This is a genomic window from Nocardia sp. NBC_01730 (assembly GCF_035920445.1).
Lineage (GTDB): Bacteria > Actinomycetota > Actinomycetes > Mycobacteriales > Mycobacteriaceae > Nocardia.
Genome location: NZ_CP109162.1, coordinates 3680820 through 3737005, shown reverse-complemented (window position 1 = coordinate 3737005; position 56186 = coordinate 3680820). Strand labels below are relative to the sequence as shown.

General features: G+C 67.1%; 60 protein-coding genes and 1 pseudogene (2 of these 61 cut by a window edge). 44 read left to right on the top strand and 17 right to left on the bottom strand.

The genetic code is table 11. The features are described from left to right. The 5 genes from OHB12_RS14940 to trmD form a co-directional block, all read left to right on the top strand. Positions 1–827 carry the 3' portion of an amidohydrolase family protein gene (locus OHB12_RS14940; RefSeq protein ID WP_327119952.1) on the top strand. 313 nt of this gene lie to the left of the window's left edge, so the window shows 827 of its 1140 coding nt (coding positions 314–1140); its start codon lies beyond the left edge, outside the window; its stop codon occupies positions 825–827. Between the two features lie 411 nt (positions 828–1238). Continuing rightward, positions 1239–1664 carry a 30S ribosomal protein S16 gene (gene rpsP / locus OHB12_RS14935; protein ID WP_327119950.1) on the top strand — a complete coding sequence of 142 codons (426 nt, stop codon included), beginning with the start codon at positions 1239–1241 and terminating at the stop codon, positions 1662–1664. A gap of 189 nt (positions 1665–1853) precedes the next feature. Beyond that, entirely contained in the window at positions 1854–2096 is a 243-nt protein-coding gene (locus tag OHB12_RS14930; RefSeq protein ID WP_067782143.1) for an RNA-binding protein, read from the top strand. Continuing rightward, positions 2096–2620 (top strand): ribosome maturation factor RimM, encoded by a 525-nt coding sequence (gene rimM, locus OHB12_RS14925; protein ID WP_327119947.1) that lies wholly within the window; start codon positions 2096–2098, stop codon positions 2618–2620. The genes OHB12_RS14930 and rimM overlap by 1 nt, the downstream gene beginning before the upstream one ends. Before the next feature lie 71 nt (positions 2621–2691). Then, positions 2692–3393, top strand: a complete 702-nt coding sequence (trmD, locus tag OHB12_RS14920; protein WP_327119945.1) for a tRNA (guanosine(37)-N1)-methyltransferase TrmD — start codon at positions 2692–2694, stop codon at positions 3391–3393. A gap of 132 nt (positions 3394–3525) precedes the next feature. On the opposite strand, the gene OHB12_RS14915 is transcribed toward trmD, so the two are convergent. After that, entirely contained in the window at positions 3526–4377 is an 852-nt protein-coding gene (locus OHB12_RS14915; protein ID WP_327119944.1) for a helix-turn-helix transcriptional regulator, read from the bottom strand. A 99-nt stretch (positions 4378–4476) separates the two neighbouring features. On the opposite strand from OHB12_RS14915, the gene OHB12_RS14910 reads away from it, so the two are divergent. The 12 genes from OHB12_RS14910 (at position 4477) to OHB12_RS14855 (ending at position 18108) form a co-directional block, all read left to right on the top strand. Beyond that, complete coding sequence (locus OHB12_RS14910; RefSeq protein WP_327119943.1) at positions 4477–6111, top strand: AMP-binding protein; 1635 nt, start codon at positions 4477–4479, stop codon at positions 6109–6111. Beyond that, positions 6111–7760: an AMP-binding protein gene (locus tag OHB12_RS14905; protein ID WP_327119942.1), complete on the top strand. Its 1650-nt coding sequence runs from the start codon at positions 6111–6113 to the stop codon at positions 7758–7760. Before OHB12_RS14910 ends, OHB12_RS14905 begins: the two co-directional genes overlap by 1 nt. A 259-nt stretch (positions 7761–8019) precedes the next feature. Then, positions 8020–10356, top strand: coding sequence for a Tex family protein (locus tag OHB12_RS14900; protein ID WP_327119940.1), 2337 nt, complete (start codon positions 8020–8022; stop codon positions 10354–10356). Positions 10357–10383: 27 nt separating this feature from the next. Beyond that, positions 10384–11301, top strand: a complete 918-nt coding sequence (locus OHB12_RS14895; protein WP_327119938.1) for a hypothetical protein — start codon at positions 10384–10386, stop codon at positions 11299–11301. A 243-nt stretch (positions 11302–11544) separates the two neighbouring features. Then, positions 11545–11886 carry a 50S ribosomal protein L19 gene (gene rplS, locus OHB12_RS14890; RefSeq protein WP_019048201.1) on the top strand — a complete coding sequence of 114 codons (342 nt, stop codon included), beginning with the start codon at positions 11545–11547 and terminating at the stop codon, positions 11884–11886. A 77-nt stretch (positions 11887–11963) separates the two neighbouring features. Continuing rightward, positions 11964–12746 carry a signal peptidase I gene (gene lepB / locus OHB12_RS14885; RefSeq protein ID WP_442800043.1) on the top strand — a complete coding sequence of 261 codons (783 nt, stop codon included), beginning with the start codon at positions 11964–11966 and terminating at the stop codon, positions 12744–12746. 50 nt (positions 12747–12796) lie between these two features. Next, positions 12797–13582, top strand: a complete 786-nt coding sequence (locus tag OHB12_RS14880; protein WP_327121129.1) for a ribonuclease HII — start codon at positions 12797–12799, stop codon at positions 13580–13582. 46 nt (positions 13583–13628) lie between these two features. Further along, the gene (locus OHB12_RS14875; protein ID WP_011210678.1) at positions 13629–13934 is read left to right on the top strand and encodes a DUF2469 domain-containing protein; all 306 of its coding nucleotides are present in this window, start codon (positions 13629–13631) and stop codon (positions 13932–13934) included. Between the two features lie 99 nt (positions 13935–14033). Further along, positions 14034–14390, top strand: coding sequence for a YraN family protein (locus OHB12_RS14870; RefSeq protein WP_327119934.1), 357 nt, complete (start codon positions 14034–14036; stop codon positions 14388–14390). Continuing rightward, a complete protein-coding gene (locus OHB12_RS14865; protein WP_327119932.1) occupies positions 14391–15899 on the top strand; it encodes a YifB family Mg chelatase-like AAA ATPase in 1509 nt (502 codons plus the stop codon). 41 nt (positions 15900–15940) lie between these two features. Further along, positions 15941–17128 carry a DNA-processing protein DprA gene (dprA, locus tag OHB12_RS14860; protein ID WP_327121127.1) on the top strand — a complete coding sequence of 396 codons (1188 nt, stop codon included), beginning with the start codon at positions 15941–15943 and terminating at the stop codon, positions 17126–17128. 56 nt (positions 17129–17184) lie between these two features. Then, positions 17185–18108 (top strand): tyrosine recombinase XerC, encoded by a 924-nt coding sequence (locus OHB12_RS14855; RefSeq protein ID WP_327119930.1) that lies wholly within the window; start codon positions 17185–17187, stop codon positions 18106–18108. 81 nt (positions 18109–18189) lie between these two features. Here OHB12_RS14855 and OHB12_RS14850 read toward each other — a convergent pair whose 3' ends face one another. Continuing rightward, positions 18190–18687 carry a GNAT family N-acetyltransferase gene (locus OHB12_RS14850; RefSeq protein ID WP_327119928.1) on the bottom strand — a complete coding sequence of 166 codons (498 nt, stop codon included), beginning with the start codon at positions 18685–18687 and terminating at the stop codon, positions 18190–18192. Positions 18688–19066: 379 nt separating this feature from the next. Here OHB12_RS14850 and OHB12_RS14845 point away from each other — a divergent pair, with 379 nt between their 5' ends. Next, complete coding sequence (locus OHB12_RS14845) at positions 19067–19609, top strand: FHA domain-containing protein (RefSeq protein WP_327119926.1); 543 nt, start codon at positions 19067–19069, stop codon at positions 19607–19609. Between the two features lie 47 nt (positions 19610–19656). On the opposite strand, the gene OHB12_RS14840 is transcribed toward OHB12_RS14845, so the two are convergent. Continuing rightward, positions 19657–21120 (bottom strand): MFS transporter, encoded by a 1464-nt coding sequence (locus OHB12_RS14840; protein WP_327119924.1) that lies wholly within the window; start codon positions 21118–21120, stop codon positions 19657–19659. Positions 21121–21174: 54 nt separating this feature from the next. Between OHB12_RS14840 and OHB12_RS14835 the strand changes: the two genes are divergently transcribed. The 5 genes from OHB12_RS14835 to OHB12_RS14815 all read left to right on the top strand — a co-directional run bounded on the left by OHB12_RS14835 (position 21175) and on the right by OHB12_RS14815 (position 25754). Continuing rightward, positions 21175–21888, top strand: coding sequence for a TetR/AcrR family transcriptional regulator (locus OHB12_RS14835; RefSeq protein ID WP_327119922.1), 714 nt, complete (start codon positions 21175–21177; stop codon positions 21886–21888). Between the two features lie 226 nt (positions 21889–22114). Then, positions 22115–22846 carry an acetoacetate decarboxylase family protein gene (locus OHB12_RS14830; RefSeq protein ID WP_327119920.1) on the top strand — a complete coding sequence of 244 codons (732 nt, stop codon included), beginning with the start codon at positions 22115–22117 and terminating at the stop codon, positions 22844–22846. Positions 22847–23144: 298 nt separating this feature from the next. After that, positions 23145–23510, top strand: coding sequence for a YidH family protein (locus OHB12_RS14825; protein ID WP_327119918.1), 366 nt, complete (start codon positions 23145–23147; stop codon positions 23508–23510). Continuing rightward, positions 23507–23815, top strand: a complete 309-nt coding sequence (locus tag OHB12_RS14820; protein ID WP_327119916.1) for a DUF202 domain-containing protein — start codon at positions 23507–23509, stop codon at positions 23813–23815. The genes OHB12_RS14825 and OHB12_RS14820 overlap by 4 nt, the downstream gene beginning before the upstream one ends. 40 nt (positions 23816–23855) lie before the next feature. Further along, positions 23856–25754 (top strand): alkyl/aryl-sulfatase, encoded by a 1899-nt coding sequence (locus tag OHB12_RS14815; RefSeq protein WP_327119914.1) that lies wholly within the window; start codon positions 23856–23858, stop codon positions 25752–25754. Positions 25755–26111: 357 nt separating this feature from the next. Here OHB12_RS14815 and OHB12_RS14810 read toward each other — a convergent pair whose 3' ends face one another. Both OHB12_RS14810 and OHB12_RS14805 read right to left on the bottom strand, forming a co-directional pair. Continuing rightward, on the bottom strand, positions 26112–26630 hold the full coding sequence (locus tag OHB12_RS14810; RefSeq protein WP_327119912.1) for a DUF1990 family protein: 519 nt from the start codon (positions 26628–26630) through the stop codon (positions 26112–26114). 119 nt (positions 26631–26749) lie between these two features. Then, positions 26750–27232 (bottom strand): annotated as a pseudogene (locus OHB12_RS14805) (M23 family metallopeptidase); the annotation flags it as partial. A gap of 500 nt (positions 27233–27732) precedes the next feature. On the opposite strand from OHB12_RS14805, the gene rpsB reads away from it, so the two are divergent. The 5 genes from rpsB to OHB12_RS14780 all read left to right on the top strand — a co-directional run bounded on the left by rpsB (position 27733) and on the right by OHB12_RS14780 (position 32468). After that, complete coding sequence (rpsB, locus tag OHB12_RS14800; protein WP_327119910.1) at positions 27733–28575, top strand: 30S ribosomal protein S2; 843 nt, start codon at positions 27733–27735, stop codon at positions 28573–28575. Positions 28576–28748: 173 nt separating this feature from the next. After that, entirely contained in the window at positions 28749–29573 is an 825-nt protein-coding gene (tsf, locus tag OHB12_RS14795) for a translation elongation factor Ts (RefSeq protein ID WP_327119908.1), read from the top strand. Positions 29574–29764: 191 nt separating this feature from the next. Further along, the gene (gene pyrH / locus OHB12_RS14790; RefSeq protein ID WP_327119906.1) at positions 29765–30493 is read left to right on the top strand and encodes a UMP kinase; all 729 of its coding nucleotides are present in this window, start codon (positions 29765–29767) and stop codon (positions 30491–30493) included. A gap of 41 nt (positions 30494–30534) precedes the next feature. Beyond that, entirely contained in the window at positions 30535–31092 is a 558-nt protein-coding gene (frr, locus tag OHB12_RS14785; protein ID WP_327119905.1) for a ribosome recycling factor, read from the top strand. Between the two features lie 548 nt (positions 31093–31640). Continuing rightward, positions 31641–32468 (top strand): phosphatidate cytidylyltransferase, encoded by an 828-nt coding sequence (locus OHB12_RS14780; protein WP_442800098.1) that lies wholly within the window; start codon positions 31641–31643, stop codon positions 32466–32468. A 6-nt stretch (positions 32469–32474) separates the two neighbouring features. On the opposite strand, the gene OHB12_RS14775 is transcribed toward OHB12_RS14780, so the two are convergent. Continuing rightward, the gene (locus OHB12_RS14775; RefSeq protein WP_327119904.1) at positions 32475–32819 is read right to left on the bottom strand and encodes a LapA family protein; all 345 of its coding nucleotides are present in this window, start codon (positions 32817–32819) and stop codon (positions 32475–32477) included. A 120-nt stretch (positions 32820–32939) separates the two neighbouring features. Here OHB12_RS14775 and rlmN point away from each other — a divergent pair, with 120 nt between their 5' ends. After that, the gene (rlmN, locus tag OHB12_RS14770; protein WP_327119903.1) at positions 32940–34049 is read left to right on the top strand and encodes a 23S rRNA (adenine(2503)-C(2))-methyltransferase RlmN; all 1110 of its coding nucleotides are present in this window, start codon (positions 32940–32942) and stop codon (positions 34047–34049) included. A gap of 142 nt (positions 34050–34191) precedes the next feature. Here rlmN and OHB12_RS14765 read toward each other — a convergent pair whose 3' ends face one another. Beyond that, positions 34192–34605, bottom strand: a complete 414-nt coding sequence (locus tag OHB12_RS14765; RefSeq protein WP_327119901.1) for a DUF5997 family protein — start codon at positions 34603–34605, stop codon at positions 34192–34194. Positions 34606–34770: 165 nt separating this feature from the next. Here OHB12_RS14765 and OHB12_RS14760 point away from each other — a divergent pair, with 165 nt between their 5' ends. Next, on the top strand, positions 34771–35691 hold the full coding sequence (locus OHB12_RS14760; RefSeq protein ID WP_327119899.1) for a LysR family transcriptional regulator: 921 nt from the start codon (positions 34771–34773) through the stop codon (positions 35689–35691). Between the two features lie 349 nt (positions 35692–36040). Here the strand turns inward: OHB12_RS14760 and OHB12_RS14755 are convergent, their stop codons facing one another. Beyond that, on the bottom strand, positions 36041–36355 hold the full coding sequence (locus tag OHB12_RS14755; protein WP_327119897.1) for a hypothetical protein: 315 nt from the start codon (positions 36353–36355) through the stop codon (positions 36041–36043). Between the two features lie 138 nt (positions 36356–36493). Beyond that, positions 36494–36763 (bottom strand): DUF2631 domain-containing protein, encoded by a 270-nt coding sequence (locus tag OHB12_RS14750; protein WP_327119895.1) that lies wholly within the window; start codon positions 36761–36763, stop codon positions 36494–36496. Positions 36764–36908: 145 nt separating this feature from the next. Between OHB12_RS14750 and dxr the strand changes: the two genes are divergently transcribed. The 5 genes from dxr (at position 36909) to OHB12_RS14725 (ending at position 43538) form a co-directional block, all read left to right on the top strand. Beyond that, entirely contained in the window at positions 36909–38048 is a 1140-nt protein-coding gene (gene dxr / locus OHB12_RS14745; protein WP_327119893.1) for a 1-deoxy-D-xylulose-5-phosphate reductoisomerase, read from the top strand. A gap of 187 nt (positions 38049–38235) precedes the next feature. Further along, a complete protein-coding gene (locus OHB12_RS14740) occupies positions 38236–39438 on the top strand; it encodes a M50 family metallopeptidase (RefSeq protein ID WP_327119891.1) in 1203 nt (400 codons plus the stop codon). 140 nt (positions 39439–39578) lie between these two features. Then, entirely contained in the window at positions 39579–40736 is a 1158-nt protein-coding gene (gene ispG / locus OHB12_RS14735) for a flavodoxin-dependent (E)-4-hydroxy-3-methylbut-2-enyl-diphosphate synthase (protein WP_327119889.1), read from the top strand. 67 nt (positions 40737–40803) lie between these two features. Continuing rightward, positions 40804–41667, top strand: coding sequence for a GNAT family N-acetyltransferase (locus OHB12_RS14730; protein WP_327119887.1), 864 nt, complete (start codon positions 40804–40806; stop codon positions 41665–41667). An 83-nt stretch (positions 41668–41750) separates the two neighbouring features. Next, positions 41751–43538, top strand: a complete 1788-nt coding sequence (locus tag OHB12_RS14725) for a penicillin-binding transpeptidase domain-containing protein (protein ID WP_327119885.1) — start codon at positions 41751–41753, stop codon at positions 43536–43538. 127 nt (positions 43539–43665) lie between these two features. On the opposite strand, the gene OHB12_RS14720 is transcribed toward OHB12_RS14725, so the two are convergent. Further along, the gene (locus OHB12_RS14720) at positions 43666–44457 is read right to left on the bottom strand and encodes an alpha/beta fold hydrolase (RefSeq protein WP_327119883.1); all 792 of its coding nucleotides are present in this window, start codon (positions 44455–44457) and stop codon (positions 43666–43668) included. A gap of 130 nt (positions 44458–44587) precedes the next feature. Next, on the bottom strand, positions 44588–44926 hold the full coding sequence (locus OHB12_RS14715) for an MmcQ/YjbR family DNA-binding protein (protein WP_327119881.1): 339 nt from the start codon (positions 44924–44926) through the stop codon (positions 44588–44590). Positions 44927–45097: 171 nt separating this feature from the next. On the opposite strand from OHB12_RS14715, the gene OHB12_RS14710 reads away from it, so the two are divergent. The 3 genes from OHB12_RS14710 to OHB12_RS14700 all read left to right on the top strand — a co-directional run bounded on the left by OHB12_RS14710 (position 45098) and on the right by OHB12_RS14700 (position 47129). Next, complete coding sequence (locus OHB12_RS14710; RefSeq protein WP_327119879.1) at positions 45098–45778, top strand: hypothetical protein; 681 nt, start codon at positions 45098–45100, stop codon at positions 45776–45778. 155 nt (positions 45779–45933) lie between these two features. Then, entirely contained in the window at positions 45934–46362 is a 429-nt protein-coding gene (locus OHB12_RS14705; protein ID WP_327119877.1) for a hypothetical protein, read from the top strand. 110 nt (positions 46363–46472) lie between these two features. Next, complete coding sequence (locus OHB12_RS14700) at positions 46473–47129, top strand: hypothetical protein (protein WP_327119875.1); 657 nt, start codon at positions 46473–46475, stop codon at positions 47127–47129. Here the strand turns inward: OHB12_RS14700 and OHB12_RS14695 are convergent. After that, the gene (locus OHB12_RS14695; RefSeq protein ID WP_327119873.1) at positions 47066–48478 is read right to left on the bottom strand and encodes a glycosyltransferase 87 family protein; all 1413 of its coding nucleotides are present in this window, start codon (positions 48476–48478) and stop codon (positions 47066–47068) included. The two genes, OHB12_RS14700 and OHB12_RS14695, sit on opposite strands and share 64 nt — an antisense overlap. Positions 48479–48736: 258 nt before the next feature. Here OHB12_RS14695 and msrA point away from each other — a divergent pair, with 258 nt between their 5' ends. Then, complete coding sequence (gene msrA / locus OHB12_RS14690) at positions 48737–49252, top strand: peptide-methionine (S)-S-oxide reductase MsrA (protein WP_327119871.1); 516 nt, start codon at positions 48737–48739, stop codon at positions 49250–49252. Between the two features lie 244 nt (positions 49253–49496). Beyond that, the gene (locus OHB12_RS14685; RefSeq protein WP_327119869.1) at positions 49497–49772 is read left to right on the top strand and encodes a YggT family protein; all 276 of its coding nucleotides are present in this window, start codon (positions 49497–49499) and stop codon (positions 49770–49772) included. A 116-nt stretch (positions 49773–49888) separates the two neighbouring features. On the opposite strand, the gene OHB12_RS14680 is transcribed toward OHB12_RS14685, so the two are convergent. The 5 genes from OHB12_RS14680 to OHB12_RS14660 all read right to left on the bottom strand — a co-directional run bounded on the left by OHB12_RS14680 (position 49889) and on the right by OHB12_RS14660 (position 53867). Next, positions 49889–50329 carry a hypothetical protein gene (locus OHB12_RS14680; RefSeq protein ID WP_327119867.1) on the bottom strand — a complete coding sequence of 147 codons (441 nt, stop codon included), beginning with the start codon at positions 50327–50329 and terminating at the stop codon, positions 49889–49891. A 164-nt stretch (positions 50330–50493) separates the two neighbouring features. Beyond that, the gene (locus OHB12_RS14675) at positions 50494–50850 is read right to left on the bottom strand and encodes a hypothetical protein (protein WP_327119865.1); all 357 of its coding nucleotides are present in this window, start codon (positions 50848–50850) and stop codon (positions 50494–50496) included. 145 nt (positions 50851–50995) lie between these two features. Then, entirely contained in the window at positions 50996–51205 is a 210-nt protein-coding gene (locus tag OHB12_RS14670) for a TOBE domain-containing protein (protein WP_327119863.1), read from the bottom strand. 354 nt (positions 51206–51559) lie between these two features. After that, positions 51560–53089, bottom strand: a complete 1530-nt coding sequence (locus OHB12_RS14665) for an amino acid permease (RefSeq protein ID WP_327119861.1) — start codon at positions 53087–53089, stop codon at positions 51560–51562. A 181-nt stretch (positions 53090–53270) separates the two neighbouring features. Next, positions 53271–53867 carry a TetR/AcrR family transcriptional regulator gene (locus tag OHB12_RS14660; RefSeq protein WP_327119859.1) on the bottom strand — a complete coding sequence of 199 codons (597 nt, stop codon included), beginning with the start codon at positions 53865–53867 and terminating at the stop codon, positions 53271–53273. A gap of 86 nt (positions 53868–53953) precedes the next feature. On the opposite strand from OHB12_RS14660, the gene OHB12_RS14655 reads away from it, so the two are divergent. From OHB12_RS14655 to OHB12_RS14640, 4 genes are all read left to right on the top strand, one after another. After that, positions 53954–54346, top strand: coding sequence for a nitroreductase family deazaflavin-dependent oxidoreductase (locus tag OHB12_RS14655; protein ID WP_327119857.1), 393 nt, complete (start codon positions 53954–53956; stop codon positions 54344–54346). 93 nt (positions 54347–54439) lie between these two features. Beyond that, on the top strand, positions 54440–55060 hold the full coding sequence (locus OHB12_RS14650; RefSeq protein WP_327119855.1) for a LysE family translocator: 621 nt from the start codon (positions 54440–54442) through the stop codon (positions 55058–55060). Positions 55061–55179: 119 nt separating this feature from the next. Next, positions 55180–55542 carry a TetR-like C-terminal domain-containing protein gene (locus OHB12_RS14645; protein ID WP_327121122.1) on the top strand — a complete coding sequence of 121 codons (363 nt, stop codon included), beginning with the start codon at positions 55180–55182 and terminating at the stop codon, positions 55540–55542. Positions 55543–55568: 26 nt separating this feature from the next. Then, a protein-coding gene (locus OHB12_RS14640) for an alpha/beta hydrolase (RefSeq protein WP_327119853.1) crosses the window boundary here: on the top strand, positions 55569–56186 show its 5' portion. 51 nt of this gene lie beyond the right edge of the window; 618 of the gene's 669 nt are visible here — the first part of the coding sequence; it begins with the start codon at positions 55569–55571; its stop codon lies off the right edge, out of view.

Sequence of the window (56186 nt, the reverse complement as noted above, 5' to 3'; positions counted from 1 at the left end):
GATTCATCGACGACCACGACGAGCTGCCGCGGATCATCCGATCGGGCCGCCACATCTCCCGTCCCAAACGCTACATCCGCGAGCTGGGCATCGAACTCGACGACGAGCGCGATCTGCCTGAGATCGTCGCCGAGCAGGCCCGCTTCGGCGACGGCTGGGTGAAGATCGTCGGCGACTGGATCGACCGATCCGTCGGCGACCTGCGTCCGCTGTGGAGCGACGCGATCCTGAAGGAGGCGATCGCCGCCGCGCACGCCAACGGTGCCCGCGTCACCGCGCATGTCTTCGGAGAGGACGCGCTGCCCGGTTTGATCGACGCAGGTATCGACTGTCTGGAACACGGCACCGGCCTCGCCGACGAGACCATCGAGATGATGGTCGAACACGGCACCGCCTTGGTGCCCACGCTGGTCAACATCGATACCTTTCCCGAAATCGCCGACAGTGCGGGCAAATTCCCCGTCTACGCCGCCCATATGCGCGACCTGCATCGCAGGGTGCGCGGCACTGTCGCCGCCGCGCACGACGCGGGCGTGCCGATCTTCGCGGGCACCGACGCGGGCGGCTCCATCCGCCACGGGCGCATCGCCGACGAGATCGCCGCGCTCGGCGCCGCGGGTCTGTCCCGGCGCGATGCGCTCGGCGCGGCCTCCTGGAATGCCCGCGCCTGGCTCGGCAGGCCGAGCATCGAGCACGGCGCGCCCGCTGATTTCGTCGTTTATCGGGAGGACCCGTGCGCTCACCCGGAGGCGCTCACCGCCCCGTACGCCGTCGTTCTGCGCGGGCGGGTGTTCGGCAAGCGCGGTCCCGTCACCGGCCACCGCTGAAACCTCGGTCAGCGCAGCTCACTGTCATGTTTTCGAACGGCGCCTATGGCCGGTTGTCGTGACCATTCGCCTCGGTTATCAGATGCCCAATGGACACGAGCCTGACGCGGTCGAACTCGCCGGGCGAACCCCCGCGCCGCTGGTGAGCTGACCATCGGGGCAGTCCGCGCGCGTCGGCGCCGCTTGCTGTCGCTGCGTGGGCCGGTGCGCCGCCCTTCGGGGCGGTGGGGCGCGATTTCTGGTGGGACCGGCACGTCTGGCACAATGGACCACCGTCCTTCCGGACAAGTGTCAGCCCGTCTCCGGTTACGTACCGCGCGGCGGTCACACACTCCAAGCGCAAAACCGGGCTCGCAGACCGTGCGGGTCGCTGAATCGCGCCGTGACCAACCAACGAAAGGCAGATCAGCAGTGGCTGTTCGCATCAAACTCACCCGCATGGGCAAGATCCGCAACCCGCAGTACCGTGTCGTCGTCGCGGACGCCCGCACCCGCCGGGACGGCCGGGCCATCGAGTCCATCGGCATGTACCACCCGAAGGAAGAGCCGTCGCTCATCGAGATCAATTCCGAGCGCGCTCAGTACTGGCTGGGTGTCGGCGCGCAGCCGACCGAGCCGGTCCTCCAGCTGCTGAAGATCACCGGTGACTGGCAGAAGTTCAAGGGCATCGACGGCGCCGAGGGCACCCTGAAGGTCAAGCCGGCCAAGCCGTCCAAGCTGGACCTGTTCAACGCCGCGCTGGCCGCTGCCGATAGCGAGCCGGTCGCCGAGGCCGTCACCCCGAAGAAGAAGGCCGCCAAGAAGGACGAGGCCGCCGAGACCGAGGCCTCGGAGTAATGAGTGCGCCTTACCCGTCGACACGGTACCCGTCTCGAGCCGTCGGTAGATCGGCCCCGACGATGGGGGAGTTGCGTCTCGAGGTGATGGAGCAGTGAGTGCGCCTTACCCGTCGACACGGTACCCGTCTCGAGCCGTCGGTAGATCGGCCCCGACGATGGGGGAGTTGCGTCTCGAGGTGATGGAGCAGTGAGTGCCGTCGTCGCCGATGCCGTCGAACACCTGGTTCGCGGGATCGTCGCCAATCCCGATGACGTCCGTGTCGAGCTGATCACCGGTCGCCGAGGGCGCACCGTCGAGGTGCATGTGCACCCCGAAGACCTGGGTAAGGTGATCGGCCGCGGTGGACGCACCGCGACCGCGCTGCGCACCCTCGTCGCAGGTATCGGCGGCCGGGGCATCCGGGTCGACGTGGTCGACACCGACCAGTAGTGGAACTCGTCGTAGGGCGGGTCGCCAAGTCGCACGGCGTGCGCGGCGAACTTGTCGTCGAGGTACGGACCGACGAGCCCGAGGCGCGTTTCGCGCCCGGTTCCACGCTGCGTGGTCGGCTGGCCCGATCCGGGGAGGTCCGTGATTTCACCGTGGAGTCGGCCCGAGAGCACTCGGGCCGACTTCTCGTATTCCTCACCGGCGTGGCCGACCGCACTGCGGCCGACGCGCTGCGCGGCATGCTGTTCCTGGTCGACAGCGCGGATCTTCCGCCGTCCGGCGATCCGGACGAGTTCTACGATTACGAGCTGGAAGGGCTGGAAGTTCAGCTCACCGACGGCACCGTGGTCGGCTCGGTGCGCGAGGTGCTGCACTCCGCGGCGGGTGAACTGCTGTCGGTGCGCGCCGCCGACGACGGCCGGGAGATCCTGATCCCGTTCGTCACGGCCATCGTGCCTGCGGTGTCGCTCGCGGACCGCCTCGTCGTCATCGATCCGCCCGAGGGTCTGCTCGACCCGGAATGAGGCGGTGTGCGACCCGATCGCCCAGCGCTCAACGGGCCAACGGTCGACTCCCGCGGTGACAGGAGGCAGGCATGAAACTCGATGTCGTCACGATCTTCCCGGAGTACCTGGACCCTTTGCGCACGGCGCTGCTGGGTAAGGCCATCGACAAGGGGCTGATCTCCCTCGCGGTGCACGACCTGCGCCGCTGGACCCATGACGTGCACAAATCGGTCGACGACTCCCCGTACGGCGGCGGGCCCGGCATGGTCATGAAGCCGACCGTGTGGGGCGCGGCTCTCGACGAGGTCTGCCCGGACGACGCGCTGCTGGTTGTCCCTACGCCCGCGGGCGTGCCGTTCACCCAGGACACGGCGCGGCGCTGGTCCGCTGAATCACACCTGGTCTTCGCTTGCGGCCGCTACGAAGGGATCGACCAGCGCGTCTTCGACGACGCGGCCCGCCGGGTCCGGGTGGAAGAGGTCAGCATCGGCGACTACGTGCTGATCGGCGGCGAGGCGGCGGTGCTCGTGATGACCGAGGCCGTGGTCCGGCTGTTGCCCGGCGTGCTCGGTAATCAGCAGTCCCACCAAGAGGATTCGTTCTCCGACGGCCTGCTCGAAGGCCCGAGCTACACCCGTCCGGTCTCGTGGCGCGGCCTGGAGGTTCCGCCGGTCCTGCTCTCCGGCGACCACGCGAAGGTGGCCGCATGGCGTCGTGAGCAATCCCTCGCCCGTACCCACGAACGCCGCCCCGACCTGCTCCCGGACCAGGACGCGACGTCCGAGCGGTAGACCGTCGGCGCGACCGCTTCACACCGGTCTTCGGCGGCTGAACCACCGACTCGCCCGACCTGCCGCGCGCCGCTCGCATGCGCGACATCCGCCACGAGCGCGGCTCTGTCCACCCCGCTGACTATCCGTCGGTCAAGGCAGGAGTCCGTGGCGACGGGCCGCCACGACCGCTTCATGGCGGGAGTGCGCCTCCAGCTTGACCATCGCGTTGCGCAAGTAGCTCTTGACAGTCTCCGGCCCGAGCGAGAGACGTTGTGCCGCTTCCTGGTTCGTGCAGCCGAGCGCGACCTGGGACAGCACGTCGAGTTCGCGGCGGCACAGTTTCGGGCTGTCCGGGGTCGGTTCGCCGACCAGGACGCGGGTGAGTCGTTCGCAGACCGCGTGCAGGCGCCCGCGCAATCGGTCGTCCTCGGCGGAGCGCGCCATGCCACGGAGTTCGGCGTGGATGTCGCGGAGTTCCTCGGTGACCGCGGGTGCCGTCCCGGCCGACGGGGTGGTCAGCTCCAGCAGCCGCAAGCGTCGATCGACCTCGTCGCGCAGGGCGATCTCGGTGGCCAGGCGCCGACCGGCCCGGACGACGAGGTCCGCGGTGCGGTCGCCCAACGGACTGCCACCCCTGGTCGCGGCGTAGAGCACCACACGGGATCGACTGTCCACGACCACCGGGACGGCGAGTACGGAGCGGATGCCCTCGCCGGCGACCGGGCCGTCGTAGTGGTGGGTGATCGAGGAGGCGTTGCGGTAATCCGCGACTGAGGCGGGACGCCCCGAATCCATCACGCGCCCGCCCAGTCCCGACGTGCGCAACACGGACAATCCGCGCAGCCCGTTGGTCATCGTGCCGACGAATTCCGACAGCAGCAGCGTGTCGCCGTCCACTTCGCCGCCGAACACCACCGGCACTTCGGCCTGGCTCGCCACCCAGCGGATCTCGGCGCGCAGGGCGTCGCCGTCGCGGGGACGCAGCAGTGCGGTGTGGGTCATGGGACTCCACCCCTTTTCGGGGGTAGTGGCGAACTCGATGTGACCCACATCCTATTGCACACCCGGGTTGTGCTGGATCACGGAAAGAGGAGAAGCGAGATGGGCACCGATCTGAATCCGCGGGTGCGCGAGCTGCTGGATTGTTACGACCGGAGCGACGCGGCGGCGGCGGATCTGCTGTGCGATCGGCACCCGGCGAACCGGGTCGCCTTCACTGTCATCGAGGCCGACCTGTCCTCGACCGACCTCACCTACGGCGAGCTGCGCGAACGCTCGGCCCGGTTCGCCGCCGCACTCGGCGAGCTCGGCGTGCGGCAGGGCGACCGGGTCGCCACGCTGATGGCGAAGTCGGCGGACCTGGTGGTCGCGCTGCTCGGCATCTGGCGCCGCGGCGCGGTGCACGTTCCGCTGTTCACCGCGTTCGCGCCCCCCGCCATCGCCTTGCGGCTTTCAGCTGCCGGCGCCTCGATCGTCATCGCCGACGCCGACCAGGCGCCGAAGCTGGCCCCCGGCCCGGATCTGCCCGCCGACCCGCCGTGGCGGCTGATCGTGACCGGTGCGGACGCCCCTGCGGGCGCACTGCGCATGACCGACCTGCTCGACGCCTCTTCGGCCACCCACCCGGACGCCACCCCGGTCGCGATCGGCGGCGACGGACTGCTCGTCCAGCTCTTCACCAGTGGCACCACCGGCACGCCCAAGGGCGTCCCGATTCCGCTGCGCGCGCTCGCGTCCTTCCACGCGTACCAGGAGTTCGCGCTCGATGTCCGGGCCGACGACGTGTTCTGGAATGCCGCAGACCCGGGCTGGGCCTACGGCCTCTACTACGCGATCCTCGGCCCGCTTGCCACCGGTATCCGCAGCATCCTGCTGCACGCGGGCTTCTCCGCCGCGCTGACCTGGCAGGTACTGGAGAGGTTCGGAGTCACCAATTTCGCTGCCGCCCCGACGGTGTACCGCACGCTGCGCGCCGAGTGCACCACGCCGGCGGTGCACTCGAAGCTGCGCCGCGCGTCGTCGGCGGGCGAGCCGCTCACGCCCGAGGTCGTCGCCTGGTCGGTGGAGAACCTGGGCGTCGCGGTGCGCGACCACTACGGCCAGACCGAGCACGGCATGGTCATCTGCAACGCCTGGCACGAAGCCCTCGACACCGGCGCGCCCGCCGGCTCGATGGGCCGCTCGCTGCCGGGCTGGTCCTGCGCGGTGCTCGCCGACGACGCCGACATCATCGCCCCCACCGGTGAGCTGGGCCGGGTCGCGATCGACACGCAGCACAGCCCGCTGCTGTGGTTCCTCGGCTACCTCGACGCCCCGGAACGCACCGCACAGCGCTACACCGCCGACGGCCGCTGGTACCTGACCGGTGATGCGGGTTCACAGGACACGGACGGGTTCTTCCGATTCTCCGCCCGCGACGACGACGTGATCATCATGGCGGGTTATCGCATCGGCCCGTTCGAGGTGGAGAGCGTGCTCGTGCTGCACGAGCAGGTGGCCGAGGCGGCCGTGGTCGGCATGCCGGACGAGCTGCGCGGTGAGGTGCTGGAGGCGTTCGTGGTGCTGCGCGACGGAGCCGCGGGCGGCGCCGAGCTGGAAGCCGAGCTGCAAAGCCTGGTGAAGAAGAAATTCGCCGCGCACGCCTACCCGCGCAAGGTCCACTTCGTGCCGAGCCTGCCGAAGACGCCCAGCGGCAAGGTGCAGAGGTTCGTACTGCGGCAGGGGGGAGTCAAGTGATGTCGCTGCCGAGCTACACCTCTGGCATCTCGGACACCCCGCTGCTCGGTGACACCATCGGGGGCAATCTCGATCGCACGGTCGCGGCGTTCCCGGAGCGAGAAGCGCTGGTGGACAGTCCGTCCGGGCGCCGATGGACCTACCGCGAACTCGGCGCCGCGATCGATGCCCTGGCCTGCGGCCTGGCCGCCCAGTGTATCGGCAAGGGGGATCGGGTCGGCATCTGGGCGCCGAACTGCGCGGAATGGTTTCTCGTGCAGTACGCGACGGCGAAGGTCGGCGCGATCCTGGTCAACATCAACCCGGCCTACCGCACCAGCGAATTGGAGTACGTGCTGCGCCAGGCAGGCGTGCGGATGCTCGTCGCGGCCGCGGAGTTCAAGTCCTCGAACTACGTCGCGATGATCGAGCAGGTCCGGCCGAACTGCCCGGCCCTCGAACAGGTGCTCGTGCTCGGTACCCCAGGATGGGAAGCGCTGACCCGCACCGAGATCGCCGCCGACCGGCTGGCCGCGCTCGGGGCGCAGCTGTCCGCCGACGACCCGATCAACATCCAGTACACCTCCGGCACGACGGGTTTCCCCAAGGGCGCCACGCTCAGCCACCACAACATCTTGAACAACGGTTATTTCGTCGGCGAGCTGTGCGGCTACACCGAGCAGGACCGGATCTGTGTCCCGGTGCCCTTCTACCACTGCTTCGGCATGGTGATGGGCAATCTCGCGAGCACGAGTCACGGTGCGGCGATCGTGATTCCGGCGTCCTCGTTCGACCCGAAGGCGACACTCGCCGCGGTCGAGGCCGAGCGCTGCACCTCGCTCTACGGCGTGCCGACGATGTTCATCGACCTGCTCACCGAACTGGATTCGGCCACCCCGGACCTGTCCACCCTGCGCACCGGCATCATGGCAGGCTCGCCATGCCCGGTCGAGGTGATGAAGCGGGTGATCGATCGGATGGGCATGCGCGAGGTGTGTATCTGCTACGGCATGACGGAGACGTCGCCGGTCAGTACGCAAACCCGCCGCGACGACGGCATCGACCGGCGCACCGCAACCGTCGGCCGGGTCGGGCCGCATTTGGAGGTCAAGATCGTCGATCCCGCAACGGGTCTCACGGTGCCACGCGGGGAGCCGGGCGAGTTGTGCACTCGCGGTTACTCGGTGATGCTCGGTTACTGGGGTGACCCGGAGAGGACCGCCGAGGCCATCGATGCCGCCCGCTGGATGCACACCGGCGACATCGGTGTGCTGGACGACGACGGCTACCTGGCTATCACCGGCCGGATCAAGGACATGGTCATCCGAGGCGGTGAGAACGTCTACCCGCGCGAGATCGAGGAGTTCCTCTACACCCATCCCGACATCTTGGATGCCCAGGTGATCGGCGTGCCGGATCCGAAATACGGTGAGGAGTTGATGGCCTGGGTCCGGATGCGCGCGGGCGCGGCGCCGTTGGATGCGGCGGCGGTGCGTGCGTTCTGCTCCGGCAAGCTGGCGCACTTCAAGATCCCGCGGTATGTGCATGTGGTCGAGGAGTTCCCGATGACGGTCACCGGCAAGATCCGTAAGGCTGAGATGCGGGAAATTGCCCAGGCGATCCTCGCGTCGGCGCAGAAGCACACGTCGGATTCGGCAAGCAACAACTGATTTCCGGAGCACATGGGTAACTCATCGGGTACGCCCGGAAGTCAGCCGGTTCCGCTATCGCGGGCCCGCAGCGGAATGTTTGCTGTACCCACTACTGGCAAGAGACGCGGAGGGGTGGGGGAGCGGTAGTGTCTCGGGCGTGACGACAGCGCCCGAGACCTCCAGTGCAGTGTCGAACCCCGCCCTGCTCCCTCCCTCGTCCGACCCCGCCTCGCCTCCTCCCGCGACGCTCCGCTCCGAAACCGCGAGCACAGCCAGCGTGAACCATCGCATCGCCGACGAGCTCGCGGTGCGCGAGACCCAGGTGCGTGCCGCCGTCGAGCTGCTCGATGGCGGCTCGACCGTGCCGTTCATCGCGCGGTACCGGAAAGAGGTGACCGGCGGTCTCGACGACGCGCAGCTGCGCCTGCTCGATGAGCGCCTGCATTACCTGCGTGAACTCGACGAGCGCAGGGCCGCCATCCTCGAATCGATCCGCGGTCAGGGCAAACTCGACGACGCGCTGCACCAGCAGATCATGCTCGCCGAGACAAAGGCCCGGCTCGAGGACATCTATCTGCCGTACAAGCCGAAGCGCCGCACCAAGGCTCAGATCGCGCGCGAGGCGGGGCACGAGCCGGTGGCCGACGCGCTGATCAACGACCCGTCCACCGATCCTGCGCAGTACACCGCCGAGCAGCTCGACGGCGCGCGCGCGATCCTGGTCGAGCGTTTCGCCGAGGACGCCGACTTGGTCGGTGAGCTGCGCGAGCTGATGTGGAACCGTGGCCAGGTCACCTCGACCGTCCGCGCGGGCAAGGAGGAGGCGGGTGCGAAGTTCGCCGACTACTTCGAGTTCAGCGAGCCGTTCACCAAGCTGCCCTCGCACCGTATCCTCGCGCTGCTGCGCGGTGAGAAAGAGGAGGTGCTCACCCTGCACCTCGAGCCGGACACCGAGGAGCCGGAGCCGGGCGCGCGCACCGTCTACGAAGGGCGCATCGCGGTTCGCTTCGGCATCGCCGACAAGGGCCGCTCGGCCGACTCCTGGCTGCTCGATACCGTGCGCTGGGCATGGCGCACGAAACTCCAAGTGAGTCTTGGCATCGACACCAGGATGCGGCTGCGCCAGGCGGCGGAGAAGGACGCGGTCGACGTGTTCGCCGCGAACCTGCGCGACCTATTGCTCGCCGCACCCGCGGGCACGCGCACGACCATGGGCCTCGATCCCGGCTACCGCACGGGCGTGAAGGTCGCGGTGGTCGACGCCACCGGCAAGGTGGTCGCCACCGAGGTGATCTACCCGCACAAGCCGCAGGGCCAGACCGAGAAGTCTCTCGCGGTGCTCGGCGCGCTGGTCGCCAGGTTCGGTGTCGAGCTCATCGCCATCGGCAACGGCACCGCCTCACGCGAAACGGATGCCCTTGCCGTCGAGCTGATCTCCCGTATTCCGGAGAACAAGCCGACCAAGATCGTGGTGTCCGAGGCGGGTGCCTCGGTGTACTCCGCCTCGGCCTACGCCTCGCAGGAGCTGCCCGACCTGGACGTGTCCCTGCGCGGTGCGGTGTCGATCGCACGGCGCCTGCAGGACCCGCTGGCTGAGCTGGTGAAGATCGACCCGAAGTCCATCGGTGTCGGCCAGTACCAGCACGACGTGTCCGAGACCCTGCTGGCCCGCTCGCTGGGCGCGGTGGTCGAGGACGCGGTGAACGCGGTCGGCGTCGACGTGAACACGGCCTCGGTGCCGCTGCTGTCCCGGGTGTCCGGCATCGGCGGTTCGGTGGCGGAAAGCATTGTGGCGCATAGGGATCAGAACGGCCCCTTCCACAGCCGGACCGCGCTGCTCGACGTGCCCCGCCTCGGTCCGAAGGCGTTCGAGCAGTGTGCAGGCTTCCTGCGCATCCGCGGCGGTGACGACCCGCTGGACACCTCCGCGGTGCACCCCGAGGCGTACCCGGTGGTGCGGCGCATCCTCGAGTCGACCAGCCGCGGCGTCGCGGAGGTCATCGGCAACACCACCGTGCTGCGCTCGCTGCGCGCCGACGACTTCACTGACGAACGCTTCGGTGTCCCCACCGTCACCGACATCATCTCCGAGCTGGAGAAACCGGGCCGCGACCCGCGTCCGGAATTCAAGACCGCGGAGTTCGCCGCCGGCGTGGAGAAGGTCGCCGACCTGAAGCCGGGCATGGTGCTAGAGGGCGTGGTCACAAACGTGGCCGCGTTCGGCGCGTTCGTCGACGTCGGCGTGCACCAGGACGGGCTCGTGCACGTCTCCGCGATGTCGCACAACTTCGTGAAGGACCCGCGCGAGGTGGTCAAGTCCGGCGACGTGGTCAAGGTGAAGGTGCTCGAGGTCGATGTCGCGCGGCAGCGGATCGGTCTGTCGCTGCGCCTGGACGACGAGCCGGGCGCGCCCGCGAAGGGCGGCGACAACCGTCAGCGCGGCCAGGGCGGCCGAACCGGCGGCGGCGACACGCGCCAGCGGCAGAATGGGCAGAACAAGCAACAGGGTCGAAGTCGCAATGAGGGGCAGGGGCGCGGCGACCAGCGTCGCAGTGCGCCCGCGCCGAGCGGTGCGATGGCGGACGCACTGCGTAGGGCCGGTTTCGGCCAGTAGTCAGGTGTTCGGAGAGAGTAGGCAGCCATGCGACGGTGGCTCGACGAGGAAGTGATCGACCAAGGACGGCTGCCTCTGCTGTGCTTGCTCCTCGGGTTCATCGTCGGGTTCCTGTTCATCCGCCTCAGCGTGCGGCTGATCCGCGCGCGGGTGCGCTGGTGGCCGGGCAACCTGCGGGCGGGTGACACCCACATCCACCACATGGTGTTCGGGGTGATTCTGGTGCTGGCGTCCGGCATCGGCATGGTCACCGTCTACCAGAGTGCGAACACGGCGACGGCCGGGCTGCTCGCCACCGCTTTCGGCATCGGCGCCGCGCTGGTCCTCGACGAGTTCGCGCTGATCTTCTACCTGCGCGACGTGTACTGGGAGAAACAGGGGCGCACCTCGGTGGACGCGGTGTTCGTCGCGCTCGCGGTGACGGGGTTGCTGTTGCTGGGTTTTCACCCGCTCTGGTTGCTGGACATCAACGACTTCCGGCACGATCCCAGCACCGAGACCCGGGTCTTCGTCGTCGTGTTCGCGGTGGTGAACCTGGCGCTGGCCGCCATCGTCATCGTCAAGGGCAAGATCTGGACCGGCCTGTTCGGCATGTTCTTCCTGCCGTTGCTGTTCGTCGGCGCGCTGCGGCTGAGCCGTCCGGGCGCACCGTGGGCGCGCTGGCGCTACACCGACCGCAGACGCTTGATGTACCGGTCCATCGTCCGGGAACGCCGCTACCGCCGTCCGGTGATCCGGGCCAAAATCTTCGTGCAGGACCTGATCGCGGGAAAGCCGGATGTCGAGCATGTCCGCACGGCCGCCGAGGCGGAACTCACCCGCACGGTGGTGTCCGCGCCGCCGGCTCCACATCATCACCACCACTCGCTCTGGCACGACCAGGACACGCTGAACTCGTCGTCCGCGCCGCACGCCGACGCGGTTTCCAGTAAACCGAACCGCTGACCGGACCCGGCGCGGCCGAGTGGGAACGACTCGCCGCGGCCGTGCACCGCTGGGCGCAGCCTGACGAAGGTGAGCCCGACGTCGGCGGGGCCGATTTTTCAGTGCCCGGCCGATCTGGCACAATGAGCAGGTTGCCCTGGGCGTTTGTCGACCCGGCGCACCCCCCTAAACCGGAGCATGAACCGGCCGAGCACACCCAGCGCCGCCAGGTTCCTCTGTTCGCGCGAAACCAGAAGGATGGAAATGAACACCCTTGACTTCGTCGACGAGAAGTCGCTGCGCAGCGACGTCCCCGACTTCCGACCGGGCGACACGCTGAATGTGCACGTGAAGGTCATCGAAGGCTCGAAGGAGCGCATCCAGGTCTTCAAGGGCGTCGTGATCCGCCGCCAGGGTGGTGGCATCGGCGAGACCTTCACGGTCCGTAAGGTGTCGTTCGGTGTCGGCGTGGAGCGCACCTTCCCGGTGCACAGCCCGAACATCGACCACATCGATGTCGTGACCCGCGGTGACGTCCGCCGCGCCAAGCTGTACTACCTGCGCGACCTGCGCGGCAAGGCCGCCAAGATCAAGGAAAAGCGCTGAACTAGCTTTTCGGCACAACAGATCTTCCTTAGCCCGGCACCGGACCGCAGTCAGGATGCCGGGCTAATCTGTTCGGCGTGGCAGACGAAAGTGGGTCGGTATCGGTGTCCGAATCGGGCGACGAGGGAGCAGGGGGACGCCGCACCAGGCGGCGAGCGAAGAAGAAGCAGCGGCCGTTCTGGCAGGAATTGCCGATCCTCATTGTGATCGCCGCGGTGATCGCCGCGCTGATGGTCACCTTCGTCGGCAGGCCGTACGTGATTCCGTCGGAGTCGATGGAAACCACACTGCACGGCTGCGCCGGATGCACCGGTGACCGGATCTACGTGCAGAAACTGAGCTACTACTGGGGCGACCCGAAGCCGGGCGACGTGGTCGTGTTCGTCGGTCCGTCCTCGTGGAACAACCTCTACAAGTCGATCCGCTCGGACAACCCGGCGATCCGCGGCGTGCAGAACTTCTTCTCCTTCTTCGGCCTGGTGCCGCCGGACGAGAACGATCTGGTCAAGCGTGTGATCGCAGTCGGAGGCCAGACCGTGCAGTGCTGTGACGCACAGGGGCGGGTCATGGTCGACGGCAAGCCGCTGGACGAGTCGTACGCCCGCTACATCTACCCGTACGTGCCGGGCCAGCCCTACAGCTCCGGCGGCGGACGCGAGTTCAAGCCCGTGAAGGTACCCGAGGGGCATCTGTGGGTGATGGGCGACAACCGCAACCAGTCCGCCGACTCCCGCGCCCACATCACCGACGAACTGCAGGGCACCGTCCCCGTCGACAACGTCCGGGGCAAGGCAGTGTTCAAGATCTGGCCGCCCGGTCGGATCGGACCGGTGCGCTCGCAGGATCCCCAGACGAATTGATCCGCCTGCGGGCGCAGCATAATTGGATGGTGGGGCAAGTTCGAGTGCCGATGGGTAACGGGTGGCCGCCGCGCGTGGTGATGCGCAGGGCAGGTGGTTTGCGCACGCTCGAGGCGGCGTTGATTCGCAGCGGTCTGGGGCCCGTCGCGGGGGTGGACGAGGCGGGCCGTGGCCCCTGTGCGGGACCGCTGGTGGTGGCCGCGTGTCTGCTCGCCCCCAAGGCTTATGACAAGCTGTCCGGGCTCGACGACTCCAAGAAGCTCACCGAGGCCACCCGCGAGGAGTTGTATCCGCTGATCACCCGGCTGGCGCTGGCCTACAAGGTCGTTGTCGTCCCGGCCTGGGAGATCGACTCGATCGGCATCCATGTCGCCAATATCGAGGGCATGCGCCGGGCCGTAGCCGGGCTCGGTAGGCCGCCGGGCTACGTGCTCACGGACGGGTTCCGGGTGGCAGGCCTCCCGGTGCCCTCGCTGCCGGTGATCGGAGGGGACGCGACGGCGGCCTGTATCGCGGCGGCCAGCATCCTGGCGAAGGTCACCAGGGATCGTATGATGGTCGAGCTCGACGAGCGGATGCCCGGCTACGGGTTCGCGATGCACAAGGGGTACAACACGCCCGAGCACATCGCCGCCCTGAACCGCCTCGGACCGTGCAGCGAGCATCGCCGGTCCTGGCGCAACGTACGCGAGGCAGCGGGGTTGCGGCCGGTCGCGGCGGCTGACGACGACGCCGACGCGGTGCTCGCGGGTGGCCTCGACGAGAGTCTGTCCGAGGAGTTCCAGAACGGGCGTACCGGTAGCCGAGTGGCTACCGACGCCGCCCATGCGCGATGATGTCAACACACGACGCAGTGCGGCGAGAAGGAGGACGTCCCACCCGATGAGTGCCGAGGACCTCGAGAAGTACGAAACCGAGATGGAACTCTCGCTGTATCGCGAGTACAAGGACATCGTCGGTCAGTTTTCGTACGTGGTGGAGACCGAGCGCCGCTTCTACCTGGCCAACTCCGTGGAGCTGCGGCCACAGAACGCGGACGGCGAGGTGTATTTCGAGGTGCGGATGAGCGACGCGTGGGTGTGGGACATGTATCGGCCGGCCCGCTTCGTCAAGCACGTCCGGGTGATCACCTTCAAGGACGTCAACATCGAGGAGCTGGAGAAGCCGGATCTGCGGCTGCCGGAGTGACGGCCGGTAGTTCCGCACAGGCGGGCGGTTATCAACAGGTTTTGTGTTTTCCCAGGTCGGCGACCCTGACCTGATTTCTTCCCGGAGCATTCTGGCCGGGTGACAGACAAACAGGCGCTCGGCGCACATGGGGAAGAGCTGGCGGCGGAGTTTCTCCGCGCCGCGGGGATGGAGATCGTCGCCAGGAACTGGCGGTGCCGGTACGGCGAGCTGGATCTGATCGCACGCGACCGGGACGTGACCGCGTTCGTGGAAGTCAAGACCCGTTCCGGCCTCGGCTTCGGTACCCCGGCCGAGTCGGTCACCTTCACCAAGCGACAGCGCATTCGACGGCTCGCCTTGCTGTGGCTGGCCGAGCAGGACGGTCCCTGGCGGCGTATCCGGTTCGACGTGGTGTCCGTGCTGGTGACGCGCGGGCACCAGCCGGTGATCGACCACCTAGAGGCGGTGTTCTGAATGGCGCTCGGTCGGGCGCATTCGGTCGCGGTCACCGGCGTCGACGGCCTGCTGGTCGAGATCGAGGCCGACATCGGGCAGGGTCTGCCGTCCGTACACCTGGTCGGTCTGCCGGACACCGCGTTGCAGGAATCCCGCGACAGGGTACGGTCCGCGGTGGCGAACTCGGGAGAGAAGTGGCCGGACGGCAGGGTGATTCTCGCGCTCTCCCCCGCCACGCTGCCGAAGATAGGCAGCGTGTACGACGTGGCGTTGGCGGTCGCGGTGCTCGACGCGTCCGGCGCCGTCCCCGCCGACCGGCTCGCGAAGACGGTGCTGCTCGGCGAGCTCGCGCTGGACGGACGGGTGCGGCGGGTGCGTGGCATTCTTCCTGCCGTGATCGCTGCGCGGCGGGCGGGCTGGTCGACCGTCGTGGTTCCGGAACCGGCCATGGCCGAGGCCGGGCTGGTCGCCGGCATCGAGGTCTTCGGGGCGAGCAGTCTGCGTGCGGTGGTGGCCTGGCTGCGCGGCGAAGCGATGCTCGCCGAACCGAGCGGTGCCCCGCCCGACACCGTTCGCCATGGCGGCGACCTCAGCGAGGTGGTGGGGCAGGACGAAGCGCGGTGGGCGCTGGAGGTGGCCGCGGCGGGCGGGCACCACCTGTTGCTGACCGGCCCACCCGGAATCGGGAAAACCATGTTGGCACAACGTCTCCCCGGCCTGCTGCCGCCGCTCACGGAGACCGAGGCGCTGGAGGTGACCGCGATCCATTCGATGGCCGGCACGCTCTCCGGCGAGCACCCGCTGGTCACGGCGCCGCCGTTCGTCGCTCCGCACCACTCGACGTCGGTGACCGCGATGATCGGCGGTGGCTCGGGGACCGCCCGTCCTGGCGCGGTGAGCCGAGCCCACCGAGGTGTGCTGTTCCTCGACGAATGCGCCGAGATCGGTACGAAGGTGCTCGAGGCAATGCGAACACCGTTGGAGGAAGGGGAAGTACGGATCGCTCGGCGCGACGGCGTGGCGCGGTACCCGGCCCGATTCCAGCTCGTTCTCGCCGCGAATCCGTGCCCGTGCGCTCCTGCCCGCGAGGTCGACTGCATCTGCGCGCCGCTCGCCCGCCGCCGCTACCTCGGCAAGCTGTCCGGCCCCCTGATGGACCGGATCGACATCTGGGTGCAGATGCACGGGCAGTCCGGTGCCGCGTTCAGCACCGACGAGGCCGAGAACAGCGAGGTGGTCCGCGGCCGGGTAGCGGTCGCCCGCCGCGCCGCCGCCGAGCGTTGGCGCGACTACGGGTGGCTCACGAACGCCGAGGTCCCGGGCCATATCCTGCGTCAACGGTTCCGGCTGCCGCGGGAATCGCTCGTTCCCGTCGAGAGCGCCTTGCGTCTCGGTCGGATGTCCGCTCGCGGCGCCGACCGCGCGATCCGTGTCGCATGGACCATCTGCGACCTGCGTGGCGGTGAGCGTCCGTCGGTGCAGGATGTGCTGGCGGCATTGAACTTCCGACAGCGGGGTGCGCAATGAGTGCGGCGCCGTCGGCCGGGAAGGGCAGTGTGGGTGACGCGATGCCCGGAGGGGTGCGAGTGTCGGGAAGCCGTTCCCGCCCGGCCTCTGGCGAAGCGGATGCGCGGAGATTGGCGTGGGTGTATCTGTCGCGGGTGGTGCAGGGGCCGTGTGCGCCGCTGTCGGCGTTGATCGACTCGGCCGGGGTGGTCGAGGCGGCACGCGCCGTTCGGGAGTGTGCGTTGCCCGAGTCGCTGCGCGGGCCGACGGCGCAGCGGCGGGAGATCGATGTCGCGGCGCGGGATCTGGAGTCGATCGAGCGTATCGGTGGACGGGTGGTCACGCCGGACGACCCGGAGTGGCCGGCGTGGCGCATGCTCGGTCTCGGGCAGCTCGAACCGGGCCGGGATCGTGACGGGGCCGTGCCGCTAGTGCTGTGGGTGCGTGGTCCACGCTCACTGTTGGAGTCGAGCGAACGCGCTCTGGCGGTGGTCGGCGCGCGGTGCAGCACCGGCTATGGCAACCGGGTCACGGGGGAAATCGCGGGCGATCTCGCCGCGCAGGGGTGGACCATCGTCTCGGGCGCGGCCTTCGGAATCGACAGCATGGCACATCGGGCGGCGCTCGCGGTCGAGGGCTCGACGATCGCGGTGCTGGCGTGCGGCATCGACCGTCCCTACCCGGCCCAGCACGAGCGGCTTCTGGCTGATATCGCGGAATCCGGCCTGGTGGTCAGCGAGTATCCGCCCGGGGCCACCGCGCACAAGCATCAATTCCTGGCTCGGAACCGCCTGATCGCAGCCCTCGCCGACGGCGTGCTGGTCGTCGAGGCGGGACTGCGCAGCGGCGCCCGCAACACCGTCAAATGGGCGCGCCGCCTGAGCCGCCCGGCTTTGGCGGTGCCCGGCCCGGTCACTTCGGTCGTGTCCGTGGGCTGTCACCGCATGATCCGCGATGGCGAAGCCCTTCTGGTCACCCGCGCCGAGGAGGTCGTCGACGAAGCGGGTCCGCTCCGACTGTCCCTCCCCGGCGCCGCGAGGCCGACCTACAACCTGGAGGACGGTCTCACCGGCGATGAGGCATTGGTCTTCGCCGCACTCCCTACGGCGGGCTCGCGGGTGCCGCTCGAACTGGCCCAGCATTGCGGGTTGCCCCTTCCCACAGTCCGTGCAGCCCTGCCCGCCCTCGAATTGGCGGGGCTGGTCACCGCCGACGAAAGCGGTTGGCGTCGAGCGGGGCACCGGAGATGACTCGCGATTCGGCGCGGTGGCTTGCCAACCCGGGCGGTCGTCGGGACGGTGGAAAGATGGAGCAACTGCCCGACGATCTGGAAGCCCTCCTGGTGGAGTACGGCAGATATCTGCGACTCGGGCAGAATCGCTCGGAGCATACGGTGCGGGCGTACCTGGGGGATGCGCGGTCGCTGCTGGGCCACTTGTATACGCGGTCGGCGGATTCAGCGATTCGCGAGCTCGATTTGCTGCTGTTGCGGTCGTGGTTGGCGCAGCAGGCGGCGGCGGGTGCGGCGCGGACGACGATGGCGCGGCGGGCCTCCTCGGCGCGCACCTTTACCGCCTGGCTCACCCGGACCGGGCGATTGTCCGTCGATCCCGGCTTACGACTGGGTTCGCCGAAAGCCCACCGCGTTCTTCCCGCCGTGCTCGGTCGCCAGCAGGCCATCGGCGCCATGGATGCCGCGGAATCCGGTGCTGCCCAGCATGATCCGATGGCTCTGCGGGATCGGTTGATCGTCGAACTGCTGTACGCCACCGGCATCCGGGTCAGCGAGCTGTGCGGGCTGGATGTCGATGACGTCGACCGCGAGCGACACGTGGTTCGCGTGCTCGGCAAAGGCAACAAAGAGCGATCGGCGCCGTTCGGCCTACCTGCCGACGAGGCTGTCGGAAACTGGCTTCAGCACGGGCGTCCCACCTTCGTCACCACCGAGTCCGGCCGCGCGCTCTTGCTCGGCCGTCGCGGCAGGCGCCTCGATCAGCGTCAGGCCAGAACCGTTGTGCACGAGGTGCTCTCGGCCATCTCCGGCGCCCCCGACATGGGCCCGCACGGCCTGCGTCACACCGCCGCGACCCACCTGCTCGAGGGTGGCGCCGATCTTCGCGTAGTTCAGGAACTCCTCGGCCACGCCAGCATGGCCACCACCCAGCTCTACACCCACGTCTCCATCGAGCGCCTCAAGAAGGTGCACGACCAAGCCCACCCCCGCGCTTGACGCGGCAGTACCAGTTCGCATGGGTTTTGCCGAGGCGGCGAGACGATCCCGGCGGATAGGTCCTCGGTCGGACCGGCCCATTCACAGGCTGACGTAGTAGTGCACCCAGGCCTCTCGTCCATCGGCGGTGCGCCACCCGCTGGGCCCACTGTGCACGCGTCGCCACCCGTGTCGTTCGTACAAAGCGATCGCCGCCGCACCGTCGGATTCCACTGTGAGCGCAGCCCGTTGCCCGCGCATTTCGGCCATCCGCACGCCCGCCGAGAGCAGACGTGAGCCCACTCCTGCGCGGCGAGCCTCCGGTACGACATAAAATCGAATGACCGAGGCGATTTCCGCTGAGCCCGCCATGTCCCGCACGGTCGGCGGCATTTCCCCACCAGCGCCGATTCCGACGTGCCCGATCACCGCTCCGCCCTGCTCGGCGATGCGGGCCGCGATGAGCTTTGACGGAGACAACCAGCCCACGGGGTTCGCGGGCCACTGTGCCGGGTACCCGTCGACCTCGTGTACTTTCCGCAAGGCCGTGGCACAGCCGTCGAGGTCGGCGGCGGTTCGTGGCCGGATGGTCACTGTCATCCGTCCATCGTGGCCCCTCGCCGGCTCATTGACCCATTCACGATCGCGCAGCTTTCCGGTTGTTCGGTCGGCGTCGACCGACGGGTCCGCAGCACTCCCGCGGGGACGAGCAGGCACGCTCGCGCACCGAAGTAGTCGATTTCTCGTGTGATCTGTGCCAGGAAGGCGCACCCTGAGAGATGCGAATCAGTTCCCGCAGTTCACGACGTACTCCGATGTGGAAAGAAAAACGATGGCTACGTCAAACGGATCACAGACCCTGTATCGCGGACTGTATTCCCTGGCAGGCCGGCCCACGTGGCAGCAGTCAGCCGGTGGTTCCACGCTGGCCCAGCAGATCGGCCATGGAACGTGGCGTGAGATTCCCCTGGATCGCGACGTGCCCAGTGTGACAATCGGACGGTCGGGCGCAGCCGACATAATCGTGGCCGCCGACGCGACGGCTTCGCGTCTGCACGCCATTGTCGAGCGGGTGTGCGACTCCTGGGTCATTATCGACGACGGGCTGTCGAAGAACGGGACCTTCGTCAACGGCGAACGCGTCGGAGGGCGGCGTAAACTTCGCTCCGGCGATACGATTCGCGTCGGGAAGTCGATGTTCATTTTCCGGGACGACCATCCGTCCGAAGCTGAAATAACGATCAGCCAGGCCCCCCTGCCTACCCGGAATTTACTGACCGACGCCCAGTATTCGATTCTCGAGGCACTATGTCGCCCGTACGACGCTCGCACTCCGTACTCGTACCCCGCGTCGAACTGTCAGATTGCCCACGATCTGTGCCTGAGCGTCTCCACGGTCAAGACGCATATGCGAACATTGTTCCAAATATTCCAGGTCGAAACCCTGCCACCGAACCATAAACGCATGTTTTTGGTCGAACGCGCCCTTCAAAGCGGCGTCATTGCCGATCACGAACGGTAGGAATCCGTCTGGAAATATGCGGCATCGTGACCCGCCGCCGCCTCGATTCACTCGTTCGCGATCGCCGTTGTTACCGGTTGTTCGATCGCAGAAGGCCTGCGGGTGCGCAGCAGTACCGCACCGAGCAGTGCCGCGGCGATGCTGAAGCCCGCGCTGATCCACGCGCCGGTGGACATGGCGGCGGTGAAGGCATCCTTGGCGGGTTCGACATAGCCGAGCTGGAAGGCGGCGCCGATGGATTCGCGCGCCGCGTCGGGGGCGTCCCCGGGCATGTTGGAGGTGAACACACCGGCGAGCACACTGCCGAGGATCGCGATGCTGATCGCCATGCCGACTTGCTGCAGCGTGTCGTTCATCGCCGAGCCGACGCCCGCGTGTCGCAGCGGGATGGCGCTCATGATCGCGGCGTACGCGGCCGGACCCGCCAGACCGCCGCCCACACCCATGACCAGCATGCTGATCAGTACCCACAGGTACCCGCTGCCCATGGCGAGGATGGCGAAGGCCGCGCTCATGACGAGCAGTCCGGAGACGATGAGCGTCTTGTTGCTGAGCGCCTTGCCGAGTGTCGCGCCGAGCCCATTGCAGACGGCTGCGGCCACGGCGTACGGCAGCAGTGCCAAACCCGCCTTCATCGGACCGTAGCCGAGCACGAACTGCAGGTACTGGGTGAGCATCAGCATGATCGCGCCCATGCCGAACACCATCAGCAGCAGGGTGAAGCAGGTGCCGGTGAAGTCTCGGCTGCGGAACACCGCCAGCGGCAGCATCGGATGCGCCGACCGGCGCTCCCAGCCGATAAAGGCGATCGCCGTCGCCGCCGCCAGCACGATCATTCCGATGTTCCATTCACGCTCGATGATCACGTAGACCGTAGAGCCGAGCGCCACAATGGACAGTCCGACTCCGACGAGGTCTACCGGCCGCTGCTCACCGGTGGTCTCCGGCATCAGCACCGAGGCCGCGATGATGGCGAGCACCGCGACCGGGATGTTGAGCAGGAACACCGAACCCCACCAGTAGTGCTGTAGCAGAAAGCCACCCAGCGTGGGCCCGGCGACGATGCCGACTATCGAGACGGTGGACCACGCGGCCATCGCGGTACGCCGCTCGTCCTCGGCGAAGGTGGTCATCAAGATCGACAGGGTCGAGGGCATCAGCAGTGACCCGCCGACACCCATCGCGGCGCGGGCGGCGACGATCTGCCATGGTTCGGTCGCCAGCACGGCGGCCAGGGATGCCACACCGAACACGGCCAGGCCCGTGATCAGCATCCGTCGCCTGCCGAAGCGGTCGGACAGGCTGCCCGCGGTGAGCAGGAGTCCGGCGAAGACCAGCACGTAGGCGTCCAGAATCCACTGGATGTCCGACGGAGTGGCGTCCAGCTCCCGAATCAGCGAGGGGATCGCGAGATTGAGCACGGTGCCGTCGATCATCAGCACCAGCAAGGACAGACAGAGGACCCCCAGAATCCACCAGCGGCGAGGGTCTCGTACAACGTTCGATTCCACACGCACAGCGTACGAGAAACTTGAACGGTGTGCGAGTGAATATAAGATCAGAGTGTGACCAAGCAGTTCGCCTCGGTATGGACCAGGGAGCCCCGCCAGCCCAAGGCCTCCGGGCTGCGCCGCGAGCAGATCATCGCCGCGGCGGTCGAGATCCTCGACGCCGAAGGTCTGGAGTCGCTGAGCATGCGCAAGCTCGGTGGGAAGCTCGGCGCCGGCGCGACCAGCCTGTATTGGTACGTCGCGAACAAGGAGGAGTTGCTGGAGCTGGTGCTCGACGAGTTCTGGGGCATGGTGCAGATACCGGACCCGGAGCAGTCGTCCTGGCGGGAGCTGCTGAGCACCTTTGCCTACAGCCTGCGCGCGACGATCAGGGCGCACCCCTGGATGGCGTCGCTGGTCGGGCAGTTGCCCAGCATCGGGCCGAACTCGTTGCGGCTCAGCGACCGGCTGCGCCGCGCGTTCGTCGGTGCGGGTTTTCAAGGCGTCGACATCTACCTCGCGAGTGGAACAGTGATGTCGTTCGTACTCGGCCAGGTGATTCCCGAGGCCGCATGGGAGAAGGCGTCCAGCCGCTCCGGCCTGGACGTCGACAGCATGACGCGGGTCATGGAAGGGCTCGCGGGCGACTATTCCGAGATGCTCGAGGACTATCGGGCGACGACGCCGATCGACCCGGAAGTCGGCCGGGCCATGGCCTTCGACTTCGGCCTGCTCTCTGTCATGGACGGTCTCGAGGCGCGTCTGCGCAACACGCGGGGATCCGGATAGGCGGTCGCCCGCAATGTTCGTGGCCGGCGTGGGTGATGCGAAGAGGTCGCCGGGTAGTCCCTGATCACACGGGGACAAATTGTAACGAATTCTCCCCTCTGATTAGCCAGCGGAGAACGGTATTGTGTCGATAATCTGATACGTGTTCTATCAACTTGATTCGGCGGACTCGGCTCCGCGTGACAACTCGGTGCCCCGGTAGCGCGGTGCGCAGAAAGGCGTCTACGTGAGCATGCACACCGTCCTTGGTCGGGAAGTGCGGATGCCCGTGCATATCCGGCTCGCCCACGCGTTCATGGCCACCTATTTGGTGCCCGCCGCGGCGGCGCAACAGCTCGTCGACTACTCCGGCCTGCGCCTCCTGCGGCTGCCGGGCGGACGGGCGATGTGCACGCTGGTGTTCGTCGACTACGTCGACGGCGACCTCGGCCCTTACAACGAGTTCGGCGTCTCGTTCATGGTCCGCCACCACACGGCGGGCGGCGGCGCCGCACTCGGTGACCTCGCGGCATTGGCGAACGGGAAGGCGGGCGTACTCATCCATCGGCTCCCGGTCGACGGTGACTTCACTCTCGCCGCGGGCCGAGGCATTTGGGGATTCCCCAAAGAACTCGCCGACTTCGTTGTCGACCACGACGAAGGAACTCGCAGCGGCACACTGCACCAGAACGGGCAGCTCATCGCGGACCTGACCGTCCGGCCCGGACTTCCGGCCCCGAGCAGGCGCAACACCGCGTCTTCGTTCGACGCCTACTCGCACATCGACGGCATCACCCGATGCACTCGATGGCAGATGCGGCCCTCCGGCACGCGAGCCCGCTTCGGCGGTGCGGACCTCACTCTCGGCGATCACGTCATCGCGGAGGAATTGCGCGCGATCGGCTTGCCGCGGCGCGCGGTGATGGCCTCGGCTGTCTCGCGGCTGGCGATGATATTCGAGGACGCGACCGTGGTCTGAACGTCGCGCTCGACATCGCATCACCACCAGGTCACGGTCGCGCGAGGGCGTGGACGACCCCTATGGCTCCGGTTACGCTGAGGTAGCGGATGGTTTGCCCATTTGGCGGGAAGGGGCTCGGTGATGGAGAGGTGCCCGTGATCTTCGACGACCGGCTCCGCGCCGTGTGTCAGTGTCATGACGTGGCACGACACTCGATCTTCCGCCCGATCCGGCATGCGCCGCCCACTTCCGTGACCGGGCGTCATCGTCGAGTTCGTGCGAACACCCAGCACCCCGCGACCCGAGCCGGGGCGGCGTGACGCTCCCGAATCCCGATGCCGAATCGGAAGAGGGCGAAGAGGAACTCGACTATCGCTTCACGCTCGCGAACGAGCGCACCTTCCTTGCTTGGATGCGGACCTCGCTGGGTTTGCTCGCCGGTGGCGTCGCGGTGCACACGCTGGTGCAGACCTTCCGGATGGCCGGATTCCGGCGTGCGATCTCGTTGAGTTGTCTGGTGCTCGCGGTGGTCGTCGCGATAGGAGCGTACGCGCACTGGCGCCGGGTCGGCGTGGCCATGCGGCGTGGCAGTCCGTTGCCGGACACGGTTCTGGTGCCGATCTTGTCGGCGGGCATCGCGGTCGTGTCGCTGCTGGCGTGTGTGGCGGTGCTGCTGCGATGAACAGCCCCGGTCTGTCCGCCGAACGTACCGCGCTGGCGTGGCGACGGACCGCGGTGGCGGTGATGGTGGTCGGCGCGCTGTTCCTCAACCACGCCGTCGGCAGCGGGTGGCGGCCGGACGCGATCGCGCCCCTGGGCGCTGCGATCGCGAGTGCGGTGCTGGCCGGGGTGTCCTACCAGCGCAACCGCAGCCTGCGCGAGGGCCGCTACCGCCACGGTGGCCGGATCGTTGCCGTGACAACGGCGGCGGTGGTCGCCATCGCGGTCGTTGCGGCCGCGATCGGGTTCACGGATCCGCTGCCCTGACGGGCACAGCAAGGTTGGTCGACGCGACAGGAGGACGACAATGAGCACAGCAAGTGAGCCGAGTGAGTTCATCGTCGCGGCGCAGCGGCGTGCGTCCGCGCTGCCGTTCGCCGACGATGCCGATCTGGCTGATGCCGAACGTGGGTTTATCGCCGCGCTGCAGCCCGGCGTGGTCACCTCCGAGGACGGCACCGTCGTGTGGGACAACGACTCCTTCGCCTTCCTGCGCGAACCCTGCCCGGCGTCGGTCCACCCGAGCCTCTGGCGGCAGTCCGGGCTGGCGATACGGCAGGGGCTGTTCCAAGTCGCCGAGGGGATCTACCAGATCCGTGGCCTTGACCTGTCCAACATGACGCTTATCGAGGGGAAAACCGGTGTCATCGTGATCGATCCGCTGATTTCCGCCGAGACCGCGGCGGCGGGTCTGGCGCTCTACCGGGCGCACCGGGGCGACCGTCCAGTGACCGGCCTCATCTACACCCATTCACACGTCGACCATTTCGGTGGCGCGATAGGGGTGACTACCACCGACGATGTCACGGCAGGCCGATGCCCGGTGCTGGCGCCCGCCGGTTTCCTGGAGCATGCGGTGGCCGAGAATATCTACGTGGGCACCGCGATGTCGCGACGGGCGGGCTACATGTACGGCGCGGTACTGCCGCGCGGTCCGCTCGGCGCGGTGGGCGCCGGACTCGGTCCGACCACGTCGGTCGGGACGGTCACGCTGATCGCTCCGACCGTCGACATCACCACGACCGGTCAGGAAGAGACGATCGACGGTATACGGATGGTCTTTCAGCTCACCCCCGGTACCGAAGCGCCTGCGGAGATGAACTTCTACTTCCCCGACCACCGTGCGCTCTGCATGGCGGAAAACGCGACCCATACCCTGCACAACCTGCTTACGCTGCGCGGTGCGCTGGTACGCGACCCGCACGTGTGGGCGAAGTATTTGACCGAGGCGATCAACCTGTTCGCTCGCGATTCCGACGTGGTGTTCGCCTCTCACCACTGGCCTACCTGGGACACCGCGCGCCTGGTGGAATTCCTTGCGCTGCAACGGGATCTATATGGGTACCTGAACGATCAGACGCTGCGGCTGTTGAATCAGGGCTATGTCGGCGCCGAGATCGCCGAAATGCTCACACTCCCACCGGCCATCGCGGACGCGTGGCATGCGCGCGGGTACTACGGCTCGGTCAGTCACAACGTCAAGGCCGTCTATCAGCGCTATATGGGCTGGTTCGACGGAAACCCCGCGCACCTGTGGGAGCACCCGCCGGTCGAATCCGCCTTACGGCACGTGGAATTCATGGGCGGCGCGGACGAGGTGCTACGCAAGGCGCAGACCTCCTATGACGCAGGAGACTACCGGTGGGTCGCGCAGGTGCTCAACTACCTGATTTTCGCCGAGCCCGGCAACGATGCCGCGAAAGCATTGCAGGCCAGCACTTTCGAGCAGCTCGGCTACGGCGCCGAGAACGCGACCTGGCGAAACTTCTACCTCAGCGGCGCCTACGAGTTGCGCTACGGCTCGTTCGGCACACCGACAAAGGGTGACTCGCCGACCATGCTCGCAGCGCTGACCGTCGAGCAGATCTTCGACGCCATGGCATTGCGCGTCGACGGTCCCAAGGCGTGGGACCAGCGTGTGGTGGCGGACTGGATACTCACCGACGAGGACCGCACACACCGGCTCGAGCTGCGCAACGGACGCCTGACCCACTTCGATGTCGGCGAAAGCATGACGCTTCCGAAACCCGATGCCACGTTCACGCTCACCAAGGCCACGTTGATCCGAGTCCTCTTGGCAGGGGAGGATTTCGGCGTCGCGGCCGCGGCGGGGGACATCGCCATCGAGGGGGATGTCACCAAGCTGGTCGAACTGGTTGGCATCTTCGACGCGCCGGACCCCGACTTCGCCATCGTCACGCCGTGACGGCCAGGCCGGTCCTCGGTGGGCCGGATCCAGCTCTGCTCGGCATCGGTGCCCGACCTCGCGGAGACGGTCATCGCCTGTCGGACCAGTGCGCCCGGTCCTCGCGATCAGTGCCGTGCTGGACATCCGTGGGCCGGATCTTGCCGCGTCGGCCGACCGACCCGGACAGCGCCATCGCGGAAAAACGCTCGACCTGTCACGCGCCGTTGCCTACGGTGGTGCTCCATGTTCACCGAGGCGTCGATCGACCGGGCCGCGCTGCGCGAGCGGATGCGCGCCGCGTTGTCCACCGCAATATGGGTGAGGCCATCGCGTTGACGACCGTGTCCGCGAGCTCTCCTTGCTCGGCTTCCATGGTCAGACCGACGTCGGCAATGCCGCGAGGTACCGGCCCGCGACGAAACGCTGGAGGAGCTTGACCACGGGTCCGCCTAGACGTGCGTACCAGGTCGCGTTGCGCGAGAACGCGGTGACCAGCCCGTACACCGTGTCGTCAGTGGGATCGTATTCGACGGCGAACAGTTCCTCGCCGGTCTCCGGATGCCCGGGCAAAGTTCCGTACGCGAACCCGCGCCGGTTCGGTTCGTCGAGCAAGTACACCACCCGGCAAGGGGCAGTGATCCCGAGCGGGCCGACACCCAGCCGCACGGTCATGGTGGTGCCGGGTTCGGCGGTCGGGGTGTCGGCGTGTTGAAAGATCCCGGTGCCCTTCTGCATTCGGTAGGCCAGAATCTCCGCACCTGCGCGGTCGAACAGGGCACGGCCACGGCCGATCGGGCGGCGCAGCCGAAACCGGTGGTACCCCTCCGGCAGCGCACCCCTGGTCGCGCCGACTTCCGGGTAGGTGAACGGCGGTTCGCCGGACGCATGCTCCATATGGCGATCTTCGCTGCGATGGCCGCGCATGGGAAGAGCGACCGCCCACCCTGCGAAGCGGCTGCCCCTGCCGCCGGGCGATTCGGGGATGCGACCGTTGCGGACAACCCTGACGGCCGAACCGGTTTGAGCCGTAAGGGCGTGAGGTGTAAAAGGCCCAGGGGATCCAGGTATGCACGCTTGCGGCGCCCGTGGCCCTCGGCGCGTGCGCCCCAGTGCAGGCACGTCGTTGCGCATCCCGGATGCCCGGCCTCCAGCGATCCGATTCGGGTGCCGCGAGCCACCCGCCTACCCACCGGCACCTCGGCCCGTACCGGCTCGTAGGTTGTGCGCAGCCCGCCTGCGTGATCGATGGACGCGACCGGCTTGTCGGCCACCGTTCCCGCGAACACGACGATCCCGTCACCGGCGGCGAGCACTGCCTGTCCCTCGGTTCCGGTCAGATCGACGCCGCGGTGCCCTGGTAGCCAGTCCTGCGCAGGCTTGTCGAAACGTCGCATTACCGTTGGGCGCGGTTGCAGCGGCCAGCCGAATCGCCCCTCGGGGGCTGCGGTCGCGATCGGCTCCGTGGCGATAGCCGCAATGAGGCCCAGCCCCAGCATCGAGGAAAGAAGTCGGCGTGTCCGGACCGCGGTAACGGGAGTCATTCGAGCCTGAGCGGGATATCTGCCGCCGTCGGGACGGGCGCGGATGGTCTGGGACGGGCGGAGATCGGCTTCGAGTTCATGCCTCCACCCTGGTTCGGCGACCGCGTCTCCGACACCCCGATTCGCTGAATGTGGATAACATTCTCGCCTGTGGACATCCGTTGTTCCAGCTGGTCAAAGGCTTCCGATCGGTCTGATTTAGGTCTGGGTGCCGAGAAGCCGTAGACTGAGTGAGCGGTTTGTGCCTGCACACACCGACTTCGCGCGCCACCGTGCTTGTCACGGCGCTGTACGAATCGAACTCAACACTTCTCGAGTTCGCGGCAGCGTTTTCGGAACAAGGAATCGCCGGCTGGTCCCCACCCTTGCGGTTGGGTCCGACGATTCGGTGGCGCCAGGGCAGCGGATCGCCGATTCGCTGCGTCAACCGGCAAGGAAAGAGAGATACGGGAGCTATGGCTGTCGTAACTATGAAGCAGCTGCTCGACAGCGGCGCGCACTTCGGACACCAGACGCGGCGTTGGAACCCGAAGATGAAGCGGTTCATCTTCACCGACCGCAACGGCATCTACATCATCGACCTGCAGCAGACGCTGACCTACATCGACAAGGCCTACGAGTTCGTCAAGGAGACCGTCGCCCACGGTGGCACCGTTCTCTTCGTCGGCACCAAGAAGCAGGCCCAGGAGTCGATCGCGGCCGAGGCGACTCGCGTCGGTATGCCCTATGTGAACCAGCGCTGGCTGGGTGGCATGCTCACCAACTTCTCCACCGTGCACAAGCGCCTGCAGCGCCTCAAGGAGCTCGAGGCCATGGAGCAGACCGGTGGCTTCGAGGGTCGCACCAAGAAGGAAATCCTCATGCTGACGCGTGAGATGAACAAGCTGGAGCGCACCCTGGGCGGTATCCGCGACATGCAGAAGGTGCCCTCGGCCATCTGGGTCGTCGACACCAACAAGGAGCACATCGCCGTCGGCGAGGCGCGCAAGCTGAACATCCCGGTCATCGCGATCCTGGACACCAACTGCGACCCCGACCTGGTCGACTACCCGATCCCGGGCAACGACGACGCGATCCGTTCCGCGGCCCTGCTGACCAAGGTCGTCGCCTCCGCGGTGGCCGAGGGCGTGCAGGCGCGTGCGGGCCTCTCCTCGGGCGACGCCAAGCCGGAAGCGGGCGCGGGTGAGCCGCTGGCCGAGTGGGAGCAGGAGCTGCTCGCGCAGGCCGCCCCGGCCGCCGACGCTGCCCCTGCCGAGACTCCCGCCGAGACCCCGGCTGAGACCCCGGCCGAGGCCTGAGGCTCGTAACCACCACGGCGTGAGCGATGGTCCCGGAGGCGGTAGCCTGCGTAACCACGGAGGGGCCCGCGAACGCCGTAAATCGGACACTGTTTCAGCGGTGATCACGAGCGAGTGCCATCGTGATCACCGCTGCCCAGTACTCACACTTCTCCGAAGGAGGCTCGCCGAGAATGGCGAACTACACCGCTGCCGATGTGAAGCGGCTCCGGGAGCTGACCGGCTCCGGCATGATGGACTGCAAGAACGCGCTGGCCGAGACCGACGGTGACTTCGACAAGGCCGTCGAGCTGCTGCGTATCAAGGGCGCGAAGGACGTCGGCAAGCGCGCCGAGCGCACCACTGCCGAAGGCCTCGTCGTCGCCAAGGACGGCGTCATGGTCGAGATCAACTCCGAGACCGACTTCGTCGCGAAGAACGCGGAGTTCCAGCAGCTGGCCGAGCAGGTCGTTGCCGTGGCCGCGACCGCGAAGCCCGCCGACCTGGAGTCGCTGAAGGCGCTGGACCTGGACGGCAAGACCGTTGACGAGGCCGTGCAGGCCCTCGCCGCGAAGATCGGCGAGAAGCTCGAGCTGCGCCGCGTGATCTCGCTGGACGGCCCGGTCGCCACCTACCTGCACAAGCGTGCTTCGGATCTGCCGCCCGCCGTCGGCGTGCTGGTCGAGTACACCGGTGAGGGCGACGCCGCGGCCGCGGCCGCTCGCGCCGCCGCCATGCAGGTCGCCGCACTCAAGGCCAAGTACGTGACCCGCGACGAGGTTCCGGCCGACATCGTGGAGAACGAGCGCCGCATCGCCGAGCAGACCGCTCGCGAGGAGGGCAAGCCCGAGGCCGCGCTGCCGAAGATCACCGAGGGCCGCGTCAACGGCTTCTTCAAGGACGTCGTGCTGCTGGAGCAGCCGTCGGTCACCGATTCGAAGAAGACGGTCAAGGCACTGCTGGACGAGGCCGGTGTCACCGTGACCCGCTTCGCCCGCTTCGAGGTCGGCGCGAACTAACTCCGCCACACCCACAGCGGGCAGGCCCCCCGTCGACCGAACGAACGCCGGTTGACGGGGGGCCTTCTGCTGCCGCCCGAACTGAATAAGGCAGGATAGGTGCCGCTCTGCGTTGCCTAGGCCACAAGCGCCTGCCATGAGCACGACTCGCCGGAAGAACGACAATCCACCGCCGAAGGAGACTCAGACCGATGACGGACCCGGGGACCGATCGCCCAGGATATCGCCGGGTGCTCCTCAAACTGGGTGGGGAGATGTTCGGCGGCGGTAAGGTCGGGCTCGACCCGGATGTCGTGCAGACAGTCGCCGAACAGATCGCGGAGGTGGTCGCCACCGGTGTCCAGGTGGCCGTGGTGATCGGCGGCGGGAACTTCTTCCGCGGCGCGGAGCTCGAGGAGCGCGGCATGGAGCGCGCTCGCTCGGACTACATGGGGATGCTCGGGACCGTGATGAACAGCCTTGCGCTGCAAGACTTTCTGCAGAAGCAGGGCATCGACACCCGAGTGCAGACCGCGATCACCATGGGTCAGGTAGCCGAGCCCTATCTCCCGCTGCGCGCCAAGCGGCACCTGGAGAAGGGGCGTGTGGTCATCTTCGGTGCGGGCATGGGCATGCCCTATTTCTCCACCGACACCACCGCCGCGCAGCGCGCCTTGGAGATCGGCGCGGATGTGGTCCTGATGGCCAAGGCGGTCGATGGCGTGTTCACCGCGGACCCGCGGGTCGACGAGACCGCGACGATGTACTCCGAGATCACCCACAAGGAGGTCATCGAGCGCGACCTCAAAGTCGCGGACGCGACCGCCTTCAGCCTGTGTATGGACAACCAGATGCCGATTCTGGTGTTCAATTTGTTGACCAAGGGCAATATCGCCCGCGCGGTCGCCGGTGCGAAGATCGGCACATTGGTTCGGTCCTGACGCCGCTGACCGCGGATGACGACGCTGTGGAGGAAACGGTCGTGATTGAAGAAGCGCTCTTCGACGCCGAGGAGAAGATGGAGAAGGCAGTCTCGGTCGCGAAGGACGATCTCGGAGTTATACGCACCGGTCGGGCGAATCCGGGCATGTTCTCCCGTGTCGTCGTCGACTACTACGGGTCGCTGACCCCGATCACCCAGATGTCCAGCATCACGGTGCCGGAGCCGCGCATGGTCGTGATCAAGCCGTATGAGCAGGCTCAGCTAGGCGCGATCGAGACCGCGATCCGTAATTCGGATTTGGGTGTCAATCCCACCAACAACGGTGACATCATTCGGATCTCGGTGCCGCAGCTGACCGAGGAGCGCCGCCGCGAGCTGGCCAAGCAGGCCAGGGGCAAGGGGGAGGACGCCAAGGTCGCCATCCGCAATGTCCGCCGAAAGACGATGGACGAACTGTCGCGCATCCAGAAAGATGGCGAAGCGGGTGAGGACGAGGTCGGGCGTGCCGAAAAGGAGCTCGACAAGACCACCGCCAAGTATGTCGGCCAGGTCGATGAACTGGTCAAGCACAAGGAAGCCGAACTGCTCGAGGTCTGACGCTAGCGGCGGTGTGAGCGCAGGGTCCGGAGGCGGTAGCTTGCGTAGCCACGAAGGGCACCGGGAATGCCGCCAATTGAGCACAGCGGTGTGAGCGCAGGGTCCGGAGGCGGTAGCTTGCGTAGCCACGAAGGGCACCGGGAATGCCGCCAATTGAGCACAGCGGTGTGAGCGCAGGGTCCGGAGGCGGTAGCTTGCGTAGCCACGAAGGGCACCGGGAATGCCGCCAATTGAGCACAGCGGTGTGAGCGCAGGGTCCGGAGGCGGTAGCTTGCGTAGCCACGAAGGGCACCGAGAATGCCGCCGATGAACACAGCAGAGGCCCCGCCTGGGCGGGGGACGAACGGAACGACGAGTTGAGCGACGGGACAATCGTGGCCGAGAACGCCGCCGCGACCGGTGCGGCTGAGGAGCCGACGCCGGTGAACGGTACAGCCGATGCCGGACAGGAGCATGCGAGCAATGCCGGCGTGTCCGAATCGCTAGTCGATGCCGCAGTGTCCGATACCGACGCCACGGCCTCGGCACCCCAGGCATCCGCCCAGCCGGTGCCGAGTGGTTCGCGGGCGGGCCGTAATCTGCCTGCCGCGCTGGCCGTTGGATTCGGCCTCGGGCTCTCGCTGATCGCGATCCTGCTGTTCGTGCCGAAGGTATTCATCGGCGTCGCTGCGGCCGGTGTCGGCGTGGCGACCTGGGAGGTCGCCAAGCGGCTGCGTGAGGCCGACGTGCTTGTCCCGCGGATTCCGCTCATTCTCGGTGGCCAGGCGGTGTTCTGGCTCGGCTGGCCGTATGGCGCGAGCGGTGTCGCGGGCGCCTTCGCCGCCACCACACTGATCTGCATGGTGTGGCGTCTGTTCGACCACGGCCTGCAGACCGCGCCGCGAAACTTCTTGCGCGACACTGCTATTACGGTATTCACGCTGGCCTGGATCCCGCTACTCGCCTCGTTCGCCACGCTGCTGCTGCTCGAGCCGAACGGCAACCTGCGAGTGCTGACCTTCATGATCCTGGTGGTCTGCTCCGATGTCGGCGGCTACGTGGCCGGTGTGCTGTTCGGCAGGCATCCGATGGTGCCTTCGATCAGCCCGAAGAAGTCGTGGGAGGGTTTCTGCGGCTCGTTGGTGTTCAGCGTGATCGGCGGTCTGCTCACGGTGACGCTGTTGCTGGAAGCCAATTCCATGATCGGCGTTGTCCTTGGCGTCGGCCTGGTCGCCGTGGCCACCTGCGGCGATCTCATCGAGTCGCAGATCAAGCGCGAACTCGGTATCAAGGACATGGGTGCCCTGCTGCCAGGCCACGGCGGCATCATGGACCGCCTCGACTCCATGCTGCCCTCGGCGTTCGTCTCCTGGCTGGTGCTGTCCACCCTGCTCTGAGTTCCGTCAGCCTTTCTTGGCGACGCGCCGCAACTGCAGGATGCGCGCGCCGCCGACCAGCGCCATCACCAGCGCTCCGGCGATGACCGACAGCAGTACCGCGACGCCGAGCGGAAGCGAGAAGTGCCAGAAGAACAGGCTCACCTCGACCGTCTCGAGGTTCTGCAAGATGAAGATCAGCAGCACTACCAGGATCAACGCGCCCGCGATCAGGCCGGTCCAGGTGTGACCGGTGCGTGAGGACAGCGACTTGCTCGTCGTGACCTGGGGAGCGGATTCAGTACCCGGTGGCGCGCCGGGCCGCTGGTCCGGCATGTCCGGGTTCGGCGTGTGTTCAGCATGGGTGGACATATGTCGATCATTGCCGACCGCTATCACGCCTGCACGCATTTCCCGCAACGAACCAGGCATGACGGGCAACGCGGACGTGACTGCGCGGGCGGTTCGCGCGGATGGGAGAATGGACCGATTATGACCGTCTCCCTGCCCCTTGTGTTCGATGCTCCGCGCCGTGGCATGCCGCCGAGGCACCTCGCCGACCTCGATGCCGAGGGCAGGCGCGCGGCTGTCGAGGAGCTGGGTCTGCCGAAGTTTCGTGCCGATCAGATCGCCCGCCAATACTTTGCGCGGTTGCAGGCCGATCCGGAGCAGATGACCGATCTTCCCGCCGCTGTGCGGGACAAGATCGGCGCGGCGCTGTTCCCTCCGCTGTTGAGCGTGGTCAAGCACGTGGCGTGTGACGACGGCGAGACACGGAAGACGTTGTGGCGTGCGGGCGATGGCACGCTGCTGGAAAGCGTGCTCATGCGCTATCCCGACCGCGCGACGCTGTGCATCTCCAGCCAAGCGGGTTGCGGCATGGCCTGCCCGTTCTGCGCCACCGGACAGGGTGGGCTGAACCGCAACCTGTCCACCGCCGAGATCGTCGACCAGGTGCGGGCCGCGGCGGCTGCCTTGCGGGACGGAGAAGTGTCGGGCGGTCCCGGCCGGCTCTCCAACATCGTCTTCATGGGTATGGGCGAACCGCTGGCCAACTACAAGCGTGTGGTCGCCGCAGTGCGCCGGATCACCTCGCCCGCGCCCGACGGTCTCGGTATCTCTCAGCGCAACGTGGTGGTCTCTACCGTCGGCTTGGCACCGGCCATCCGCAAGCTGGCCGATGAGGGTCTGTCGGTCACCCTGGCGGTCTCCCTGCACACCCCTGACGACGAACTGCGTGACACCCTCGTTCCGGTGAACAACCGCTGGCCGGTCGCCGAGGTTCTGGACGCGGCCCGCTACTACGCCGACCAGACCGGTCGCCGCATCTCGGTCGAGTACGCGCTGATCCGCGACATCAACGATCACCCGTGGCGCGCGGACCTGCTCGGCGAGAAGCTGCACAAGGCGCTCGGTTCTCGGGTGCACGTCAATGTCATCCCGCTGAACCCCACCCCGGGCAGCAAGTGGGACGCCAGCCCGAAGCCGGTTGAACGTGAGTTCGTTCGGCGGGTGAATGCTCAGGGTGTGCCGTGCACGGTCCGTGACACCCGCGGCCAGGAGATCGCCGCCGCCTGCGGGCAATTGGCTGCCGAAGGGTAACCGGATCATCCCCATGAACTGCTCACACTGCGGTCCGCAGTGGCTTCCTCTTCGCCGGTCGCCAGCGGCGGTCCTGCATCGACGGGCACTGCACGGCGTCCGGTGCTGCAAGCGCATGCACCGCTCGCCGCGAGCAGATGCGCTAACCGCGGTTCTTCGCCGGGCGATTGGTGGCGGCGCGACGTTCGGCTTCTTTCGCTTTGATGCGCTCGTCCTCCGCGCGGACCGCGGCGTAATTCTCGCGTTCGCGGATCAACCGCTCCGGCGGGTCGGCGAGCAGGTCACCGATCTCGTCCGCGGTCAGCGCGTCGGAGACCTGGGCGCGGGTCAGGCCTGCATTGGAGACGCCGAGCTTGCGGGCTACGACATCGCGGGGGAACGGGCCGGTGCGGCGCAGTTCGGTGAGCCACTCAGGGGGATCGTTGCGCAGTTCGTCGAGCTGGGCGCGGGAAATCGGCGCGTTGCGGAACTCCTCGGGTGCGGCCGGAAGGTAGATGCCGAGCTTGTTCGCCGCGGTGAGCGGCTTCATCATCTGCGGTTTTTTGTCCGGGCTCACCGGGACAGCTTAAAGGGCGCCGCCGGACGAAGTCCGACCGCAGCCCTGTGCCGGGTCGAGCGAAGGTTCGAGGTAGCGCATATGTGCCGGATCGAGCCAACGCGAGGCAGCCGCGATCCGGCGGCGCGGACGGTCCCGACCAGGTGGTGGCATACGCTTCCATGAATGAGCGGGTTCGAGTCGATCGATGTGGTGCGCCTGCGCTGGTTCGTCGCCGTCGCGGAGGAACTGCACTTCGCGCGGGCGGCGAAGATGCTGCGTATCTCGCGTCAGAAGCTGAGTCACACGGTGATCGACTTGGAAAACGAGTTCGGGACAAAGCTTTTCGTGCCCGGCGCGCAGCCGACCCAGCTGACCGATGACGGGCGGGAGTTGCTGGGGCGAGCGCGGGAGATTATCGCGCGCTCCGAGTCGGAGGGCAACGACACGTCTCAGGTCCCGGCTGCCCTGCGGGTGGGCTTTGTGCCCGGCGTCACCGTGTCCAAGTGGAGCCGGATCTGGGGTGAGCGGTTTCCGGATGTTCCACTCGAGGTTGTCGCGCTTCCGCAGGCCGACCAGGAGGCCGCAGTGCGTGCGGGCCGCGTCGACATGTGCTTCGTCCGTCTGCCGATCGATCGGACAGGTATGAGCGCCATTCCGCTCTACCGGGAGGTGCCGGTCGTCGTGGTGCAGAAGGAACATCCGCTCTCGCTGTTCGACGAGGTGAGCATGGCCGACCTTGCGGACGAACACCTCCAGGACACCGCGGACGTCGACGTGGTGGGCGGTGCGCTGGAACTCGTCGCCGCAGCGGGCGGGGCGGCCATCGTGCCGCATTCACTGGCCCGCCTGCACCATCGCCGCGACCTCATCTACCGGACGCTGACCGGCTTCCCCGACACGGAGATCGCCTTGGTCTGGCCCGCCGACCGCACATCCGACCTGGTCGAGGAATTCGTCGGTGTCGTCCGCGGCCGATCCGAGCGCAGCTCGCGTGCACCGGCCCGCGCGAAGGACACCGAACCTATGACGAAGTCCCCGGCCAAGCGGACCGGTGGCCGTCCGACCCCCGCCGGCAAGAAGCCTGCCCGGCGACGCGGGCGTTAGTCGGATCCGTCGCCCGGCCCGGGACGGTGGTCGACGCCGGAACGTTGAAGGAGTTCCCCGACGCGCCGCGCTCATTTCCGCCACTGCCCCCGGTCGGACGTGATTACGCGACTGCTTCCTCGTCGCGATAGTCGCTGCCCGCTGCCCGCTGCCCGCTGCCCGCTGCCCGCTGCCCGCTGCCCGCTGCCCGCTGCCGGACCGGATTGTGCGACACCCCTCGACTGAGCTGCGCCCACGGAGCGTCGGTCGCCCGTCGGGTTCGCTTCAGATCATGTGAATCTTGTTCGCGTGCAACAGAACTCGAGGGCGAGGGCGCGAACCCGGCCGACGGGTTCGCGCCGACCTGCGATCAGCCCGCGCAGGACCGGTTGAACTCGGCGGTCGCCGCGTCCATGTCGGTGACGCTTTCGTCGGTGAGCGCACGGGCGTAAGCGTCGATGGCGTCCTTGTCCGCGCCCGTGGCGTCGATGGCCGCGAGCTTGGCGGTCAGCGACTGCTGCACCGCCGGGTCCAGGTTCCCGCCGGACTCGGCGATGGCCGCGTTGATCACGTCGGTGGCCGCGCTGCACGCTGCCGACTGCGCATGTGCAGGGCTTGCGGGCAGGAGAAGCAGGGAGCCGATGGCGCTCGCGGCGAGCACGGTGGCGGAAAAGGTCTTGGTCATTGTGTCCTCGGTGTCGTGGGAACAGAAATCGAGGTCCGTGCCCAGGCTGGGCCGCGGACCTCGGACGACACGGTACCGGACGTAGCTGTCGGCACAGGACGAATAGAATTGTGCGAGAAGAATTTTCGTATTGCGGAACTAGCGCGGCTTTCGCCGCAGCAGCGAGTCGCGAATCAGGATTCCCGCGATCAGGACGGCGAAGCCGACCAGGAACACGTCCTCGATCCTGCCCTTGTGGTTGCCGACCAGCATGGCGAGCAGGATCAGCGCGACGATCCAGCCCGCGATGCGGAAGGTGCGACGCGACTCGCCGCTCCAGCCCCAAGCGGCGGAGGGAACTTCGGCGGTGTCCACGTGAGTGACGATGCCGCGCTCGGTGTCGGCGGGTTCGAGTTCCGTGGCGGCCACGATCGCTCCTTAGCTGGTTCGGGTACCGCTGTTCCGGTACACACTCGATGAGCTACTGCCGCATATCGTGACATACGACGGTGCGTCGTTGTAAGTCGCCCCGCGCCCGCGGAAAGTGTTCCGGGCGGTAGGACAGAATGAAAGCGTGTCCGACATCGTGAGAGTCCTGCTCCTGGGCAGTACCGGCTCCATTGGTACCCAAGCGCTCGAGGTGATCGCCGCCAATCCCGACCGTTTCGAGGTGGTGGGCCTGGCCGCGCGTGGCGGCAACACCGCGCTGCTCGCCGCGCAGATCGCCGCTACCGGGACCCGCAATGTCGCCGTCGCTGATCCCACCGCCGCCCAGAAGCTGGACTTGCCTCTGGGCGGGCCGGGCGCGGTGACCGAGCTCGTGCGTCGCACCGAGGCGGACGTCGTGCTCAACGCCCTGGTCGGCTCGCTCGGGCTGGAGCCGACCCTGGCCACCCTGCAGTCGGGCACCCGACTTGCGCTGGCCAACAAGGAATCGCTGGTCGCGGGTGGCTCGCTGGTCACCCGCGCCGCGGCCCCCGGCCAGATCGTTCCGGTCGACTCGGAGCATTCCGCGCTGGCGCAGTGCCTGCGCGGTGGTCGCGCCGAGGAGGTCGACCGGCTGGTGCTCACGGCCTCCGGCGGTCCTTTCCGCGGCTGGACCACGCAGATGCTGGAATCGGTCGATCCTGCTGAGGCCAAAGCGCATCCGACCTGGTCGATGGGTCTGATGAATACGCTGAACTCCGCCTCGCTGGTGAACAAAGGGCTCGAGCTGATCGAGACGCATCTGCTGTTCGGCATCTCCTATGACCGCATCGACGTCACCGTGCACCCGCAGTCGATCGTGCACTCGATGGTCACCTTCACCGACGGCTCCACACTGGCCCAAGCCAGCCCGCCGGACATGAAACTGCCCATCGCGCTGGCCCTCGGCTGGCCGGACCGGGTGCCAGGCGCCGCGGCGGCGTGCGACTTCGGCACCGCCGCCACCTGGACCTTCGAGCCGGTCGACAACGAGGTCTTCCCAGCGGTGGAGCTGGCCCGCCGGGCCGGGCAAGCGGGCGGCAGCGTGACAGCGGTGTACAACGCCGCGAACGAGGTCGCGGTGCAGGCGTTCCTGGACGGAGCGATCCGCTTCCCCGACATCGTGCGTACGGTGGCGGCCGCGGTCGAGGCGGCCGAGCAGTGGCGCGCCGAGCCGAACTCGCTCGACGAGGTCCTCGCCGCCGATACCTGGGCGCGCGAGTTCGCCGTCGCCCGCGTCCGGGCCTGAAGCACGCCGAGTCGGCCCTGGCAGGGTAGTGGAGACGATCGGACTCGCGCGGCGACCATGTCCTGGCACACTGGACACGCAGAGTCGGTCGCTGTCCGGTTAGGGTGTTGATGGTGCTCGCGGCCAGGAGCGGACGCGTGCGTGCGGGATACTCGAGCTGCGCAAACGCAGGAGGGCTGTAGAGCAAATGGTGTTCGCGTTGGGATTCGTGCTGTTCGCGCTCGGCATCACGCTATCGATCGCGCTGCACGAATGTGGGCACATGTGGACCGCGCAGGCGACCGGTATGAAGGTGCGGCGGTACTTTATCGGCTTCGGGCCGAAGGTGTTCTCGTTCCGTCGCGGGGAGATCGAGTACGGCCTCAAAGCGATTCCGCTCGGCGGCTTCTGCGACATCGTCGGCATGACCGCCCTCGACGAGCTGCGCCCGGAAGAACTCGATCGCGCCATGTACCGCCAGGCCACCTGGAAGCGGCTCGTGGTCATGTCCGGCGGCATCGCGATGAACTTCGTGCTCGGCTTCATCCTGGTGGCCGTGCTCGCGGTCGGCTGGGGGCTGCCGAGTTTGCAACAGCCGCCCGCCACCGCGCTGGGCAATATGAGCTGCGTGCCACAGCAGAATCCGGACGGTTCGACCCAGCCGTGCACCGGCACCGGCCCCGCCCAGCGCGCCGGATTGCAGCGCGGCGACGTCGTCAAGGAAGTCAACGGCGTCAAGGTGGACACCTGGAAGGAGTTCCAGGCCGAAACCCAGAAGCAGAGCGGTCCGTTCACCTACCTTGTCGAACGCGACGGCCGGAACCTGACCATTCCGGTCACCCCGGAGCGGGTCGTGCGCTACGCGGAGGGCGGCGGCGCCGGCCGCGAGGTCGGCGCGGTCGGCGTCGGCACGGAGTACTACGACCCGGTCAAGTACAACATCTTCGCCGCGATCCCGGCGGCGGGCGCGTTCACCGGCGAGATGTTCGTCCGCACGTTCCAGTCGCTGGCCCAGATGCCGGAGAAGGTGTCGGCACTGTGGACGGCGGTGACCGGAGGCGAGCGCGACCCCGAGACCCCGGTCAGCGTGTACGGCGCGAGCAAGATCGGCGGCGAGACCGCGGAGCGCGGGCTGTGGGGCGTGTTCATCCTGGTGCTGGCCAGCTTGAACTTCTTCCTCGGCGCGTTCAACATTCTCCCGCTGCTTCCGCTCGACGGCGGGCACATCGCGGTGGTGCTCTACGAGAAGATCCGCAACACCATCCGCGGCTGGAAGGGACTGGCGCCTGGCGGACCGGTGGACTACCTGAAGCTACTGCCGGTGACTTACGTCGCCGTGATGATCGGCGGTGCCTACATGGTGCTCACCCTGGTGGCCGACATCGTCAATCCCATCCGGCTGTTCCCCTGAGTTCGCACGCACGAGGTACCCTGTCGCGGGCATCGGGGACAGCGCGTTGTCACAGGCGTCACAGGGTGGCGGTCTGCCGCGCGACTAAGCTCGAAAGGCGAACGGCCCGGAATGAACGTACGAAAGATAGGCAGCCGAAGGTGACCACCACAATCGGATTGGGTATGCCAACCGCACCCGTGGCCGTTCTCGCTCCCCGGCGTAGGACTCGCCAGCTGATGGTGGGCAATGTCGGCGTGGGCAGCGATCACCCGATCTCAGTGCAGTCGATGACCACGACCAAGACGCATGATGTGAATGCGACCCTGCAGCAGATCGCGGAGTTGACCGCGTCGGGGTGCGACATCGTGCGAGTGGCCTGCCCGCGTCAGGAGGACGCGGACGCGCTGGCGACGATCGCCCGCAAGTCCCAGATTCCGGTGATCGCCGATATCCATTTCCAGCCGCGCTACATCTTCTCGGCGATCGACGCCGGGTGTGCCGCGGTGCGCGTGAACCCCGGCAACATCAAGGAGTTCGACGGCCGGGTCAAGGAGGTCGCCAAGGCGGCGGGCGCGGCGGGGATTCCGATCCGCATCGGTGTGAACGCCGGTTCGCTGGACAAGCGGATGCTGGAGAAGTACGGCAAGGCGACGCCGGAGGCACTGGTGGAATCGGCGCTGTGGGAGGCGAGCCTGTTCGAGGAGCATGGGTTCGGCGACATCAAGATCTCGGTCAAGCACAACGACCCGGTGATCATGGTCGAGGCTTACCGGCAGCTGGCCGCCAAGTCGGACTACCCGCTGCACCTGGGCGTCACCGAAGCGGGTCCGGCGTTCCAGGGCACGATCAAGTCCGCGGTGGCGTTCGGCGCCCTGCTGTCGGAGGGGATCGGCGACACGATCCGGGTGTCGTTGTCGGCGCCACCTGCCGAGGAGGTCAAGGTCGGCGGGCAGATCCTGCAGTCGCTGAATCTGCGTCCGCGCAAGCTGGAGATCGTGTCGTGTCCGTCCTGCGGGCGTGCGCAGGTCGACGTGTACACGTTGGCCAACGAGGTGACCGCCGGCTTGGAGGGCATGGAGGTTCCACTGCGGGTGGCCGTCATGGGCTGCGTCGTGAACGGACCGGGTGAGGCGCGTGAGGCCGACCTCGGCGTGGCCTCCGGCAACGGCAAGGGACAGATCTTCGTCAAGGGACAGGTCATCAAGACCGTCCCGGAGGCGCAGATCGTCGAAACCCTCATCGAAGAGGCGATGCGTATCGCCGAGGAGTTGGGCGAGGACGCGGGCGACGGCGAACCGGTCGTCACGGTCGGCTGAACCCCCGCCTACCTGGGCGTTCGACATAGCCATTCCGCATCACGGCGGATCGTGGCAGGCTGTCATCGTGCGGAGTCTGCTGGAGCCGGCGCGACGGGCCAAATACGCGCCTGCGCGCCTGCTCGCGAATCGGGACCTGGCACAGGTGCTACGTGTGCTGGATGCCGATCCGGTGGCCTCGTGCATGGTCGCCGCCCGGCTACAGGAGTTCGGCCTGGACACCCGTTGTGGCCAGACCGAACTGTGGAGCCGAGGCGGTCCCTCGGAATCGCTGTGCTTCTCGGGTGCGAACCTGGTGCCGCTGCTCGGCGACCGGGACGCGTTGCGTGCGTTCGCCGACCGGGCGATCCGCTGGCCCCGGATATGTTCCTCGGTGGTGGGCCGCAGGGAGCTGGCACTGCCGCTGTGGGAGATGCTGGCCGACCGCTGGGGTCCGGAACGCGAGCTGCGCGGGGAACAGCCGCTGCTCGCCCTCGCGCAACAGCCTCTGGTCACGCCCGATTCGGAGGTCCGCCGGGTGCGTCCCGACGAACTCGACCGCTACCTCTCGGCCGCGATCGCGATGTTCATCGAGGAGGTCGGTGTCGATCCCAGAGCGGGCGACGGCGGCCGCGGCTACCGTCGGCGGATTCAGAGCCTGATCGAATCCGGCCGAGCGTGGGCGCGTTTCGAGGACGGTGAAGTGGTCTTCAAGGCCGAAGTCGGCTCGCTGTCCCGGAGCACCGGCCAGATCCAAGGGGTCTGGGTGCATCCGGAGTATCGCGGGAAGGGCTGCGGCACCGCGGGCACCGCGTCGATCGCGAACGCGGTGGTCGCCTCCGGCCGCACCGCGAGCCTATACGTGAACGACTACAACGAGATCGCCCGCCGCGCCTACAGCCGGGTCGGTTTCCGGCAGATCGCGACCTTCGCCACCATCCTGGTCGACTGAGCGTGGCCGGGGTGACGTTCGCCCGTCCGAATTCCGGAGTGCCGCAGACATTCGCCCGGCAGTGGCTATTACCATCGGTGCCGATGTCGACTCGGATGTTCGTCTCGCTCACTGTCGTGGCGCTTGCGGTCGCCGCGGCCGGTTGCGCGAGCGAGTCGCAAGGGCCTGTCCCCGCCGCCGACGCATTCGTCTCGGCGTTCGCCGGGCACGATGTGGACGCTGCTGCCGAGTTCACCAATCTGCCGGAAAAGGCAAGTGGCGCACTGCGTTCCGCGTGGGACAAGCTACAGGCCGAACAACTCACCGCGCACACCGGCTCGGCGCGCGTGAGCGGCGACACCGCCACCGTCGACTACACCTACGAGTGGCGGCTGCCCAAGAACCGAACCTGGAAATACACCGGGCAGTTGCAGATGGGCCGCAACGACGGACGCTGGATGGTCCGCTGGACCTCCTCCGATATCCATCCCAAACTCGGCGCCACCCAAACCTTGGCGTTGCGGTCCACCCCGGCGCCCCGTGCCAGGGTCAACGAGCAGTCCGGCAGCGACGTACTGGTTCCCGGCAAAGTGTCCCGGGTCGCCTTCACCGCGGCGGACGCCACTGACGCCGCCGCGGTGGCCACCTCCTTGGCCGCGGCGCTGAACCGCTTCGACAAGTCGCTGACGCCCGGATCGATCCTCGCCGCGGCAAAGGCAGGCACCGGCGCCTACACCGTCGCGCTGCTCAACGAGAACGAATCCGGCCAGGTGGGTAAGGATCTCATCGGGCTGCCCGGCGTCACGCTGACCCAGCAGTGGGACCTGGTCGCCACCGACCGCGATTTCGCACCCGACCTGCTCGCCCAGGTGCGTAAGACGGTGATCGCGGAGGTGGACGGCAAGGCAGGGTGGAGCGTGGTCACGGTGAACGCCAACGGCGTCGACACCGATGTGCTCACCGAGGTGCCCGCCCAACCCGCGCCGTCATTCTCGCTGAGTATCGACCGCAACGTGCAGAACGCCGCGCAGCGCGCCGTGGAACCGCACACCGAGCAGACCATGATGGTGGTGCTTCGCCCGTCCACCGGCGCGATTCTGGCGGTCGCGCAGAATAGGGCCGCCGACCGGGACGGCCCGATCGCGACGATCGGCCAGTATCCGCCCGGTTCGGTGTTCAAGACGGTGACCGCCGCCGCCGCGATATCGAACGGCCTCGCCACCCCGGACACGGTGCTGCCGTGCCCGAGCCGGATCATCATCGGCGAGCGGACGATTCCCAACTACAACCTGTTCACGGTCGGCGACGTGCCGATGGCCAGAGCCTACGAACGCTCCTGCAACACCTCGTTCGCCAAGCTCGCCAGCGAGCTTCCCGGGTCTGCGCTGCACGACACCGCCGCGAAACTGGGGGTGGGGCCTCGCTATTCGGTCGTCGGGCTGCCGACGGTGTCCGGCTCGGTCCCAGCTGCCGACGGCCTGATCCAGCGGACCGAGGACGGCATCGGCCAAGGCAAGGTAGTGGTCAGCCCATTCGGGATGGCGCTGATGGCGGCGACCGTCGCGCACGGCTCGGCGCCGGTGCCCTACCTGATCGCGGGGCGTCCCACCGAGATCGACGGTGACCGCCCGGCCCTGGCCCCCGAGGTGGTCGACAGGCTGCGCGCGATGATGCGCCTGGTGGTCACCGGTGGCACGGCCGAGCGAATCGCCGATCAGGGCGAGGTGTACGGCAAGACCGGCGAGGCCGAGGTCGAGGGCGGGTCGCATTCGTGGTTCGTCGGCTACCGCGGTGACATCGCGTTCGCGACGCTGCTGGTCGAAGGCGGCAGTTCCGACAATGCCGTCGCGGTCACGCGGGACATGATCGCGGCGCTGCCCGCGGGGTACTGACCCGGTCCAGTTCCAGGGCCGATCTTCCTGCCACTCCTGATGCGCGTTGCACGGGCCCGCTCGCAACCACCATTTCACTCGCGTCGGTGTGCGGATGACGAGGATGGACGTCGCCGAGCACCCGACGTTATGCGAGCCTTGACTTGCCGAGGAATGCTCGCAGGTGTGGGTTGACGGCGCCTGCGTCGGTGAGGCTCAGGAAGTGCGCGCCGCCGTCGATGATCACCGGCGGTTCGGCGTTCGGCAGGGCCTCGGCCAGCTCGTGGGCCCGGTCGACGGGGTAGGCGGCGTCGGCCGAGCCGTGCAGGACCAGGGCCGGGCAGTGGATCTCCGGCGCGCGGTCGAGCACGCCGTCCCGCTCGACCAGTGGGGTGAGCACGCGGTCGATGTGGTCTCCGGACAGCCTCCGCCACTTGGCCTGCCACGCGGTCGGGTCGTACTGGCCCAGGCAGATCGTGGCGGTGAGGTCGAGCAGTTCCTGGGTCGGACCGTGTTCCCGCCAGGCGGCGACCACCTGCCGGTAGCCGGCGGCCACCTCCGGATCCTCCGCGGTGCCCGAGGTGCCCAGCAGCGCGAGCGCGGTCACGCGGTCGGGCGCCAGCAGTGCCATCCGCTTGGCGATGAACCCGCCCTGACTCGTGCCAATCACGGCGCACCGGGCCACCCCGAGCTCGTCGAGCAGGCCGAGCGCGTCGCGGGCCACGTCCCAGTAGGTGAACGGGCGGTCGGCCGGGGTGCCGCCGTGGCCGCGCTCGTCCATCGCGATCAGCCGGAACGTTTCGCCGAGCGACTCCACCTGCGGGGCGAACATTTCTGCGTCCATCAGGTAGCTGTGCAGGAGTAGTACCGCGGGCCCGGTGCCGCCGTGGTCGATGTAGCTCACTAGTTGGCCGTCGTTGACTTTCAACGTTTTTCGCATGGGCGATAGTCTTTCAGACCGGCATCACCTGCAGCAGTCTGTCGTCGTTTCGGGTATGCGCACATGCCGAAATGAGTGCGCCTGGCAGTGGTGGATGTGCAGCCAGGTTCGGTAACAAGCGGCAGCCTTGTCACCTGGCATCGTCGAGTAGGTGCCGGGGTGCGGCCTGCCGCCATGAATCGAGAACGATGGCTTGCAGTTCGTTTCGGTCGTCGAGAGCAGCGAGGCGCACTCGGACCCACGCGTTGTTGGCTTCGTGGGCGGCGATCCAGAACTTGCTCGGTTCGGCGACAACCAGTTCGTCGCGGTCGACTATGGGGCAACGGACCGCCATCGAGGTCTCGGCTTCCGGGAGGGTGAGAAACAGCCTGCGCGCGACACGGAAAGTCGGCATTCCCCAAGTGAACTCCTCAGATGTCTCCGGCAACGACAAGGCAAAGGCGCGGACATCGTCCCCAGTGGCACTCATGCACCGAATCCTTCCAGGCCCCCATCTCGGAACGCAGAAGGTCTGCCTGTCGTCGGCAAAGGCCGGCCACCGCCACGCCGGTCCCAGCACGCAAGCGCGGCACGGACCGCGGGAGTGGCTTCCGGTCGTAGTAGTCGGGAATCGTGTTGCTCGGCTGGCTAGATTGAGAACATGGCGCTGCGATACGAGCTGGACGTCTCGAAGGCTCGCTGGTTCATCAACCGTCGTTACCCTTGGACCGAGCTTTGCGCACTGGGACCCAGCGGGTTCGCGCGGTACGCCCGGCTGTTTCATCCCGCCGGACCCGACGAGGATCCCTCCGATCCCGATCCGGTAGAAGACCGCGAAGGAAACCTCGACCCTGAGGTGCTTCAGCGACTGTCGAACATCCTCGCCGGGCATACCGGCACGCCGGATGATTGTTATTTCGGCCTGTGGGACGGTTTCGGCGACATCTACGGCAGCTCGTCGGCGGCCGTGGCGTTCAGCGGGGACGACTCCGCCGATCCCGAGTTCGCGCCCATTGTCGCACCGGCCTTTTCGCCGGAGGTGCTGGCTGGGCCTCGACTGCAGGTTCCGGCGCGGGACTACCTGCTGTTTCGTGGACCGCTCAGCGAGGCTGGGCAGTGGGGAGCTACCGATCTGGTTCCGGGGTGGCCACGAACGATCAACAGCCCGAACCTCATGTGGCCCGCGGACCGGATGTGGTTTGTAGCGACCGAGATCGACCTGCCCTGGACCGGTATCGCCGGCAGTCCGGAACTCATCGAGGCATTGCGGGCCGACAGGTCACTCGATGTCGAGGAAGTCGAGCCGTCCAGTCCGCTGCGGTACTGGCGTGACGAGGCTTGAGTACCGCTGCTGTCTGGTCGAAGCTACCGCGTGCTGTGCCGAGGATCGGCTGGCTTGAAGGGCTGGTCGGATAAAAAATATGCGCATGTGTACTATCTACTTATGCTTACTATATTTCCATCCGGCCGAGTCTCTTCGACCGGGCGAGTGAAGCCATGACCGGCGCCCAGCCGTTTTCGGAGGGCACTGTGCTCATGCCGTGGCAAGCCGGTCCCCGTCAAGGATTGTCCGGATCGGTGTTCGTCAGCGTGACGGACTTCCTGGCAGGCTCCGATGAGGACGTTCAGCTCATCTACAAGACCGGGATGGAGCTGGGCCGGACCTGGCCGGTGATGCACGGCGCCGTCGGCCTGTGGCTGTGGGGTCGGCCCTCGGAGTTGCGCGGCGGCTCGATTTCGGTGTGGGAAACCGAGAAGGACATGCGGCATTTCGTGCGATGGCCGGTGCACACGGACATCATGCGGAAGTGGCGCGGGCGTGTCGGTGTCGCCGCCGACTCATGGCAGGCCGCCCAGTTCGAGGTGGAGGAGGTGTGGGCACGGGCTCGGAACACGATCGAGCGGCCCCATTCTCACGCTGGATGACATCTCGGCACGAACTCGGTTCTGCGTCCAGTTCTCGGCGGCCGCACCGCGCTTGTCGCGCTTCCCGAAGTCGCAGTGATACCTGACGGTGTTTCGATACGCTCTCGGTCATGTCCGACCTGCAGTGCTCCCGGTGCGGTATCGACACAGGCAACTTCGTCGGAGGTCTGGATCCCGACGAGTGGTACTGCGCGACCTGCGCCGGTGACGTCCCGGAGATCGCGCTCAGCCGCAGCCGGGCAGCTTCGACGATGACAGCGACCCAGGTGCTCCGGGTAGACCAGGACCAGCCGCCGGAGCCGCCGGTGTTCCCCGAGTTCGACCACCTGCTGCGGGTCATTGCGGTCGGCCACCGTGCCGTCGTGGATCATGTTGCGGTGACAGTCTTCTCGGTGGAGCTGTTCACCGATGGGTTCCGCGTGCAGACTCGCATCGAGCTGGAGCCGGAACACCCTGAGTATGTCCCGGGCGGGTCGACCCCGGATTACGACAACCCCGACGCGCCGCACGGCCGGATGCTGCACCTCGAATCGGGTTTCGTCATCGTCGACGACCTGGGCGGACAGTACTCCTGCCCATCGATGCTCGGTGGCGGGGTCAACCGGCAAGAAGGCTCGCTGCACTGTGCTCCTGCTGTGGATCCCGGCACTACGGAATTGTGGATCCGTGCCGACAAGCTGCTCTGGCAGGACCTGTTCAGACCTCAGCGCGGATTCTTCGTCGACAACGGTCCCTGGCACTTCCGGGTTCCGTTGACAGAACGTTGATCCGAGCGCTCGGCCGAGCGGCCGGTCATGGCCGCTGAGAGACCACGCACGCTGATGCCGGTGCTCGGGATCGGGAGCGCGAAGGTGGCCGGTGTTCGTTCTGCGGAGCGCCGCAGGTACACGGCGGCGGCCCCGAACAGCGCGAGCGTCAGCCAGATGTAGGCGTTGCGGTAGAACACTTCGAGGTTGCCGTGCGAGCCATAGTCGAGGATGGTGCCTACCGTGCGGCCGAAGAACGCCAGCACGCCACCCGATGTGACCACGACCGCCGCCGTCAGTCCGATCCCCGCGACGACACCGCGGCGGCGCAATGCCAGGTCGGTCAGGTAGATCAGCAGGGGCGCGAGCCAGACCCAGTGATGCACCCAGCTGTACGGGGACACCGCGGTGGTGGTGAGTCCGCACAGCACCACCGCCGGTAGTTCGTGTCCGGTCAGTGACAGCCGTCGCGCGAGGAACAGGCAGGCCGTAGCGATGGCGACCGCGCCTGCCAGCCAGAGCAATTGGCGACTGCCGTCAACGCCGACGGTCCGGGCGACCATGCCCCGCAGTGACTCGTTCGACGGGTTCTCCGGAACGCCGACACGAGTGGGGTCCGCGAACGCGCCGCTCCAGAATGTCAGCGAATCCTTGCGCATAGCCAGGAAGCCGATAAGTACAGTCGCGGCGAACGCATCGATCGCCGACGCGGCGGCCCGGTACCGACCGCTGACAAGAAGGTAGATTACGAAGAAGGCGGGGGTCAGTTTGATTCCGGCGGCGATCCCGGTCAGCACGCCCTTCCATCGCGAGGAGTCGGGGAGCGCCATGTCTGCCAGCACGAGCAGCAGCAGGAGGATATTGATCTGCCCGAAAGCCATGGTCTGCCGCACCGGTTCGCACCACAGCAGCACTCCGGCGATCGACAGGCCCGCCAGCGCCAAACGCATGTCACGCCGGTAGCCGAGGATCGTCAATGCCGCCCAGACCGACGCGGTCAGCATCGCGAAATTGCCGAACGCGCCCACGAAAGTGTACAGAACGCCCTGGAGTTCACCCAGCGGCACGAACAATAGCGCGGCGAACGGCGTGTATACGAATTCCCATACGCCGCGTGTGTAGCCCAGCAGCGGGGTGTCATAGACGGAAATGCCGTCGGCCACACGGTTCCCGGCGATCTGATACACGCTGAGATCACTGAGGTGCATCATCATCTGCGGCATGTCGAGGACCTGCTTGACGTAGTACCCACCGGCAGCCGTGCCAAGTACGAAGATCGTCCAGAATGCGACGGTTGGAATAGTGCGCTGCACTGGCGCAGTCCGTGCCGAGTACGGCACTATCACTTTCGCGATCGTCGACAACGACACGCTCACTCCCAGCGATCGGTTCCAGATTCGCGTCCTCACGCTAGTGGCACCGGCCGCAAAATATCCAACGAGGACAGCGAGCACCGATTTGTCAGGTCCATAGCGGCGTCGAATATCCGCTCAGTCGCTATATCGCGGGGCCGGCCTGAGCGATTGGTGACCGAAGTGTGACGCCTGGCCGGGTGGGGATTTTTCAGGCCGGAGCGCGGGTTGTACAGGGGGCCGACATGAGAGGGCAATCTTCACGAAGGAGGAGGCGTGACCGACAAACAGAGGGCGATTCTGGCCGGCGGATGCTTCTGGGGCATGCAGGACTTGATTCGCAAGCAGCCGGGGGTGCTGTCGACACGGGTCGGCTACACCGGCGGGCGCAACGACCACCCGACGTATCGCAATCACCCGGGCCATGCGGAGGCCGTGGAGATCGTCTACGACCCAGCGGGGACGGACTACCGGGCGCTGTTGGAGTTCTTCTTCCAGATCCACGATCCGACGACGAAGGACCGTCAGGGCAACGACATCGGTACCAGCTACCGTTCGGCGATCTTCTATCTCGATGACGACCAGAAGCGTGTCGCGCTGGCCACCATCGTCGATGTCGAGGACTCGGGTCTCTGGCCCGGCAAGGTGGTCACCGAGGTGACCCCGGCGAGCGAGTTCTGGGAGGCCGAGCGCGAGCACCAGGACTACCTGCGGCGCTACCCCGACGGCTACACCTGCCACTTTCCGCGGCCGGGGTGGAAGCTGCCGAAGCGGCAGACCGCCGCGCAGTAGGCCCCGGCTGGTTCGTCGGTTTGTGCCGCTCGCTGGAGGGTGCCCGCCGAGGACGTTCGAATAGAACGGGTGCGGCACTCACGCTCAGCTGAGCTGGCGTGTGAATCCGGGCATACCGTCGGCCTCACCGGGGCGGCCCGACCTGATAGTCGGCTGAGAACCAGACGAAAGCGACACTTTCGGTCTGGTCGGCCGCGTTGATACTGATAAGAAGTCCAGCGCGACCATCACCAAGGAGTTCGTCATGAGCCTGATCGGAACCCTGCTCGGGTACATCTTGACGGCGTTCGTATTGCTGCTGATCGCCCGGCTTGTGCTGGATTGGGTGGAGGTGCTGGCCACGGCCCCCCGGTGGGTGAGCCGGGCCCGTCCGTTGATTCATGCCTGCACCGAGCCGGTGATCGGGCCGGTGCGGCGGGTGCTGCGGCCGGTGCGAGCAGGCGGGCTTTCGATCGATCTCGCGTTCACCGCGGTGTTCGTCGTTGCGCTGATCCTGCGCTCGATCGCTTTCAGCCTGTAGTCACAGCCGCACGCGCCGACAGCGCCGGCTCGGGACGTCCACACATTCCGCTGATCGTGGATTCACGGAGTGCTCGCACTCGTCGCCCCGAACCGGCCAGTGCCCGGGTCGGTTGATCACCGAGGCGGGAGACCGAATTCGGTTCGGACCGCTGCCAGGAGAACATCGACTTCCCGGCCGAAGACCATGGCCGTCGCATACAGAGTCGTCATCGCGGCATCCCTGGCATCGGGTTCGGCTGCGTCGGCGATCGTGGGCAGGGCGAATGACGGCCGGTGGATGGGCCCCAGGTCGAAGGGATTCGGCGCCGATTCGCGCGGATCGGCTCGTCCGATGGAGGCGACAAGCTCGGTTCCGCCCTCGTCCACTGGTCCGAAGTCCTCGTCGTGCAGACGGGCGAGGGCGGCTTCCATGTCGTCGAAGGGGGGTGGTAGCGGTCGCCCTTCCTGCATGGCCGTCAAAGCGGCTTGTACCCAGGGCCTTTCGGCAATCGCGGCCATTTCGCAGGCCTGGGCCGCGGACCAGAGCGCCAAACGCCGCAGATCTTGCTCGCCCATCGCGGCGATCGCCTGAGCGAGGGCACGGTCGTAGCCGGACAGCTCCTCGGCGCCGGAACAATCCCGCAGTTCAGGTATCGGATCTCCGCCCCAGCGCTGTCGCTCGGCCGCGGCGGCCTGCGCCCGAAACTCGGAAATGTGCAGGTGACGGGGACCGTCCTCGTCTACTCGCCCTCAGGAACCGGACACCCCGCCGCACCGTCGATGGGCGAGGACAGATACAGCATCCCCTCCGGGCCGACGTGCAGCCGCGCCTCGCACACCTGCTGCCACTCGTCCCGATCCCACGGCGGCCGGGAATCCCACACCTGCACCGTCATCTGCATTTCGAAGTTGTTCTGGTGTGGGCTGAGCACCACCATGGCCAGACCATTCGAGGTAAAGGGATGCGCCGCCAGCGCATGGTCGAGGAGATCGGTGTCCTCATCCGGATCTCCCAAACCGCCGTCGATACAGAACTGTCCATAGTCCATGAACAGCTCCACCGTTTCCTCCCTGACCGGACCTGCCGCGGTGCTCATCGCGCCATCCTGACACTGAAATGGACGACCGCGGCAAACGCACGCATCCGCCGATACGTACATGCCGGGCTCGGCAGGCTTGGTCGGCTAGCGGCGCCGCCCGCGCACGTGGCCCGAAAGGCAGGCGGATCCTCCGCGAGTGAGGTTATTCGACTCCGAGGGTGACCTCGGTGGATTTGATCAGGACTTTGACGACCGTGCCTTTGGTGAGGCCGAGGTCGTCGGCGGCGTCGCGGGTGATCCCCGACGTGACCTCGTCGCCGCCGGTGAGCCGGACACGGACCACGGCCATGGCCTCACCGCGGGTTACCGAGACAACGGTTCCGTCGAGCTGGTTGCGGGTGCTCAGGCGCATGGTGCCGACGGTACGCTCGACCGCTGCGATCGCTCGGTATCCCTGAGACGGGTCGGCGAGTTGTCGATACTCGGCCGTGCGAACGATGATCAGGCTCTGCCTGAGCAGTCGACCTCGCGAGCCGCTGTCGGCAGGTCGGATCCGCGACCGCGAGTCGTGATCCGTACCGGGCTGTCGATCCTGCCGCACCGATTCCGATCAGGCGCACGATCTGCGGCCGACGCACCGGAGGATGTTGCCGTGGGCCACATCGACTGTGCTGCACTGGAACCGGCAGCCCATTCTTGATCCGGAGAGGTGGTTTCGGCGCGCGATCGAAACTGGCCACGGACCGTTGGTCCAGGCGACTTTCGCCTACTTGTCGGGTTCGTCGAGAATCACGACCGAGTCGCCGCCGTCGCGCGTGCTCGCCGGCCGTTCGGCCAGGACCGGGAACTGACCCGTGATGCCGTCGCGCTCCTGCACGATGGCCGCCACCCGTTTGCGGGCCAGGAACCAGCCGCCGACCAGCAACGGAACCATGACCACCACCGTGGCGATGACCGAAACGCGCTGCACTTCGTCGTCACTGAAGGCCATCAGCGCGACCACCGCCGCCAGGAACAGCAGCGTCGCCACGCTCGTGTAGGGCGCACCGATCAACCGGAACTTCGGACGTTCTATCCTGCCGCTGCGCGACCAGCGCCACAACTGCAGTTGGCAGACCACGATCGCCGACCAGGTCGAGATGGTGCCCAGCGCCGACATGTTCAGCACGATCTCGAAGACCTTTTCCGGCACCATCACGTTGAGCCCGACGCCGATCAGCGCGATCGCGCCGGTCGCGAGAATGCCGACATAGGGCACACCACCCTTGGACATGCGCGACGTCACCGACGGCGCACTGCCGTTCATCGACATCGAGCGCAGGATCCGGCCGGTCGAATACAGGCCGGCGTTCAAGCTGGAGAAGGCCGCCGTCAGCACCACCAGGTTCATGATCGAACCGGCGCCTTCGACACCGAGTTTCGAGAAGAAGGTGACGAAGGGACTCTCACCGGCCTTGAAAGCCGTGTAGGGCAACAGCAGTCCGAGTAGCACCAGTGAACCGACATAGAACAGCGCAATGCGGGCGATGACCGAATTGATGGCCCGCGGCATGATCTTTTCCGGATTCTCCGCCTCACCAGCCGCCGTTCCTACCAATTCCACTGCGGCATAAGCGAATACGACACCCGTTGTGACAGTTACCAGCGGTAGCAAGCCGGTCGGCAACAACCCGCCGTGGTCGGCGATCACACTCACGCCGGTGTGCTCCCCTTTGATGGTGGACCGGCCGGCCAGGAAGATCGTGCCGACGATCAGGAAGGTGGCCAGTGTGACGACCTTGATCAGCGCCGCCCAGAACTCCACCTCGCCGAACCAGCGCACCGATACCAGGTTGACGCTGACCACCAGGGCCAGCGCCACGAGCGCGATCAGCCACTGCGGAACCGCTTCGAAGGCGCCCCAGAAATGGACATAGGTGGCGATGGCGGTGATGTCCACGATCCCGGTCATGCTCCACTGGAAGAAGGACATCCACCCGACCGCGAAAGCCAGCTTCTCGCCGTAGAACTCGCGGGCATACGAGACGAACGATCCGGAGGAGGGGCGATGCAGTACCAGCTCGCCCAGCGCCCGCAGGATGAAGAACACGAACACGCCGCAGATGGCGTACACCAGGAATAATCCGGGGCCGGCGCTGACCAGCCGACCGCCCGAGCCGAGAAACAGTCCGGTGCCGATGGCGCCGCCGATCGCGATCATCTGCAGCTGACGCGGGCGCAGCGACTTGTGGTAGCCCGCATCGTCGGCATGCGGTACATCCACTGTCGCCTCGGATGGAGGTCGAACTGTTGTCATAGCGAAGACCCACTCACGTGATGGCGACCATATCAACGTGTAATGTACCGTCATTCAACGGCACGTTCAATAGCGGTGGAGCGATGCTTAGGGTCGGTGTCGGGGCGAAACGGCTTGGCGCACGGCGAATTCGACCGATGCGGACGTGCCCGGTTGTCACTGAACGGGCGTTCGGGTGAAATCAGCCGTAGTGGGGGATCGGGTGTTCCAGATGGGTTTTGATCACCGGGGCGACTCGCGCTATCAACTCGTCCAGTTGCTCCGAGGCGATGGGCTCCACCCGCAGGATGTAGCGAAGGTAAGCGATGCCCAGCAGTTGGGCCATTGCCAGGTCGGTCCGCAATTCCGCGTCCGAGCCGGGTAGTCCTGCCGCGATCTGGTCGTACACCTGTCCCTGGATGAATTGCCGGACCAGGTCGGCGGACTCCTCATGGGTTGCGGCGCCGCGCAGGATTGCCAGCAGCGGGGCGCGTGATTCCGGTCGGTCCCATGCTTCGAAGAACACCCGTGTCAGCCGCTCGCCTGTCCCGCTCGGGTCGCCATCGGTGATCCGAGCTGCGATTTCCGCTGGCTCGAACGGCCATCCCATGGTGGCGCGAAACAGGTCGGCCTTGCTGCCGAAATAGTGCCTGATCAGCGCGGGATCGACGCCGGAAGCGGCGGCGATCTCGCGCACGGTCGTCTTGTCGTAGCCGGCTTCGGCGAATCTGTGGCGCGCCGTCGCCAGCAGCGCTTCCCGGGTGTCGGTCTTCCCCGGCCGTCGTCCAATCGGAGGCATGATGCCAGAAATTCTACAACCGTTGATTTCCTGCTTCCCGCCGCGCTACTCTGGAAGCAGAAATTCAACAAGTGAGGAGTTCCCCGATGCCGGCTCCACGATGGATCGCTAACGCCAACCGGGTTGGGCTCAACCGGATCACGAAGTTCATTGCTCCCTGGGCACCGGGATGGGCGGTTGTGATACACCGTGGACGTAAGTCCGGTCGGATCTTCCGAACACCGCTGTGGGCATTCCGGCGCGAAGGCGGGTACGTGATCGCGCTGACGTACGGTCCCGAGTCGGATTGGGTGCGGAATGTTCTCGCCGCCGGTGGTTGCCGGCTCGAGGCCAGGCGGCGGTGCTATGAGGTCGATACCCCTCGTGTGTATCGCGACGAGAGCGCCAGCGACATGCCGCCATTCATCCGGTTCATGCTTCGCACGGTGATCAAGGCGCCGGACTTTCTCAGCGTCGAGGTGGTCCGTGAATTATGTTGAGTGCGGGCGAGATGGCATGGGCACGCCCATTCCCCCGACGAACTCGAGCAGGTACGTGAACCGCGCGTGCTGAGCGGATGGGAGGCTTGTTCCGTGCTGCTTCAGTTTCTCGCCGCCTCCGGCGTGCTCGCCGTGTTGACCATGGTGCCTGGTCCGGACATGGCCGTCGTGACGAAACGGGCCGTCGGATCCAGCTGGCAAGATGGCTTGCGGACGGTCGGCGGTATCACTATCGGGTTGCTGATGTGGGGCCTGCTCACCGTCGTAGGACTGGCCGCGATTGTGGCAGCCTCCGCAATGGTCTACACCGTCGTCAAACTGGCAGGAGCTGCCTATCTGGTGTTCCTCGGCGCCCAAGCGCTGCTCCACAGTCGCCGCGCTCACTCGGTAGCCGTGGCGGCCGCCGTTCCGTCTCCAGTGGGCAACCCGTGGCGGACCGGGTTGGTCAGCAACCTGTTCAACCCGAAGATCGCTGTCTTCTATACCGGCCTGCTGCCGACTCTCGCGCCGTCGGGCCTGTCTCCGCACCTCGGGATGATGTTGCTGGTTCTCATGCACGCGGTGCTCACCCTCGGATGGCTGGGCGGCTATGTGATGCTGCTGGCCAAGGCCCGTGCCTTCTTCGAAAGGCTCGCCGTACGCCGGGCCATGGACCGGGTGACCGGGGTCGTCCTGATCGGGTTCGGTGTGAAAGTCGCGGCCTCCCAGCCCTGACATACGCGCTATGCCGCTGATCGGTTGTCCGGCAAAGCCGCTCGATGAGGTCGGCCTGAAACGCATCGCCGCCTACCGCCAGCTGACCACGACAGTCCGGGCCCCCCGACACCGGCAACCTGCGCGACGACGTCCTCGAACTGCTACGGGGGGCCAACCGTCACTGGAGCTCCTCCCTCGGCGCAATTCTGCGGGAGCTCCTTGCGGCAGCCGGTGGCGCCGCCGAACTCTTGGCCCAGCTGCCGGAACAGTCACCCGACGCCACAGCCGCCACCTGGCTGACCATCTTGGGACGCGCCGTCGCGCGCGGTGAAGCCGCGCCAGAAGCGCTCCACCCACGAGTCGCCACCGTCGCAATCGTCCTGTTGCGCAACGAATTCGTGGTGCGTGGCGTCCCGACCGCCCCCGACGACGTCCTTGTCGAGATAGTCGACGAGGTGTATCTGCCGCTGGTCCGGCAACGCGGCGCCACACCGAGCTGATCTTCGGCGCGGCGCCGAGTCCCACCGTGCAGCAGATCGCCGCCGAACTCGGGATCAAGCGTGTCACCGGTGAGTTGGTGATCTCGGTCGGCTACCGCCTGGCCCCCGAACATCCGTTCCCCGCCGCGCATGACGACATCTACGCGGTGCTGACTTGGGCGGCCGAGCATGCGGACGAGCTCGGCATCGACCCGGCGCGGATCGCGATCGGAGGCCACAGCTCCGGCGCGGGGCTCGCGGCCGCGGTGGCGTTGCGGGCGCGTGACGAGCAGGGGCCGCCGATCCGCTTCCAATTGCTGCACCAGCCCGGCCTCGATGACCGCCAGCAGGCATGGTCGGCAAGGCATTACACCGATACGCCCTTCTTGACTCGCGGCAAAGTCGCCCAGATGTGGGGGCACTATCTGGGCTCTACGCCCGCCACGCCGTACGCCGCCGCGGCGCGGGCCACCGATCTGTCCGGCCTGCCACCCGCCTACATCGCCTGCGCGGAGTTCTGCCCGAACCGTGACGAAGGCATCGACTACGGGCTGCGGTTGCTGCAGGCGGGAGTGCCGGTCGAATTGCATCAGTGGCCGGGAACGTTCCACGGATCGCAGGCGATCCTGTCCGCGGACGTGTCCCAGCGGCAGAACGCCGAACTC

Excerpts from the sequence above, each read along its gene's own strand:
- trmD (WP_327119945.1), top strand. The coding sequence starts at position 2,692 with ATGAAACTCGATGTCGTCACGATCTTCCCGGAGTACCTGGACCCTTTG.
- OHB12_RS14915 (WP_327119944.1), bottom strand. The coding sequence starts at position 4,377 with ATGACCCACACCGCACTGCTGCGTCCCCGCGACGGCGACGCCCTGCGC.
- OHB12_RS14910 (WP_327119943.1), top strand. The coding sequence starts at position 4,477 with ATGGGCACCGATCTGAATCCGCGGGTGCGCGAGCTGCTGGATTGTTAC.
- OHB12_RS14905 (WP_327119942.1), top strand. The coding sequence starts at position 6,111 with ATGTCGCTGCCGAGCTACACCTCTGGCATCTCGGACACCCCGCTGCTC.
- OHB12_RS14895 (WP_327119938.1), top strand. The coding sequence starts at position 10,384 with ATGCGACGGTGGCTCGACGAGGAAGTGATCGACCAAGGACGGCTGCCT.
- rplS (WP_019048201.1), top strand. The coding sequence starts at position 11,545 with ATGAACACCCTTGACTTCGTCGACGAGAAGTCGCTGCGCAGCGACGTC.
- OHB12_RS14880 (WP_327121129.1), top strand. The coding sequence starts at position 12,797 with ATGGGTAACGGGTGGCCGCCGCGCGTGGTGATGCGCAGGGCAGGTGGT.
- OHB12_RS14875 (WP_011210678.1), top strand. The coding sequence starts at position 13,629 with ATGAGTGCCGAGGACCTCGAGAAGTACGAAACCGAGATGGAACTCTCG.
- OHB12_RS14865 (WP_327119932.1), top strand. The coding sequence starts at position 14,391 with ATGGCGCTCGGTCGGGCGCATTCGGTCGCGGTCACCGGCGTCGACGGC.
- dprA (WP_327121127.1), top strand. The coding sequence starts at position 15,941 with ATGCCCGGAGGGGTGCGAGTGTCGGGAAGCCGTTCCCGCCCGGCCTCT.
- OHB12_RS14855 (WP_327119930.1), top strand. The coding sequence starts at position 17,185 with ATGGAGCAACTGCCCGACGATCTGGAAGCCCTCCTGGTGGAGTACGGC.
- OHB12_RS14850 (WP_327119928.1), bottom strand. The coding sequence starts at position 18,687 with ATGACAGTGACCATCCGGCCACGAACCGCCGCCGACCTCGACGGCTGT.
- OHB12_RS14820 (WP_327119916.1), top strand. The coding sequence starts at position 23,507 with ATGAACAGCCCCGGTCTGTCCGCCGAACGTACCGCGCTGGCGTGGCGA.
- OHB12_RS14815 (WP_327119914.1), top strand. The coding sequence starts at position 23,856 with ATGAGCACAGCAAGTGAGCCGAGTGAGTTCATCGTCGCGGCGCAGCGG.
- OHB12_RS14810 (WP_327119912.1), bottom strand. The coding sequence starts at position 26,630 with ATGGAGCATGCGTCCGGCGAACCGCCGTTCACCTACCCGGAAGTCGGC.
- rpsB (WP_327119910.1), top strand. The coding sequence starts at position 27,733 with ATGGCTGTCGTAACTATGAAGCAGCTGCTCGACAGCGGCGCGCACTTC.
- tsf (WP_327119908.1), top strand. The coding sequence starts at position 28,749 with ATGGCGAACTACACCGCTGCCGATGTGAAGCGGCTCCGGGAGCTGACC.
- pyrH (WP_327119906.1), top strand. The coding sequence starts at position 29,765 with ATGACGGACCCGGGGACCGATCGCCCAGGATATCGCCGGGTGCTCCTC.
- OHB12_RS14775 (WP_327119904.1), bottom strand. The coding sequence starts at position 32,819 with ATGTCCACCCATGCTGAACACACGCCGAACCCGGACATGCCGGACCAG.
- rlmN (WP_327119903.1), top strand. The coding sequence starts at position 32,940 with ATGACCGTCTCCCTGCCCCTTGTGTTCGATGCTCCGCGCCGTGGCATG.
- OHB12_RS14760 (WP_327119899.1), top strand. The coding sequence starts at position 34,771 with ATGAGCGGGTTCGAGTCGATCGATGTGGTGCGCCTGCGCTGGTTCGTC.
- OHB12_RS14755 (WP_327119897.1), bottom strand. The coding sequence starts at position 36,355 with ATGACCAAGACCTTTTCCGCCACCGTGCTCGCCGCGAGCGCCATCGGC.
- OHB12_RS14740 (WP_327119891.1), top strand. The coding sequence starts at position 38,236 with ATGGTGTTCGCGTTGGGATTCGTGCTGTTCGCGCTCGGCATCACGCTA.
- OHB12_RS14725 (WP_327119885.1), top strand. The coding sequence starts at position 41,751 with ATGTCGACTCGGATGTTCGTCTCGCTCACTGTCGTGGCGCTTGCGGTC.
- OHB12_RS14720 (WP_327119883.1), bottom strand. The coding sequence starts at position 44,457 with ATGCGAAAAACGTTGAAAGTCAACGACGGCCAACTAGTGAGCTACATC.
- OHB12_RS14715 (WP_327119881.1), bottom strand. The coding sequence starts at position 44,926 with ATGAGTGCCACTGGGGACGATGTCCGCGCCTTTGCCTTGTCGTTGCCG.
- OHB12_RS14710 (WP_327119879.1), top strand. The coding sequence starts at position 45,098 with ATGGCGCTGCGATACGAGCTGGACGTCTCGAAGGCTCGCTGGTTCATC.
- OHB12_RS14705 (WP_327119877.1), top strand. The coding sequence starts at position 45,934 with ATGACCGGCGCCCAGCCGTTTTCGGAGGGCACTGTGCTCATGCCGTGG.
- OHB12_RS14700 (WP_327119875.1), top strand. The coding sequence starts at position 46,473 with ATGTCCGACCTGCAGTGCTCCCGGTGCGGTATCGACACAGGCAACTTC.
- OHB12_RS14685 (WP_327119869.1), top strand. The coding sequence starts at position 49,497 with ATGAGCCTGATCGGAACCCTGCTCGGGTACATCTTGACGGCGTTCGTA.
- OHB12_RS14680 (WP_327119867.1), bottom strand. The coding sequence starts at position 50,329 with ATGGGCGAGCAAGATCTGCGGCGTTTGGCGCTCTGGTCCGCGGCCCAG.
- OHB12_RS14675 (WP_327119865.1), bottom strand. The coding sequence starts at position 50,850 with ATGAGCACCGCGGCAGGTCCGGTCAGGGAGGAAACGGTGGAGCTGTTC.
- OHB12_RS14670 (WP_327119863.1), bottom strand. The coding sequence starts at position 51,205 with ATGCGCCTGAGCACCCGCAACCAGCTCGACGGAACCGTTGTCTCGGTA.
- OHB12_RS14665 (WP_327119861.1), bottom strand. The coding sequence starts at position 53,089 with ATGACAACAGTTCGACCTCCATCCGAGGCGACAGTGGATGTACCGCAT.
- OHB12_RS14660 (WP_327119859.1), bottom strand. The coding sequence starts at position 53,867 with ATGCCTCCGATTGGACGACGGCCGGGGAAGACCGACACCCGGGAAGCG.
- OHB12_RS14655 (WP_327119857.1), top strand. The coding sequence starts at position 53,954 with ATGCCGGCTCCACGATGGATCGCTAACGCCAACCGGGTTGGGCTCAAC.